This is a genomic window from Nocardioides speluncae (genome assembly GCF_003121585.1).
Classification (GTDB): domain Bacteria; phylum Actinomycetota; class Actinomycetes; order Propionibacteriales; family Nocardioidaceae; genus Nocardioides; species Nocardioides speluncae.
Window position 1 is genome coordinate 110251 of the sequence record NZ_QEOO01000011.1, and the last position, 55323, is coordinate 165573.

Sequence of the window (55323 nt, forward strand, 5' to 3'; positions counted from 1 at the left end):
GACCCTCGGCACCGTCGACGAGAAGCTGGCCAGCGTGGACGGCACCCTCGCCGAGACCAAGGAGGTGCTCGGCGAGGTGAAGGGGCTGCTGACCGAGCTCAGCGAGGAGATCGAGCTGATCAAGCTAGTCCCTGACCTGCAGAAGAAGCTGGACGAGGTGTACGCCGCCGTGACCAAGAAGTGACCGGCGCGGGCTCGGCGGAATCGGCCGGAGTTTTCAGGCACCGCCCACTAGATTGCTTTCCGTGACGTCGATCGGCTCAACCAGCGCGAAGGTCCTCTCGCTGCTGCGTCGCGCGCTGCTCACGATCGTCGGTGTCCAGCTGGTGCTGGCGATCGGGCTGACGCTGGTCGACTCCTACCGCCGGCGCGGCAAGAAGCCCAAGCCGTTCCCTACCACCAAGCCGGCCACCGTCGACGTCGGCGGCGGCTCGATCACGACGTACACCTTCGGCATGGACCTGTACGACGACATGCTGGCCGCCATCGAGGGCGCCAAGAAGCAGGTCCTCTTCGAGACCTACATCTGGAAGGGCGACGAGATCGGCGAGCGATTCAAGGCCGCCCTGATCGCGGCGTCTGAGCGCGGCGTGGACGTCTACTGCATCTACGACGGCTTCGCCAACCTCGTCGTGCCGCCGTCGTTCAAACGGTTCCCGACCGGCCTGAAGGTGCTGCGCTACCCCATCTACAACGCCGGGCTGCGATTCTACGACCTGCGCCGCTACGGCCGCGACCACCGCAAGATCCTGGTCGTCGACGACGAGGTCGGCTTCGTGGGCGGCTACAACATCGGCTCGGCGTACGCGACCGAGTGGCGCGACACCCACGTCCGGATCACCGGGCCCGGTGTCTGGGATCTCAAGCGCGCCTTCGCCGACTTCTGGAACCTGCATCGGCGCAAGCGGTTCCGGACCAGCGAGCGGCCGCTGCTGCTGGAGACCGCGTCCACGTGGGAGCCGCGGATCCGGTTCCACCGCAACGTGCCGCGGCTGTGGATGTTCCCGATCCGGTCGATGTACCTCGAGGCGATCAACCGAGCCACCCAGAACGTCTGGATGACCCACGCCTACTTCATCCCCGACCAGGACTTCGTGGACGCGCTCAAGGAGGCGGCGACGCGCGGCGTCGACGTCCGCCTGCTCGTCCCGCACAAGTCCAACCACATCGTCGCCGACTGGATCTCCCGCGGGTACTTCGCGCAGCTGCTGGACGCGGGTGTGCGGATCTTCCGCTTCAAGGACGCGATGGTGCACGCCAAGACCTCGACCATCGACGGCAGCTGGACCACCGTCGGCACCGCCAACATCGACCGGCTCAGCCTGCAGGGCAACTACGAGATCAATGTGGAGATCATCGATGACCAGCTCGCCGACACCCTGGAGCGGATCTTCCGCACCGACCAGTCCAACTCGATGGAGCTGACCATCGGCGAGTGGGAGGCTCGCGACCTGCACCGCAAGTTCACCGAGGCCATCTTGGCCCCGCTACGGCCGCTGCTCTGATGCCCGGCTCCCACGTGCGCTCCCTCGACGGCAAGAAGGTCTTCGTCACCGGCGCGGCCAGCGGGATCGGCCGGGCCACAGCGCTCGCGGCCGCCCGCCAGCACGCGCACCTGTTCCTGACCGACGTGCAGACCGGCCTGCTCGCCGAGACCGTCGCCGAGATCGAGGCGGCCGGAGGCTCGGTGCCCTTCTCCCGTGCCCTCGACATCACCGACTTCGACGCGGTCCGCGCCCTCGCCGACGAGCTCACCGGTGAGTACGGCGCGATGGACGTGGTCATGAACATCGCCGGCATCTCGGCCTGGGGCAGCGTGCAGACGCTGACCCACCAGCACTGGCGGAGCCTGGTCGAGGTCAACCTGATGGGCCCGATCCACGTGATCGAGACACTGGTTCCGCCGATGATCGAGGCCGGCCGCGGCGGCCACCTGGTCAACGTGTCCTCGGCCGCCGGCATCATCGGGATGCCCTGGCACGCGGCGTACAGCGCCAGCAAGTTCGGGCTGCGCGGGGTCTCCGAGGTACTCCGCTTCGACCTCGCCCCGCACCGGATCGGGGTCAGCCTGGTCTGCCCCGGCGCGGTCGCCACCCCACTGACCGAGACCGTCGAGATCGCGGGCGTCGACAAGACCAGCAAGCGCTTCCGTCGGCTGCAGGCCGGGTTCCGGCGCGGCGCGGTCTCCCCCGAGCACGCCGCCGACGCGATCCTGACCGGGGTACGCCGGAACCGGTACTGGGTCTACACCTCCACCGACATCCGGCTGGTGCACCTGGTGCAGCGCTACCTGCCGCCGGTCTACTGGCTGCTGATGACCGGGTTCAACCGCGGCGCCAACCGCGCCCTCCCGGACGTCGCGGCAGCCGGGCGCCAGGTGAAGCAGTGACCGCGCGGCTCCCGGTAGGCGGTCGCCGCGAGGTCGGGCTGCCGATCTCGCTGTTCGCCCGGATCGCCGGCCGGGTGATGGGCACCAGCCCGCCAGCCGTCTTCCTGACCCTCGGCCACAATCGGCGGCTGTTCTGGGCCTGGCTGCACTTCGCCAGCCGGCTGATGCCGCGGGGCCGGCTGGCCCGCCGGGAGACCGAGCTGGTGATCGTCCGGGGCGCCGTACTGGCGGACTCGGCGTACGAGCTCACCCAGCATCTCCGGCTGGCCCGTCGCTCGGGCGTAACCGCGGCCGAGCTGGCGCAGGTCCAGTCCGAACCGGCCGGACACGCCTGGGGCGCGGAGTGGAGTGAGCGGGACCGGCTGCTGCTCCGGGTCACCGACGAGCTGTACGCCGACCGCGACCTCTCCGACGCCACCTGGGCCGCCCTGCGCGCCGAGTTCGACCCGGCCACAGTGGTCGAGGTGGTGATGCTGGTCGGCCACTACCAGATGCTGGCCACCACGCTGCACGCCCTGCGCGTCCAGCCGGACTCGCCCCGAGGCAGCAAGTCCGGTGGTTGAGCCCTGGGCGGTTTCACTAGGTACCTAGTGAAACTGTCCCACCCCACGCGAAGTTTCCAACGGGCTGGGACAGGTTCACTAGGTACCTAGTGAAACCGCCGCCTAGCGGTTCAGCGGCGGCGGTGCGTTCGCGCCGCCGCGGATCGGGTTGTCGGGCGGGCAGTGGCCGTCGGGGGTCGGCGGCTGGCGGTCGGTACTGGTGCCGGGCCGGACCGGGGTGCCGTACTTGCAGTACTTCTGACCCTGGATCCAGAGGTCGAGGTGCGCCCAGCCGTCCCAGAAGATCCGCGAGAAGCGCTCCACGCCGTACGGGAACGTCTTCAGCAGCTCGCGCAGGTGCGGCTCGCGCTGGTACAGGACGTCGGTCATGTCGACCAGCTGGTCCAGCGTCTTCGGCAGCACCGGCCGTAGGTCGGCCATCAGGATCGCCAGCTGGTCGAAGTCCTTCGGCGCGGTCCTCAGCAGCTCGTCGAAGTCGCCGTCGAACGAGCGGAGCCAGCGTGCCAGCACCGCCGCGCTCCGCGTCAGCTTGGCGAAGTCGAGGCGGTGACCGGCGAGCAGCTGGCCGACCACCTCGCCGTTCTCGAGCAGCGACAGCGTCGCCGGCCAGGAGTCCTCAAGCGACTGCGTCAGCAGGTCGGAGTTCGCCAGCAGCGACTCCAGGTCGCCGTCCGCGTCCCCCACCGCGGCCTCCAGCTCGTCCATGATCACCTGGACCTGCTCCTCGTCGACGCGGTCCAGCAGGCTGTCTACCTCGATCGCGGTCTGCGCCAGCGAGACGGGTACGTCGTCGGCCGAGCCGTTGATCTTGTCGCCATCGGCGAGATACGGACCGTCGGCCGACTCCGGCTGCAGGTCGAGGAACTGCTCGCCCACCGGGGACAGGCTGCGCACCTTCGCAGTGGTGTCCCGCGGCACCTCGACGTCGGCCGACAGCGCGACCGTGACGTCCACTCCCCCGCCCTCAGCGAGGTCCAGCTCGGTCACCTTGCCGACCCGGACGCCGCGGTAGGTGACGATCGAGCCCTTGAACAGCCCGCCGGTGGTCGACAGGTGCACCTGCACCTTGGCCGGGCGACCGGTCAGCGGCACCTCAAGCACCTGGGTCAGCATGTACGTCACGCCGATCAGGAAAGTGATCAGCAGCGCGATCGCACTGAGCAGTGAGCGGTTGATCCCGAACATCGAGGGTCACCGACCCTTCTCGGCGGCAGCGGCCTGCTGCCGGCCCTGCTGGCGGTTCGTCGGCACCAGGTCCCCCAGCACCGGCAGGCCCGGTACCTGCAGGATGCTGAGCAGGTTCCCGACCGCGCGCAGGTTGATGTAGTCGGTCGGCACCGCGTTGTCGACCTGGCCGATGAACCGGTTGGCCAGCCCGAGGTTGCCTTCCAGGCTGCCGTCGATCTCGAACAGCTTGTCCACGAGCGGGCCCACCTGGTCCACGACCTTCACCAGGTCGTTGCGGGTACGGCGGACCACCCGGTCGGTGGAGCGCGCCATGCTGCTGGTGCGCCGCAGCAGCTTCGCCAGCTCGTCGGTGTTGTCGGTCAGCGTCTTGGCCGCGGGCCGGATCTGCCGGAGCGCCTTGTTGATGGTGTTCTTACGCGCGGCCAGGGTCTTGGACACCGACGACAGCGCGGACAGCACCCGGTCGATCTCGCGGGTGCTGGTGAGCGCGTTCTTGAGGAACAGGTCGGTCTGGGTCAGCAGGCCCCTGGTGGCTCCGACCCGGCCCGACAGCGCGGTGTTCAGCTCGTCGACGATCGTCTGCACCTGGCCCAGGCTGCCGCCGTTGATCAGCAGCGACGCCGACGCCAGCGTGTCCTCCACCGTGACCGCGGTCTCCGCATCCGGCGCCTGTACGACGTTGCCGTCGGCGAGCGAGGCCCCGCCCTCGGCCGGGTGCACCTCGACGAACAGCTCGCCGAGCGCGGTGGTGTAGCGGAGCCGGAACAGGCTGCCCTTCGGGATCTTGGTGTCGTCGTCGATCGCCAGGTCGACCCGGGCGGTGTAGTCGTCGGCGCGGATGGCGGTCACCTCGCCGACCTTCACACCACCGATCTTCACCGGTGCGCCGTGGGTGAGGTTGAGCGCGTCGTCGAAGACCGCGGTCACCTTGTAGGCATCCCCAGGTGTGTCGGTCGGGCCGGTGCCCGGCACCTGCACCGAGCAGGCGCTCAGCAGCACCGCCAGGACGGCGGCGAGCAGCGAGCCCAGCCTCAGCCAGCGTGGCGTCATAGCAGCCCTCCGGTCAGCGCATCCAGCAGCGCGGCCAGGTCCGGCGACGTACCGAGCTGGGCACAGATGTCGGGCAGCAGCTCACAGATCGGCTCGGTGATCGGCTGGATCGGTGAGATGTACTGCAAGGGCAGCTTCGAGTTCAGCCGGTTGGTCTCCGGGTTGACGGCGTCGCCGATGTTCTTCACCGTCAGCGGCAGCACCTCGAGGGTCTCCTCCAGGTCGGCCTGGTGGGTGAGCAGCCGATCGGCCAGCCGGCCGACGCCGACGGTGGTGCTGCGAATCTCCTTGCGGTTGTCGCGCACGAACCTCGCGAGCGTGCGGAGCGCCTTCTGCAGCGCCTTCAGGGAGCGGCCGAAGTTCTGGCTCTCGTCGGCGAACAGGTCGGTGGTGTCGGTGATGCTGGTGATGAACTCGTCGACGACCGTCTTGTTGGTGGCCAGCAGCGTGACCAGGGCATCCAGGTCGTCGACGGTGCCGGTGATCTCGCCGCGGTTGTCGGCGAGGCCCTCGGCCGCGATCGTCAGGTTGTCGATGGTGTCGTTGATGTCCGCGCCGCGGCCGCGGAGGTTGGTCGCGCCGGCCTCGAGCAGGCGACGCAGCGTGGCCGCCTCGCCGTCCTCGCCCTTCAGGCCCTTGGTGATGTCGGCCAGCGTCGCCAGCGCCTCGTCGAACTCGACCGGGGCACGGGTCCGGTCCAGCGGGATGGTGGCGCCCGACTTCATCCGCGGGCCCTCGGCGTACACCGGGGTCAGCTCGATGTACCGGTCGGTCGCAACCGAGCGGGCGACCACCACGGCGCCGGCCGAGGCCGGGATGCTGATGTCGCCGTCCACCTTGAGCTCGACCTTGACCACCTCGCCGGCCGGCTCGATCGAGGTGATCTCGCCGACTGGTACACCGAGCACCCCGACGTCGTTGCCGACGAACAGGCCGGCGGAGTCCCGGAACTCCGCGGTGATCTTCGTGTCGCCGCCGCCGAGCGGCGTACACCCGTTGGTGAGCAGCAGGGTCACGCCCAGGACCAGGCCGAGCAGCACCCGCCGGCCGCGCTCCGCACCGGCTGTCGTGGTCGCGTCAGTCGCGTCAGGCGCCGTCATTGACACGCTCCTGTCGTGATGCAGGTGAGGTTGTCCGGGAGCAGGCCGGGCGCGTACAGGCTCGCCCATGGGCCGCTGCCGGTGGAGTTCGCGAAGTAGCGAGCCGCGAGCTTGAACGAGGTGATCGTCTTCTGCAGTGACCTGTCGTGCTTCTTCAGCGTCGTGAGCGTGTTGTCCAGGTCCTTCAGCAGCGGGCCGACGTCGCCCTTGATGTCATCCATCAGCCCGTTGACCTGGGTGCTGAGCAGGTTCAGGTCCTTCAGCAGCGAGCGGATCGTGACCCGCCGGGCGCGGAGGGTGTCGAAGACCAGGTCGGCCTGCTTCATCAGGGTCAGGATGTCGCCGCCGCTGCTGGTCAGCTGCCGGGTGACGGTGCGGGCGGCCCGGAGCAGCTCGCCGAGGTCATCGGAGCGGGTGGCCATCACCTGCGAGAGCTTCTGTACGCCGCTCAGCGCCGGCCCGAGCTCGCCACCGGTCGCCTCGAAGGTGCTGGCGATCTGGGCCAGTGAGCGTTCGATCAGCTTGATGTCGAACTCCTGCACCAGCGGTGTGCCCTCGTCGAGCACCGCCTGCAGGTCGAACGGCACCTTGGTCTGGTCCAGCGGCACGTTGTTGCCGGCCAGCTCGCCGCCGCCGTCCGGGAACACCTGGAGATAGTGGGTGCCCAGCAGGGTCGCGACCTTCACCTCGACCCGGGTTTCCTTGCCGAGCTTGATGTCGTCGTCGACGGTGAAGGTCACCTTCACCTTGCGTCCTTCGAGCTTGATGCCCTTGACCTCGCCGACGCCGACGCCGGCCACCTGCACCTCCTCGCCGGAGCGCAGGCCGGCGACGTGGCGCAGCTCGGCGGTGTAGGTCTTGGCGCCGACCGACAGGAACGACAGGGCGCCGACCACACCGATCAGCATCGCCAGGGCGCCGATGCCGAGCAGCCCGATCCGGTACCGGTCCTTCAGTGAGTACTTCATCGGCACGCCCCCGAGTGAGCCGCGCCCTCGGGACTGAGCCAGATCTCGCCGCCCGCGACGTCGACCCCGAGCTCGCAGACGTAGACGTTCGCGAACCCGCCGTACCCCATCGCCCGGGAGAAGGCCTCCAGCAGCAGGGGCAGCTTGCCGATCATCACGCCGAACTCCTCCTGGCCGCGGGTGAACGTGGAGTTCAACCGGCGCAGGCTCTTGATGTCCTTGGCGATCGGGGTCCGGGTGCGGTCGAGCAGGCCGGCGGTGCTCTCCAGCAGGCCGCCGATGTTGTCGATCGACGACGCGAAGGTCTTGCGCTCCTTGGCGAGCCCGGTCACCAGCTTCTTCAGCTGCACCACCGCGGCGTCGAACTCGCCGGAGTTGGCGTCCAGGTTGCGCAGCACCGGTGTCAGGTTGGTCAGCACCTCGGAGAACACCTCATCCTTCGAGGCGAGGTACGTCGTCGCCCGGGCGGTCTGCCGCAGCAGCGACTCGACCGTGCCCGACTCGCCCTGGAGCACCGCGATCAGGTTCGCTGCGAGCTTGTTGACCTCGGCCGGCTCGATCACGTTGAACAGCGGCTCGAAGCCGTTGAGCAGCGCGGTCAGGTCGAACCCGGCGTCGGTCATCGACGCGGGGATCTCGGTGCCCGGCGTGAGCCGGTTGCCGCGGTCCTTCCCCGCGGTCAGCGCGAGGTACCGCTGCCCGAGGAGGTTCTGGTAGCGCAGCGAGACCTGCGTCTTCTCGTAGACGTGCTGGTCCTCCAGCAGCGTGAAGGTCACCAGTGCCTGGTCGTTGTCGACGACCTCGATCTTCTCGACCCGGCCGACCTTGACCCCGGCGACCCGGACGTCGTCGCCGGACCGCAGCCCGGCGACGGCGGTGAAGCGAGCCGTCCAGGTCCGCTTGTCGCCCGGGACGGTGTTGCTCATCGTGGTCCAGAGCACGCCGAACAGCAGCACCGCGATGGTGGCGAACAGCGTGAACTTGACGAGGGTGGCGCGGAGTCCGGTCATCAGCAATTCCGTCCTCGGTAGCCGCCGTAACTCGGGCAGTCCCCGGCGGTGTACGGGCGCCAGCCGTCCAGCTTGACGTTCACGTCGACCCGTGCGAACGGGCCGTGGGACAGCGCCGCGCCCATCTTCACCGCGAGCACCGAGAAGGAGTTGATGCCGTCGACCAGACCCTGGCGTCCGTCGTAGAAGGTGTCGACCACGACCGCGGTCCGCATCAGCGCTGCGACCAGCCCTTCCTCGGAGGCGGTCAGCGTCTGCTCGGTCTGGCTCAGCGCGTCCTCGCCACCGGTCATCAGTTTCTGGAAGTTCTGCTCCTGCTCGATCAGCGTCGTGGTCACGACCATGGCGTCCTCGGTGGCCCGGAAGAGGTCGGGTGCGTTCTGCTGGAACGACTCCAGGTTGGTGGCCAGCAGCTCGACGTTGCGTCGTACCAGCGGCATGGCGGGGTTGAGCTTGCGGAGATAGGCCTCCAGCCGCTCGATGGTCTGGCCGAGCTTCTCGCCGTTGCCGTCAAGGGCCGCGGAGATCCCGTTCAGCATCCGCGAGATCCGGGCCGGGCCGAGCGAGCCGATGACTCGGTCCAGCCCGTCCAGGACCGTCTGCATCTCCAGCGTCTCCATGCTGGCGTCCTGCGGGATCTCTTGGCCGGCGCGAATGGTGCCGTTGGGCTTGCCGGCCGGGACCAGGTCGACGAACGAGATCCCGAAGACGCTCGCCGGCAGGATCCGGGCCTTCACGTTGCCGGGTACGTCGTCGGCGAAGGCCTCGTCCAGCTTGACCTTCAGGCGTACGCCGCGCGCGGCCGGGTCGCCGTCGGCGGCCTGGAGCGAGGTCACCTCGCCGACGGTGACGCCGTCGTACTTCACGGCGCCGCCCTCGACCAGCGACCCGCCGGCATCGTCGACCAGCACGTCCACGTCGACGGTGTCGACAAGGGCGCCGCGGCCGATCGAGACCAGAATCGCGACGATCACGCCGATCACGGCCAGCGCGATCAGGCCACGCGCGGCGAGGATCTCTTTGGACGTGTCGCGGTGGTCGCGGAAGAGGCTGCTCTTTCCCTTGCTCATCCCGACACCCTGACTCCCGGGTCGTGGCCCCAGAACGCGATGGTGAGCAGCATGTCGACGACCACCACCGCCACGATGCTCGCGCGGATCGCGCGGCCGGTGGCCTCGCCGACACCCTGCGGTCCGCCCGAGGCGTTGTAGCCGTACCAGCAGTGGATGACGGCCACCAGGATCGCGAACACGACCACCTTGATCACCGAGTAGATCAGGTCCTTGCCGGAGATGAACACGGCGAAGTAGTGCTCGTAGGTGCCTGGCGACTGCCCGAACAGAATCGTGACCGCGGCCTGGGACGCGATCCACGAACCGATCAGCCCGATCAGGTAGAGCGGGACGATCGCGAGCATCGCGGCGATCACGCGGGTGGTCACCAGGTAGCGCAGCGGGTGCACGGCCATGACGGCGAGCGCGTCGATCTCCTCATGGAGCCGCATCGATCCCAGCTGGGCGGTGAACCGACAGCCGACCTGCGCGGCCAGCGCCAGCGCCGCCACCAGCGGCGCAATCTCGCGGGTGTTCACGCTCGCGGACACGAATCCCGTCAGCGGAGAAAGGCCGACCAGCTCCAGGCCGGAGAAGCCCTCGATGCCGAGCGACGTACCGGCCGACACGGCCAGCAACGCCATCACGCCGATGGTGCCGCCGCCGACCAGGATCGCTCCCGAGCCGAAGCTGATGTCGGCGAGCTGCCGGAACACCTCGGCCCGGTAGTTGGTCATCGTGTACCGGATCGAGGTCAGGATCTTGACCAGGAAGGTGCCGGCATCGCCCAGCTTCGCCAAGCTGTCGGTCGCGCTGCGGAGCTGGTTGTTCATCGGCCCTCTCCTCACGCGATCTGCTGGGGCACGAGCAGGACATAGGCCTGCGTGAGCCCGACGTTGACGATGGCGAGCAGGATGACGGTGAGCACGACCGCCTCGTTGACGGCGTCGGCCACCCCCTTCGGACCACCCTTGGCGGAGAGTCCCTTATGGGCGGCCACGATGGTGGCGATGAAGCCGAAGATCGCCGCCTTCAGCTCGGCGAGCAGCAGGTCGGACGGCTGGGCGAACGACACGAACGAGCCGATGTAGGTGCCGGAGCTGACGTTGCCGCCGTACACGTTGATCATGAAGCCGGAGCCGATCGCGGTCACCGCGACGACCACGTTGAGCATCAGCGCCACCACGACCGCGGCGAACAACCTCGGCGAGACCAGCCGGTTGATCGGGTTGATGCCCATCACCCGCAGGGCGTCGACCTCTTCCCGGATCTGGCGCGCGCCTAAGTCGGAGGTGATCGCAGAGCCGACCGCTCCGGCGATCATCAGCGAGGTCACCAGTGGCGCACCCTGACGGAGTACGCCGACGCCGTTGACCGCGCCGCTGAACGAGTCGGCGCCGATCTGCTGAGCCACGCCGCCGACCTGCACCGACACGATCACACCGAACGGGATCGCCACCAGGATCGTGGGCAGCAGCGAGACCCGGGTCATGAACCAGGCCTGCAGCAGGAACTCCGACCAGGAGAACCTGCGCGCGATGATGTCGGCAGTACCGGAGCGGACCGCCTCGATCGACATCAGCACCATGTCACCGCTGGTGACGATGCCGTCGTTCATCCGGCCGCGGAGGTCCGAGATGACGGCGCTCATGAGGCACGCTCCCTGACTTGAGCCAGCGGCGGCACCATCACGCCGCTGAAGGCGAGTGCCTTGCTGAGGTCGCCGGCAACGGTGAGCTTGCCACGCAGGGTGCCCTCGACCGGCTGTAGCGCGCCGGTGACCAGACGCAGGAAATCGTGGCCGTCGCAGGTGATCGTGGCGTCGAGCGGACCGTCGTACCGACCCCTGACGACTGTGCAGGCGCCGGCCTCGATGATCGCCGCGAACCGGTCGACCTCGTCGGACGGGCCGGTCAGCCGGAAGCCGACCGCGAGCCGGTCGGCCGGCCCGAGGCTCGGCCGGTAGTAGTCCGGGAGCTGGCGGCAGATCTCGCGGAGCACGACCGGGCGGAAGTCGCCACGCATCAGCCGGCGCAGGTGGGAGGGCTCGGCCTGCCGGAGCGCCTCGGCGACGTCGACCGGGTCGAGCGCGCTGGCGCCGACACCTGGCGCGGCCTCGCCGGGGACCCGGAACACCCGGCCCAGCCCGAGCACGAGCAGCGGGTCGCCGTCGAGCTCGACCTCTCCGCGGAGGTACTCCAGGGCCGCGTTGCGCTGGCCGGCGATCATCCGGATGAAGCAGAGCATGGTGGTGCTGAGGACGACATCGGCACGGTCGGCCGGCTCCGGGTCGCTGACCAGCCGCACCCGGCCGCCACCGAACGCCAGCGCGCGGCGCTCGACCAGGGCACCGTCGTGGCTGAGGTCGAACCGGACCACGCCAACGGCCTCGTCCAAGCGCTCGGGTACGGCGTACTCGTGGAGGCGGCCGAGGATGCCTTCGACCGCGGCGGGCCGCACCTCCGGTCGACCGATGAGCTGGTCGAGCTCGGCGTCGGGGGTCTCGTTCACGGCGATCACGAGGAGCACGGGGTCGACGTCGGCGAAGAACCGCTGGGCCTCGTCGGCGGTCGCCGTACGCAGCGTCTCGTAGAGCGCACTCATCGATCGACCCCTCCCAAGGTCCGGCCTCCTTGGAGGTGTAACGCGGTGTTGCGCTATCGGTTACGTCACAGTTTGGCGCCGGCTGTCCGGGCCGGAAGATGGGTCCGCGGTGACATCCGCGGCCCGCGCCGCGGGCGGCGCAATCCGGACATGCCGACCAGCGCCTGCACCCGGTGCCGATGCGGCCGCCACGGCTCCAGCAGCTCGGCGAGGCCGTCGTCGTCGATCTCCTCGCCGAGCAGCGCCCAGCCGATGTCCTTGGCGATGTGATAGTCGCCGAAGCTCACCGCGTCGGCGTCGCCGTGGGCGCGGAACCGCACCTCGGCGCTGGTCCACTGCCCGACGCCGGTCACGGACCGGAGCCGCCGGTCGGTCTCGTCGTGGTCGAGACTCGTCGTGCGCTCGAGCGACTCGGCCAGCCGGGCGGCGGTCACGATGGTGCGGGAGCGGGCCGGGTCGATGTGCAGCCGCAGCCACTCCCAGGACGGGACCATCCGCAGCTGGTGCGGGGTCGGCTGCACCATGAGCCGGCGCTCGGCGCCCGGGCCGGGTGCGTGCTCGCCGTACTGCCTGACCAGGTTGCGGAAGCCGGCGAACGCCTCCTGCCCGGTCACCTTCTGCTCAATGATCGCGGGCAGCAGCGCCTCCATGACTCGACCGGACCTGCCGAGCCGCCAGTGCGGATGCCGCCGCCACGCCTCCTTGACCACCGGGTGCGTTGGCTCGAAGCCGCTCGGGTCATCCTCGGCACCCAGCAGAGCCGGCAGGCTGTCCAGCACCCAGGCGGCGCCGTCGCCCCAGGCGCGTGCGTGAACCTCGCCGAGGTCGGGCTTGCTGCGGACCACGAGCGTGGCCGCGCCGTCCGGTGTCCGGATTCCCCGCCAGTGCCGGCCGGCGTCGTCGATGCGGTACGTCGGGTCCCCCGGGCCGCGGCGGTGCGTGCTCAGGATCTGGCCGACCGGACACGGCCATTCCGGCCGCCACACCCGCTCGATCGCCGTCACCGCCTCACGGTATCCCGCGACGGCGGCGGATCTCGGCCCGAAGGGCGGTTAGGGCAGTGGCAAGGACAAGGAATGCCGCGACTCCACCGAGGAAGATCAGCCACGAGTTGTCCGTCGGCACCGGCCAGCCGAACATATTCAGTCCGTCGCTCGGCGGATAGGAGTCGTCGCCCTGCGTTGGCCCCAGGATCGCCCACGTGACCAGCGCAGCCGCGAACGCGACCAGGAGGTCCCCCAGGTGAAGGTCAGGCATGTCTCCACCATCGCACCCGGGAGGTCTCTAGGACCGAGAAATGTCGGTCGTCGGCGACACAATGGCGGTGTGCTGCTGGAAGAAGTCGTCTCCGCGTCAGCGACGGTCGCGGCCACCCGGTCCCGCAAGGCCAAGGTGGCCGCCCTCGCCGAGGCGCTGCGCGCCGCCGCGCCGGAGGAGATCGAGACCGTGACCGCCTACCTGTCCGGATCGCTGCGGCAGCGGCGTACCGGCCTCGGCTGGCGTGGGTTGGGTGCGCTCCCTCCCCCGGCCGAGGCGCCGACCCTCACCGTCACTGGTGTCCACGAGGCGTTCGACCGGATCAGCGTGCTGGCCGGCCCCGGTTCGCAGGCGGCCCGCGCGGCCGAGGTGGCGTCGCTCTTCGGCGCGGCCACTGCCGACGAGCAGCGCTGGCTGGGCGGTGTGGTCGCCGGCGGGGTCCGGCAGGGCGCACTTGACGCATTGGTGCAGGAGGCGGTGGCCGAGGCGGCTGGGCTGCCACTCGCGTCGGTACGCCGGGCGGCGATGCTGGCCGGAGCCACCGGTCCCGTCGCGGTCGCGGCGCTGACCCGCGGCGAGGCGGCGCTGGCGGAGTACCAGCTCGAGGTGGGCCGACCGGTGCTGCCGATGCTGGCCTCGTCGGCCGGCAGTGTTGCCGAGGCGATGGCCAAGGCCGGCGGCGGCGAGGTGGCACTCGACTACAAGCTCGACGGGATCCGGCTGCAGGTCCACAAGCAGGGCGACCAGGTCCTGGCGGTGACGCGCAGCCTGGATGACATCACCCACCGGTTGCCCGAGGTGGTCGAGATCGTCCGCGCGCTGCCCGCGGAGAGCCTGGTCCTCGACGGTGAGGCGCTCGCCCTCGACGACGGCGGCCGGCCGCGGCCGTTCCAGGAGACTGCCTCGCGGACGGCGCAGGGCGGCGGCGTCGCGGTCACGCCGTACTTCTTCGACCTGCTGGCCCTCGACGGCGAGGATCTGCTCGACCGGCCGGGACGCGAGCGGATCGCACGCCTGGAGGCACTGGTGCCCGAGCGGCACCGGGTGCCGCGGCTGGTCACCTCCGACGTCACCGAGGCCCAGGCGTTCTACGACGACGCCTGCCGCAACGGTCAGGAGGGCGTGGTGATCAAGAACCTCGATGCGCCGTACGACGCCGGCCGCCGTGGCGCCTCCTGGGTGAAGGTCAAGCCGGTGCACACCGTCGACCTGGTCGTGCTGGCCGTCGAGGAGGGCAGCGGCCGCCGCCGCGGCTGGCTCTCCAACATCTGGCTCGGCGCCCGCGACCCGGAGACCGGCGGCTTCGTGATGCTCGGCAAGACGTTCAAGGGCATGACCGACGAGATGCTCGCCTGGCAGACCAAGCGGTTCACCGAGCTCGAGACCCACCGCGACGGCCATGTCGTCCACGTCCGCCCCGAGCAGGTCGTCGAGATCGCCTACGCCGGCGTCCAGCGCTCCACCCGGTACCCCGGCGGCATCGCGCTGCGCTTCGCCCGCGTCGTGCGCTACCGCGACGACAAGCGCCCGGACGAGGCCGACACGATCGACTCCGTGCAGCCGTACCTACCCGGCGGCTAGCGCGGCAACATCTCGTGCGATCTGGGCGAGTTGTTCGCCGGGCTCCATACCGAGGTCGGCAGTCACTCGCCAGCCGTGGTTAGTCCAGCCAGCGCGGTCATGCCGAAGGGTCACCGTAAGGCGCACGCGACCGTGCTCGTGCCGCGCCTCGAGGCGCAGGTCACCCTCGATTGACTCCCACGACCGCGCGTCCAGCCAGCCGCGCCAGGCGTCGGCCATCCCGCCGAAGAAGTCGGCCAAGTCTTGAAAGCCCGTCGTGTAGTTGTTCACCACGGACCGGGTAGCAGTCACCCCCTCGACCTCAAGCGTTGCCACGAGAACTTCCGGTGCTCCGACTCCTGGCTCGGGCACCAACTGGAGGCACTCGGTCGCATTACCTATTCGCACGGTGGGCATGAACTGCATCTTCGCGAAATCATTCCGCGCTCACGACGCGATTCGGTTTCCTTCGCTTCGTTCCCTGCACGATCACAGCCCTCCACAGGGATCCACCCATGACCGGTCGTAGGTCGGTTCGGCCGTTCGACCGAGCCGCCGTCGGGCAAGGCGTCTTTGTACGGACATACCCGTACGTACAAAGGCGGGTTCGACGCTCGGAGCCTTCCGGGCCGATGCCAACTCTCGGCAGGCCGCCGGCGATTCTGAACGATTCCGTTCCCTGCGCCACTCGTGGTGACCGAAACGTACAGAATCGTGCCGGTTTTGCGGCCAGATGACGGCGGCACGACAGGACCTATGTGACACGGATGATGTAAACGACAGTTGCAGCATCCGTACACTTAGCCGCATGACGGCAGACGCCACGGCCGAGTCCACCACTCCGCGGGACGGACGGCGCAGCGCCGCCGCCGCGCGGCGCCGGATCCGCGAGCGAGAGATCCTCGACGCGACCCGACGCCTCTTCGACGAGCGCGGCGTCCGCGACGCGCAGATCGAGGACATCGCGCGTGCGGTCGGGATCAACCGGGCGATCGTCTATCGCCACTTCAGCGGCAAGGAGGAGCTGTTCGCGCTGGCGGTGGTCGACTACCTCAGCGAGCTCGAGACTCGGCTGCGCGCGGTGGACGCCACCGGCACGGCCAGCGACCGGCTGACCGGCGTCGTGGACGCGTTCATGGACTTCGGGATGGAGTTCCCGGCGTTCGTCGACTGTGTGCAGACGCTGATGCGCCGGCCCGGGCCGGAGCTGCTGGAGGAGATCAGCGAGAGTGCGCTGTTCCGGCTCGGCCGCGGCATGGCCGCCTGCCTGGGCCTGGTGACCGCGGTGATCCAGGACGGCATCGACTCCGGTGAGTTCGAGCCCGGCAATGCCGACGTCCGAGCCAACATCCTCTACGCCAGCGGCCTCGGTGCGCTTCAGCTCGCCCGGATCGGCATGGTCGTCAAGGAGGCCGCGCCCGGCGTACCCACGATCATCCCGCTGTCGGTCGACGAGGTCCGGCAGTACGCCGTCGCGTCAGCCCTCGCGCTCGCCAGAAGCTAGGTTGCCTGCCACCCGCCGGTGCGCCTCCCAGATCTCCTCCGGCAGGTCGTCGAACTGACCGAGATGCTGCTCCCGGAAGCCCATCTCCTGACGCCAGCGCTCGGTGTCGATGGTCAGGATCCGGTCCAGGTCGGCCAGCGCCTGCTCGCCCAGCCCGTCGAGGTTGAGCTCCTCCCTTGCCGGGATGACACCCACCGCGGTCTCGACGCCCTGCACCTCGCCGTTCTTCAGCTGCATCAGCCACAGCAGCGGACGCAGGTTCTCGCGGTAGCCGGGCCACAGGAAGTGGCCGTCGCCGCCGTCCCGCTGGAACCAGTTCACGTGGGCGAAGATCGGCTTCTCGGTCGCCGCGCCGATCACCTTCAGCCAGTGTGCGGCGTAGTCCGCCTCGGGGTAGGACATGAACGGCCGCATCGACATCGGGTCGTAGCGCAGCACGCCCTCGAGCCCGTCGGCGGCCGCGGTGGCCTCGGCGCCGAGGGTGAGCCCGTCGTACACGCCCTCGGCGATGTCGGTGATCGCACGGATCAGCGGCTCGCGGTCACGGGTACGGCCGCCGAAGATGATGCCGTCGATGGGTACGCCGACCGGGTCCTCGAAGTCGCTCGCGACGTTCGGCACGTTGGCGAGCGTGGTGGTGAACCGGCTGTTCGGATGCGCCCACGGCTCACCGGCCTGCTCGGCCGACCGGTCCGCGATCGGTTCGCCCTTCCAGTCCAGCCAGCCTTCGACATCGGCCGGCGGCTCGGGCGTGCGGCCCTCCCACCAGACCTCGCGGGTCTTCTCGTTGTAGGCGACGTTGGTGAAGATTGCTCCGGCGCCCGGCACGATCGAGTCGATTGCGGTCGGGTTGGTCTTCTCGTTGGTGTCCTTGGCGACACCGAAGACGCCGTTCTCCGGGTTCATGCCGTAGAGCCGGCCGTCGTCACCGACCCACAGCCACGCGATGTCGTCGCCGTAGAACTCGACGTAGTAGCGCTCGCCCAGGGCGTCGGGGGCCAGGGTCATCGCCAGGTTGGTCTTACCGGAGGCCGACGGGAAGCCGCCGCAGATGTGGTACTTCCTGCCGGTCTCCCTGTCCACGATCCCGAGCAGCATGAACTGCTCGACCAGGAAGCCGTTCTTCCAGCCGTCGTACGAGCCCTGCCGTAGGCCGTGGGCGATCTTGCCGAGCAGCGCATTGCCGCCGTACGACGACCCGAAGTGCAGGATGGTCCGCTCGTCGGCCACGGTCACGAAGTAGCGCGCGTCGTCCGGCGTGCCCTGACCGAGGTTCTCCAGGTCACCGGTCACGTGCACCGCGCGCACGAAGGAGTCGCCCAGGTCGTTGACGAACTCGACGCCGGTGCGCGCCATCCGGTTCATCTGGAGTACGACGTTGCGGTTGTCGGTGAGCTCGACCCCCGCGGCGTACCGCTCCAGCGGCGAGCCCTTAGGCGCCATCAGGTACGGAATGACGTACATCGTCTTGCCGGCCGAGGCGCCGCGCATCAGGCCCTCGAGCTTCGGCTTCATCTCCGCGGCCGGGCACCAGTTGTTGTAGACGCCCTGGTCGCTCTCACTGCTGGTGGCGACGATGGTCCGCTCCTCGGAGCGGGCGGTGTCCTTGTGGTAGCTGCGGGAGTAGTAGAGGCCGTCGCCGGCAGGCAGCAGCTCACCGGCCTCGAGCGACTCCTCGATCAGGCGCGCGTCGTCAGCCGCCCCGACCACCTCGACCCGGGCTGCGCCCGTGATGCCCGCCCAGTGTCGGACGTAGTCCCGCACATGGGTGTTGGTGAGTCCGGCTTCGTCCAGTACCGCGTCTACGTCGCTCATCCGAATCGTCCTCTCGCTTCCGCCGAGGCCGGCGCCAGTTGATCGTGTGTACCCACGAAACTGACGCCGACTCGTCGTCGGGTCAACCCGGGTCCGGAGTTAGGGACGTTCGATGATCGCGGTGACGCCCTGGCCGCCCGCCGCGCACACGGAGATGACCGCCCGGCCCTTGCCGTTCTCGGCGAGCAGCTTGGCGGTGTTGGCCAGGATCCGGGCGCCGGTCGCGGCGAACGGGTGGCCGGCCGCGAGCGAGGAGCCCTTGACGTTGAGCTTGGCCCGGTCGATGGAGCCGAGCGGGGCGTCCAGGCCGAGCCGCTCCTTGCAGAAGATCGGGTCCTCCCACGCCTTGAGCGTGGACAGCACCTGGGAGGCGAACGCCTCATGGATCTCGTAGAAGTCGAAGTCCTGCAGCTGGGCGTCGTTGCGCTGCAGCATCCGGGCCATGGCATACGCCGGCGCCATCAGCAGGCCCTCCCCCCCGTGCACGAAGTCGACCGCGGCGGTCTCGTAGTCGGAGATGTAGGCCAGCACCGGCAGGCCCTTCTCCTTCGCCCACTCCTCCGACGCGAGCAGCACCGTCGAGGCGCCATCGGTCAGCGGGGTCGAGTTGGCGGCCGTCATCGTCGCGGCCTCGCCCTTGCCGAACACCGGCTTGAGCTTCGCGAGCTTCTCCAGCGAGGAGTCGGCGCGCAGGTTCTGGTCGCGGTCGATGCCACGGAACGGCGAGATCAGATCGTCCTGCCAGCCGGCGTCGTACGACGCGGCGAGGTTCTGGTGGGAGGCGACGGCCAGCTCGTCCTGCGCCTCGCGGGTGATCTGCCACTCCAGGGTCGTCAGCGCCTGGTGCTCACCCATGGACAGGCCGGTGCGCGGCTCGCCGTTCTGCGGGATCGCCAGCGAGATGTCGCCGGGCCGGATCTTGGCCAGCGCGGCGAGACGGCCCTTGGTGTCGCGCGCGGAGTTGACCGCGATCAGCTTCTTGCGCAGCTTGTCGCCGACCGCCAGTGGCGCGTCCGACGTGGTGTCGGCGCCGCCGGCGATGCCGACCTCGATCTGGCCGAGGGCGATCTTGTTGGCGACCTGGATCGCGGCCTGCAGGCCGGTGCCGCACGCCTGCTGGATGTCGGTGGCCGGGGTCTCGGGCGACAGCTTCGAGCCGAGGACGACCTCGCGGGCGAGGTTGAAGTCGCGCGAGTGCTTGAGTACGGCGCCGGCGACGAACTCGCCGAGCCGCTCACCCTCGAGCCCGTAGCGGGCGACCAGGCCGTCGAGCGCGGCGGTCAGCATCTCCTGGTTGGAGGCGGTCGAGTAGACGGTGTTCGAGCGCGCGAACGGGATCCGGTTACCACCGATGATCGCCACGCGACGGGTCTTGGCCTGCATCTGCGAACTCCTGTTGCCTGTCTGGTGCTGCTGTCTGGTTTAGTCGGTTCTGTGCTGTTCAACGTCTCGGTGTGCCCATCCTTGCGCTTCGGAGGCGCCCGGGGAACGCTGTGAGTGCCAGATCACGAAATGTGGACTCAGAGTTACACATCTAGTTACATACTCGCGCAGGCACTCTCCGTCTGTGCAACCAGGGTTTATCGATCCGGAGGAAGTCACCAGCAATGAGCGACCGTTACCAGGGCTTCGTGCAGTCACCGCTCGGAAAGCTGTTCGTCAAGAACCTCGGCCTGCCGAACCCGGTCGAGCTCGACCGCTGGACCGAGGGCGCGCCCCTTGTCACCGGCACCGTGCTCGTCGGCGGTGCCGGCCGGCTCGCCGACCGGCTGCCGGTCGTGCTGAAGGACCTCGGCATCGAGACCGCGGCCGCCGCGACAGAGGGCGCCCGGTTCAAGGGTCTGGTCTTCGACGCCACCGGGATCACCTCCACCGACCAGCTGATCCAGCTGCAGGAGTTCTTCACGCCGGTGATGCGCAGCCTCGAATCCTGCTCCCGGATTGTGGTTCTCGGTACGACGCCGACCGCGGCCGCCTCCGCCGAGGAGCGCGTCGCCCAGCGCGCGCTCGAGGGCTTCACACGCTCGCTCGGCAAGGAGATCGGGCGCGGCGGCACCAGTCAGCTCGTCTACGTCACCCCCGGCGCCGACGACGCGCTCGCTTCGACCCTCGCGTTCTTCCTGTCGCCGAAGTCGGCGTACGTCTCCGGCCAGGTGGTCCGGATCGGCGCGGTCGGCGGCAAGAAGGCCGGCGAGGTGGCCGACTGGGACAAGCCGCTGACCGGCAAGATCGCGCTGGTCACCGGCGCCAGCCGTGGCATCGGCGAGCAGATCGCGCGGGTGCTGCACCGTGACGGCGCCACGGTCGTCGGTGTCGACGTACCGCAGGCCGCGAGCGAGCTGCAGTCGGTGATGAAGGAGCTGGACGGCGACTACCTGACCCTCGACATCACCGCCAAGGACGCCCCGCAGCGGATCGCCCACGAGCTCAAGACGCGGCACGGCGGCGTCGACATCGTGGTCCACAACGCCGGCATCACCCGCGACAAGAAGCTCGCGAACATGGCCGAGGACCGCTGGGCATCCGTGATCGCGGTCAACCTGACCGCGCCGGAGCGGATCACCCGCGAGCTGCTCGACCAGAAGGTGATCAACGACAACGGCCGGATCATCGGTGTCGCCTCGATCGCGGGCATCGCCGGCAACGTCGGCCAGACCAACTACGCCGCCTCAAAGGCGGGCGTCATCGGCCTGGTCGACTCGCTCGCCGGCGAGCTGAAGAAGGGCGTGACGATCAACGCTGTCGCGCCCGGCTTCATCGAGACCAAGATGACCGCCGCCGTCCCGTTCGCGACTCGCGAGGTGGGACGCCGCCTCAACTCGATGTCGCAGGGTGGACTGCCGGTCGACGTCGCCGAGACCATCGCCTGGTTCGCCAGCCCGGCCTCGACCGCCGTCAACGGCAACGTTGTCCGGGTCTGCGGCCAGATGATGCTGGGCGCCTGACGTGGAGGCTGCGATGGAGCCGAAGACTCTCGACGGCGGCGCCGGCGTCGGCACCCTGCTGAAGGCCGCGCTGCCGGCACTGCCCGGCGTGGGCCGGCTGCCCGGCGTACGCAAGAACCCGAAGGAGGACCCGAGAAAGCTGTCGTACCGGCGCGAGGTCGCCGTCGACCGGGGCCATGTCGAGAAGTACGCCGCGGTGTGCGGCTTCCCGGTCAAGGACAACGTGCCGCTCCCCTACCCGCACATGCTGGCGTTCCCGCTGCACATGGCGATCATGACCGACCCGGGCTTCCCGTTCCCGGCCATCGGGACCGTGCACCTGGAGAACTCGATCACCGGACTCCGGCCGATCGGCGTCGACGAGACGCTGACCGTCACCACCCGGGTCGCGAACCCGCGCAAGCACGCCAAGGGCCCCACCCTCGACTTCGTGACCGAGGTGGTCTCCGGCGACGAGCCGGTGTGGCGGAGCACCTCGACCTACCTCCGCCTCGGCAAGGGCTCGGCCGACGCCGGCAGCGGTACGGCGTTCCAGGACGTGCCGCCGAGCGGCACGGTGTGGAAGCTGCCCGGCGACCTCGGACGTCGGTACGCCGCGGTGTCCGGCGACTACAACCCGATCCACCTCTACCCGCTGACCGCAAAGGCTCTCGGCTTCAAGCGGCAGATCGCGCACGGCATGTGGACCAAGGCGCGCTGCATCGCGCAGCTGGAGAACCGGCTGCCCGACGCGGTGACCGTCGAGGTCGCGTTCAAGAAGCCGGTGTTCCTGCCGAGCACGGTGGCGTTCGGGTCGCGGCCGGCCGGCGAGGGCTTCGAGTTCTCGCTGACCAGCCCGAAGTCCGGCGCCCCCCACCTCCTCGGCCGCACCCTCAAGCCCTAGCAAACGGATAGTCCAGAACGTTCGGCATCATCTGGTGGCCAAAAGTGATGTCAAACGTTCTGGACTATCGCGGATTCGCGCTACTTGCGGTGGCGGATGAGGCCCTCCTGGGCGACGGTGGCGACGAGGGTGCCGTCCTGGGTGAACACCCGGGCCAGCGCCAGGCCGCGGCCGCCGCCGGCGGACGGTGAGGTCTGGTCGTAGAGCCACCACTCGTCGGCACGGAACGGCCGGTGGAACCAGATTGTGTGGTCCAGCGACGCCGCCTGGATCTCCGGGCTGGACAGGTTCACGCCGTGCGGGGTGAGCGTCGAGCCGAGCAGGGTCATGTCGCTGGCGTAGGTGAACGCCGCCTGCTGTAGCAGCGGGTCGTCGCCGAGGGCACCGGCCACCCGGATCCAGAGCCGCGACTGCGCGACCCGGCCCGGGTCGGGCTCCAGGCCGCGGTGGGTGTTGCCGACGTAGCGGACGTCGAGCGCTGCCCACTCCCGCTCCCAGGTGCCGTCCGGATCGGAGTCGCGGGCTCGGAACAGCTTCGCTAGGTCCAGCCCCTCCTCGGGCGCGATCACCTCGGGCATCTCGTCCTGGTGCTCGTAGCCCTCCTCGGCGCGCTGGAGGTTCACGGTCATCGCGTAGATCGGCCGGCCGTGCTGGCGGGCGAGCACCCGGCGGGTGGCGAAGGAGCGGCCGTCGCGTACCGACTCCACGTCGTACACGATCGGTACGGCGGTGTCACCGGGCAGCAGGAAGTAGGAGTGCAGCGAGTGCACGGCGTAGCCGGGGTCGGCAGTGCGCTGGCCGGCGATCAGAGCCTGCGCCGCGACCTGGCCGCCGAACACCCGCTGCAGCGAGGTGTCGGGCTGACGGCCGCGGAACAGGTTGACGTCGATGGTCTCGAGATCGAGAAGCTCGACCAGCTCTTCGGCTGACGCGGGCATGGGTGCCTCTTTCGGTGAAACGCGCCTGACAACGCGTGGAAGGAACTACTGCGGCTGCGGGGGGTTGTCCGGGCCGTCGAGCCCGGCCAGGAACCGCTCGAACTGCGCGCCGATCTCCTCGCCGGTGGGCAGCGGCTGGTCCTCGGCGAGCAGGTTTGAGCCCGCCTCCTCGGCGCGGTGGAACGCGTCGTACTGCCGCTCCAGGCCCTCGACGACGGTGCGCACCTCGTCGTTGTCGGCGAGGTAACGAGCCACCTCGGCCTCGGTCTCCTCGGCCGCGGTCCGCAGGGAGCCCAGGTCGAACATCAGCGCCGTGGCCCGCTCGAGCTCCTCCAGCAGGGCGACGGCGGCACGCGGGTACTCCATCTGCGCGAGGTAGTGCGGGATGTGGGCGACGAAGCCCATCGCGTCGTGCTGCCACTGGCCGAGCCGCAGCTCGAGCAGCGACTGGGCGCTCGACGGCACCCGGAGCTCGCCCTGGAACCGCCGATCGGGACGGACCACTAGGCCCGGGTTGTTGGCGTGCGGGGTGACCGAGATCGGCCGGGTGTGGGGCACGCCCATCGGCACCGAGCCGAGCGAGACCACGCGGGTGACCTCGAACCTCTCGACGACGGTGCGGACCGCGCGCGCGAACGCCTCCCAGTAGGTGTCCGGCTCGGGACCACGCAGCAGCAGGTACGGCGTGCCCGCGCTGTCGTGCTGGAGCCGGACCACTAGGCTGGGCGCGTCGTACTGCTCGTAGTGGTCACGCACGAAGCTCAGCGGTGGCCGGCGGGCGCGGTAGTCGTAGAACGCGTCGACCTCGAAGGTAGCGACGACCGGACCGGTGTCGATACCGAGCAGGTGCTCCGCCGCAGTCTGGGCGGCGTTGCCGGCGTCGAGGAACCCGTCGAGCACGACCACCAGCACCGGCGACTCGAGGTCATCCAGACCCGGGTCGTCGACGATGTGGACGAAGTTGGACGGCTGAACCACCAAGACACCTCACTGTCGGTTGCGCTCCCTCCACGATAGGGGCCCCCGGTCAACACCTTCCGCACCGCACCGCATTCCGGAGCGAAGCAACTTCCGGCGCGGTAACTGCGTCACACTGATGTCGGGTCACGAGGGCCCGGCGCTCGAATCGAAACGAACGTTGGAGACACCGTGTTCAAGCCACTCGCCGCCGTCATAGTCGCGGCCATCACCGCACTCACGCTGGGCGTCACCCTCGCGCCCGCGCAAGCATCTGCACCGGCGTCTGCATCGGCCCCCGCACAGGCCTCCGCACAGGCGTCCGCGTCTGCCGGCATCAAGAGGGCCCAGAAGCGGCTCAACACGCTGCGCTGCAGCGCCGGGCCAGTGGACGGCAGCTTCGGCACCTGGACCAAGTCGGCCGTCATCCGGTTCCAGTCCCGGCATGGGTTCGCCCAGAACGGCCGGCTCGACCGGGTCACCGTCAACCGCCTGTACTCAACGAAGGCCCGTCGCTGCAACGTGCGTCCGGTGCCGTCCGGCACCGGGACCGGCCGCCGGATCGTGCTCGCCCGTAAGCAGAACTGGCTCTGGCTGGTCCGCGCGGACGGCACCGTCGCGGCCCAGGGTGGCGTGGTCGACAACCCGAACATGCCGCCGGGCACCTACCGCACCGGCTCCTACTGCGGCCGCGCCGCTCGGATCAAGCTGAACCGCGACAACTCCAAGACGCTCTGGCTCGACAACTTCGTCCGCTGGGCGCCGTGCGGCTTCGGCTTCCACGGGATCCCGCGCTACATCTCGAACGGCGCGCCAATCCACGCCGACTACATCCTCGGCACCAACCTCAATGAGTCGCACGGCTGCGTCCGGATGAGCAAGGCGCTGTCGCAGCGGGTCTGGGACTTCACCGAGAGGGCCACCAAGGTCGTGCTGAAGGGCTGACCCAACGGCACACGGCAGGCGAACCAACAGGGGTACCCGTCCGATTCGGACGGGTACCCCTGTTGCGTGCGATGTCTCGGCTTCCTCGCAATGGTGCCGAGGCCGCTCAGATCTGCTTGGTGAGCGGCTCCCCGGGCCTCTGGTCGCCGTGCGCGCCTAGCCGGCTGTTGCGATGGCTGTAGACGAAGTAGACAACGAAGCCGAGCGCCATCCACACCCCGAACCGGACCCAGGTCTCGCCGACCAGGTTCAGCATCAAGTAGAGGCACAGCAGCACCGACAGCGTGGCCACGACAGGCGCCAGTGGAGTCCGGAACGCGCGCGGCAGGTCCGGCCGGGTACGCCGCAGCACCACCACGCCGATGCTGACGAGGATGAACGCGAAAAGCGTGCCGATGCTGACCAGGTCGCCGAGCGTCTCGAAGCTCACGAAGCCGGCCATCACCGCGACCACGACACCGGTGATCATCGTGATCCGGTACGGCGTACCGAACTCCGGGTGCACCTTCGCCAGACTGATCGGCAGCAGCCCGTCGCGCGCCATCGCGAACGCGACCCGGGTCTGGCCGAGCATCAGGATCAGGACGACGACCGTGAGCCCGATGCAGGCGCCGGTCGCGATCAGGTCGCCCATCCAGCTCACGCCGGCCGCGTCGAACGCGGTGGCGAGCGGGGCGGCGTCCTCGGGATCGATGTCGGTGTAGCTCTGCATGCCGGTGATCACCAGGCTGACCGCGACGTACAGCCCGGTCACGATCGCGAGCGAGCCGAGGACGCCGATCGGTACGTCGCGCTGCGGGTTCCTGGTCTCCTCCGCGGTGGTCGCGACGACGTCGAAGCCGATGAACGCGAAGAAGACGACAGCGGCGCCGGCCACGACCCCGGCCACGCCGAACACCGCCGGCTCCAGGCCGAACAGCGAGGTGATCAACGGCAGCTTCAGGAATGAGCCGTCGGCGTCGCCGGTCGGCTGGGACTCGGGGATGAACGGCGTGTAGTTGCTGGACTTGATGTGCGCGATGCCGAAGATGATCACCGCCGCGATCACCGCCAGCTTGATCGCCACGACGACCTGGTTGATCCGGCTGGACAGCTTGATCCCGCGGATCAGCACGAACGTGACCAGCAGCGCGATCAGCACCGCGGGCAGGTTCAACAGGCCGTCCTCGGCCGACGCGAGCGAGGTCGGGATCTCCAGGAACGTCCCGTCGAGCAGATTCTGCAGATAGCCCGAGAAGCCGACCGAGAGCGCGGCCGCACCGACGGTGAACTCCAGCGCCAGGTCCCAGCCGATGATCCAGGCGATCAGCTCGCCGAAGGTGGCGTAGCTGAAGGTATAAGCACTGCCGGCGACCGGCACCGTCGACGCGAACTCGGCGTAGCAGAGCGCGGCCAGCGCGCAGGCGACACCGGCGATCACGAAGGACAGGGCGATGGCGGGGCCGGAGTTGGTCGCGGCGACCCGGCCGGTGTAGACGAAAATGCCGGCGCCGATGATCACGCCGACGCCGAAGACCACCAGGTCGAGGGCGCCGAGGTTCTTCTTCAGGCGATGCTCGGGCTCATCTGTCTCGGCGATCGACTGCTCGACCGACTTGGTACGGAAGAGATCCATACCGCCTCACCGTAGTGGCCGAACCGGCCTGTCGGACAGCCGGTCAGGAGGGACTATTTGGTGCGAGCTCGGTTCGTCCATCGGTGAGGGCGGTGATGTCCTCCACGATCTCCAGCGCGATCGCCTGCGGGGTCAGCCCGATCCGCTCCAGGATGGCCGCCCGCTTCGCGTGGTCGAGGAACTCCTGCGGGATGCCGTGCAGCCGGAACGGAGTGTGCACGCCGGCGTCGTTCAGCGTCTGCAGGAGTACGGCGCCACAGCCGCCGACCTTGCCGTTGTCCTCGATGCTGACCACCAGCCGGTGCTCGCGCGCCAGGTCGATGATCGCCGGGTCGACCGGCTTGACCCACCGCGGGTCGACGACGGTGACGCCGATGCCCTGCGCAACCAGCCGCTCGGCCACCTCGACTCCGACCGCACCCATCGAGCCGACCGCGACGATCAGCACGTCCTTGGTGCCGTTGCGGACCAGCACGTCCGCGCCGCCCGCCTTGCCGACCGCCTCGATGTCGGCCGGCGGCGGGCCCTTCGGGAAGCGCACCACGGTCGGTGCGTCGTCGACCTGCACCGCCTCGCCGAGCAGCTCACGCAGCCGGGCACCGTCGCGCGGGGCCGCCAGCCGGAGGCCCGGCACCACCTGCAGGATCGACATGTCCCACATGCCGTTGTGGCTGGCGCCGTCGTCGCCGGTCACGCCGGAGCGGTCGAGCACGAACGTCACTCCGCACTTGTGCAGGGCGACGTCCATCAGCACCTGGTCGAACGCACGGTTCAGGAACGTCGCATAGATCGCGACCACCGGGTGCAGCCCGCCGAGCGCCAGCCCCGCGGCCGACGTAGCGGCGTGCTGCTCGGCGATGCCGACGTCGAAGGTGCGGTCGGGGAACTTCGCGGCGAAGTGGTGCAGCCCGACCGGGTGCATCATTGCCGCGGTAATCGCCACGACGTCCTTGCGGCGGTCGCCGATCCGCACGATCTCGTCGGCGAACACGTCGGTCCAGATCTGGCCCTTGGGCTTCTCCTCGCCGGTCTCGACGTCGAACGCGCCAGGCGAGTGGAACTGGTCGGCCTCGTGCTGCTCGGCGTGCTCGTAGCCGAAGCCCTTGCGGGTGATCGCGTGCACGATCACCGGACCTCCGAACCGCTTGGCCTGGGTGAGGGCGTGCTCCATCGCCTCGCGGTCGTGACCGTCGACCGGCCCGACGTACTTCAGGCCGAGGTCCTCGAAGAGTCCCTGCGGCGCGAGCGCGTCCTTGAGCCCCTTCTTGACCGCGTGCAGGGCGTCGTACGCCGTGTTGCCGACCGCCGGGACCGCGGTCAGCCGCCGCTTCACCAGGTCGAGCACCTGCTCGTAGCGCGGGTTGGTGCGCAGGCTGGACAGCGCCTCGGCGAGACCGCCGATGGTCGGGGTGTACGAGCGGCCGTTGTCGTTGACCACGATCACCAGCCGGCTCTTCTTGGCGATCGCGATGTTGTTGAGCGCCTCCCAGGCCATGCCGCCGGTGAGCGCGCCGTCGCCGATCACGGCCACGACGTGGCGGTCCTCGCCGCGGATCGCGTAGGCCTTCGCGAGCCCGTCGGCGTAGCAGAGCGCGGTGGAGGCGTGCGAGTTCTCCACGATGTCGTGGTCGGACTCGGACTGGCTCGGGTAGCCGCTGACCCCACCCTCCTGGCGCAGCGTGCCGAAGCTCTCGTGGCGGCCCGTCAGCAGCTTGTGGACGTAGGCCTGGTGTCCGGTGTCGAACACGACACGGTCGGTCGGCGAGTCGAAGACCCGGTGGATGGCCAGGGTCAGCTCGACCACGCCGAGGTTGGGGCCGAGGTGGCCGCCGGTGCGTGAGCAGGTCCGGACCAGGGTGTCGCGAACCTCCGCCGCGAGGTCATCCAGCTGGGTCCCGCTGAGGTCGCGCAGGTCACGCGGGGTCGTGATCGACTCCAGGTAGCCCATGTCGGCCGATCCTCCGGTCTGTCGGTGGCAGGTCGTCCGAGTCTAACGGGCTCTTGAACGCGTTCAGAGGTCGACTACGGCAACTGCCGGCTCGTGCAGGCTGCCGAACCAGACCCGGCCGTCGTGCTCACGGACGCCGGTGGCCATGTGATAGTCCGAGGTCTCGACGTCGACGTCGTGGACCAGCGCACCGGTGTCGTCGAACGCCTGGGCGCGGACCGTGCGCTTGGGCTTGGGCTGCGCCCGCTCGGGGATCCGGGTGACCTGGCGCCGTACCCACATCGGCGCCTGCTGCAGCCGCTCCACCACCGCGTCGGTCGGTGAGGCGATCGTCACCCAGATCAGACCGTCGCTGCCGCGCGCGATGTTGTCCGGGTAGCCCGGCAGGTCGGTAGCCAGGAAGTCGCGCTGCCCGGCCTTCGCGCCGGTCAGCCAGAGCCGGGCCACGGTCCGGGCGCCGGTCTCGGCAACCGCGACGTACGACTCGCCCCGCGCCAGCGCCACCCCGTTCGCGAACGCCAGCCGCTCCAGCTTCACCTCGACCCGGCCGTCGGGCCGCATCACCAGCAACCGCCCGGTGCGGGTGTTCTGGACGAAGTCGTCCTTCCACTTCTCGATGCTGAAGTGCTTGGAGGAGTCGGAGAACCACACGTCGCCGCTCGTGGCGATCGCGGCGTTGTTGCAGAACATCATCTTGACGCCGTTGACCCGGTCGGTGAGCTGCTCGACGCCGCCTGAGTCCGGGTCGACCCGGAGTACGCCGCGGTGCGCGTCGCAGACCAGCAGCCGCCCGTCGGGGTCCACCTCGATGCCGAGCGGCCGGCCTCCGGTGTGCGCGACCCGGTCGACCCGGGCCCCGTCGTGGGACAGCCGGTAGATGCTGCCGTCCTCGGTGCCGGTGAAGACCGCACCCTCGTGCTTGCCGCCGAGGCCGACGACCACGTCCTCGGCGCCCATCGCCGGCATCTGGTGAACCTTGAAGGTCATGAGCTGGCTCCTGTCAGCCGTCGATAGGTGTCCGAGGCGAGGAAGGCGGACGTGAAGTGGGCCGCTGCCGCGGCCCGGTCGAGCGTCGGGACCACCTCCGGGGCCACGAACACGATCTGCCTGCCTTCGCCGAGGACGATGTCGTCGTCGGTGGCTACGATGGCGCCGACGAAGATCTGGTAGCTGACCGGCTCCGCGTCGTCGTAGTCGCGGCGCTGCTCCGCGGCCCACAGCGTCAGCTCGGCCGTCCGGAGCCCGGTCTCCTCGAGCAGCTCGCGGTGCACGGCCTGCTCGAACTCCTCACCGGACTCGACATGCCCACCCGGAAGGCCCCACTGGTTGGCGGCCCGCGGGGCATGCGCGTCGCGCTCCTGGAGCAGCAGCCAGCCCCGGCTGTCGACCAGGATCGCCGCCGCGACCCGCTCCGCGATCATGCGCCGGCTCCGCTCAGCCGCCGGTACATCGATGAGTCGAGGTAGTCGATCAGCACCGCCCGTGCGGCCGCGGTCAGGCTGAGACTCGACACGGTCGCTGGCTCGACGAACACGATCTGCCGCCCCTCCCCGACCACGATGTCGGCGTCGTCGAGTGAGGTGGCTGCCGTCCAGACCTGGACCTGGTCGTCGCTCCGGGTCTCGACGTGGTGGACCGTGAACTCGCCGTACAGCTCAAGCCCGCCGTCGAGGTGGACGCCGGTCTCCTCCGCGAGCTCGCGGTAGGCGGCCGCCTCGTCGGCCTCGCCCGGCTCCACCGAGCCGCCGACGAAGCCCCAGCGCTCCGGGTCGATCAGCGGGTGCTCGTCCCGCTCCTGGAGCAGCACTCGCCCCTTGGGGTCGACCAGGATCACGCTCGCGAACCGACGCACGACGGAGACGTTACCGGCGCGCGCTGGGCCTGGCTCTACAGTCTCGCGACGAATCGGCGGCCGCGGAGAGCCTCCTCGACCAGGCCGACCGCGCGGCGTACGCCGAGGAGCCGGGCCTGCTCGACGTGCCAGGTCTGGATCGCGGCCTCGATCGTGTCCAGGTCGGCGAGGTCACGGAACTCCACCCTCGCCTCGCTCAGGCCGCGCCGGCAGGCCGCCTGACTCGCCTCGACGTGGTGCAGCGCGAAGCGCACGAGCAGGAGTGGGTGCCGGCGCAGCGTGAGGTAGCCGCGGTAGTCGGGCGGGCTGATGTCGAGCAGCCAGTTGACCGCGCTCCGCTCCCAGCCCGGCGCACCTGGCTCACGAACCTGCGACGGCCAGCCCGGTGGGGCGACGTAGGTGGGCATGCTCCCACCATAGCCGATTCTCGAACATATGTTCGCTTAGCTCGCCTCGGACTCCGCATAGCGGTTCAAGGCAGTGGTCCACATCCGGGAGACGACCCAGCCCATCGGGCGGAGGTGGAGCACGAAGAGCAGCGGCTTCTGTGCGGCGCGCGCACCGGCGTTACCCCACTCCACCCGCAGCCGGGCGCCTCCGTCGCGTCCCGGCTCGATCCGAACCACGCCGTCGCCAGTGCCTCCGTAGCTGCTCTCCTCGACCGTCCAGCGGATCACGGCGGGGTCGGACCAGTCGTAGCGGGCGACCACCCAGAACGGCGATCCAGGACTCGCTTCCTTCGCCAGCGCCCAGGTGTCCCCCTGACCGCGCACCTCGTACCGCTTCGGGTCGAGCGTGCGGCTCCAGGTCTGCAGCCGGCGGTCGCTGAAGTCCGTCATCGCCCGCAGTACCTGCTCGGGCGAAGCCGTCGTCTCGACGGTGAACCGCACTCCGCCATTGGAGCATCCGCCGCTCGCCGCTGTCAGGAATTCGAGCCAGCCCCTTGAATTCAAGTTCACTTTAACTTGCAGGCTGGTGGTGACACCTCGACGCACGTCAACACCAAGGAGACCAACATGCCTGTCGCAGTCATCACCGGAGCCTCGCAGGGACTCGGCCTCGAGCTCGCCCGGGCCCTCGCCCGCGGCGGCTGGCAGGTGGTCGGCGACGCCCGCGACGCCCAGGCACTCGCCGCCGCCTTCGCCGACCTCCCCGGCAACCACTCCCCCGTCCCGGGCGACGTGACCGACCCGGAGCACCGGACCCAGCTCGCCGCCGCGGCCGCCGCCCTCGGCGGGGCGAACCTGCTGGTCAACAACGCCAGCACCCTCGGCGCCAGCCCGCTGCCGGCGTTCGCCGACCTGGACCCCGCGACGTACCTCCGCATCCTCGACACCAACGTGGTCGCCCCGCTCGCGCTGGTCCGCGAGCTGCTCCCCCAGCTCCGCGCGAACCACGGGACGGTGCTGGACCTCTCCTCGGACGCGGCCGTCGAGCCGTACGAGACGTGGGGCGGCTACGGCTCGTCGAAGGCGGCACTCGACCACGCCAGCAGGATCCTGGCCGCCGAGGAGCCGCTGCTCAACGTGTACGCCGTCGACCCCGGCGACATGCGCACCGCGATGCACCAGGACGCCTTCCCGGGCGAGGACATCTCCGACCGGCCCGAGCCGTGGGCGGCGGTGCCGTCGATCCTGCGGGTGCTGAGCAGCGGACTGCCGTCCGGCCGCTACCGCGCGGCCGAGGTCGGCGCCTCGCCGGCGGAGGTGCCCGCGTGAGCACCGAGCTGGCCGTCCGCTTCGACGTACCCGACGCCAACGAGGCGACCGTCCCGCCCGAGGCCCGTGGGCTGACCCGGGACGGCGTCAGGCTGGCGGTGGCGAGCCGGTCCGGAGTGGTGCACGCCCGGGCCCGCGACCTCGCCGACTTCCTCCGGCCGGGCGACCTCCTGGTCGTCAACACCAGCGCCACCCTGCCGGCTGCTGTCGACATCGAGCGGCACGGCTGCCCCACCACGCTGCATTTCTCCACCGAGCTCGACGACGGCTCTTGGGTGGTGGAGGTACGGCTGCCCGACCGCGCCGGGCCGGCACTGCCGACGGCCGGGGAAGTGCTCCGCCTGCCCGGCGGAGTCCGGCTCCGGGTCATCGCGCCGCACCCGGCCAGACAGACCCGGTTGTGGCGGGCTGTGCCGCTGCCGGCGGTCTCCGCGGTCGACTACCTGGATCAGCACGGGCACCCGATCCGCTACTCCTACCTCGACGGCGAGTGGCCGCTCGACACGCTGCAGAACGTGTACGCCGACCGCCGGCACCCCGACGGGCTCGGCAGCGCGGAGATGCCGTCCGCCGGCCGGCCGCTCACCGCCGAGCTGCTGGTCAGGCTGATGGCGCGCGACGTGACGATCGCGCCGATCGTGCTACACACCGGCGTCTCCAGCCAGGAGTCGCACGAGCCGCCGCAGCCCGAGCGCTACCTGGTGCCGGCCACGACCGCACGGCTGGTGAACTCGGCGCGACAGGCGGGCCGCCGGGTCGTCGCGGTCGGCACCACCGTCGCGCGGGCGCTGGAGTCGGCGGCCGCGGGCGACCGGGTTGTGCCGTCGGCAGGCTGGACCTCGCTCGTGCTCGGTCCGGAGCGGCCGGCACGGGTGGTCACCGGGCTGCTTACCGGTCTCCACGAGCCCGAGGCCAGCCACCTGCACCTGCTGGAGGCGGTCGCCGGCCGCGACCTGGTGGCGTCCGCCTATCGGGAGATCACCCGGCCCGACGGGCCGTCCTACCTGTGGCACGAGTTCGGCGACACCATGCTGCTGCTGCCCTGACGACCGGCGTAGAAAACCACCTGCGTCTGCCCGGGCACGTCGATAGCGTCGCAGTCATGAACATGTTCGTGATGGTGCGTCGTGTCCGGGCAGCCGTCCCGGAGGGCGTGGGGCTGGCATCCGCTTCGTGACCACTGGGCGCGACGCGTGGTCGACGCCTCCCCTGTCGCTCCGGGCGACCTCGTGCTCGACCTCGGCGCCGGCACCGGCGCCCTGACCGAGCCACTCCTCGACGCCGGTGCCCGGGTGATCGCCGTCGAGCTGCACCCGCGGCGGGCCGCGCAGCTCCGGGAGCGGTACGCCGACCGGCCGGTCACCGTGGTCCGCACCGACCTGGCCGGGCTGCGGCTACCGCGCCGGCCGTTCCGGGTGGTCGCGAGCCCGCCGTATCAGCTGTCGACCTCGGTCCTCCGGCTGCTGCTCGGCACCGACCGGCTGCTGTCGGCCGACCTGGTCCTGCAGCGGACCGCGGCCCGGCGGCTGGCCGGCTCGCCGCCGCGCGCCCGGCATGCGCGCCGGTACCAGCTCGAGGTCGGGATGCCGGTGCCTCGGTCCGCGTTCGCGCCGCCGCCCCAGGTCGACTCGGCGGTGCTGCGGGTCCGGGCGACACGACCCTAGCCGGCCAGGAAGCTGAACCGGACCTCGCGCTCGGCGTTGTCGATGTTCAGGTCGACCAGGCAGATGCTCTGCCAGGTGCCGAGCGCGAGCCGGCCGCCGAGGACCGGAACGGTGGCGTACGGCGGGATCAGCGCCGGCATCACGTGCGATCGGCCGTGGCCAGGTGAGCCGTGCCGGTGCCGCCAGCGGTCGTCGGCCGGCAGCAGCTCGCGCAGTGCCATCAGCAGGTCCAGGTCGCTGCCGGCGCCGGTCTCGAGGATCGCCAGCCCGGCGGTCGCGTGCGGCACGAACACCTGGAGCAGGCCGACGCCGCGCCCGGCGACGAAGTCCGCCGCATCGGCCGTCAGGTCGAGGACGGTCTCTTCGTCGCCGGTCCGGTAGCTCTTGGTCTCGGAGTCCACGCCGACCAGACTGTCACGCTGCCCGGCCGGTCAGGCCGGCACCGTCGGCTCGTTGTCTCCGCTCACGCCGCCCTCGCACGAAGCCCTCGCCTCGGGCGAGGAGTGGCCGTCGCCGTACTCGTCCAGGAAGAGCGCGAGCCGCGGGTCGTCGGCGCCCTCGAGCTGCAGCTGGCGGTCCCACACCGTCACCACGACCGGAACCGGCAGGTCGGGGTACGGCGAGATGATGCCCTCGTCGGGCAGCACCTCGGCCAGCGCGGCGACGCCGTCGCCGTCGACCGCGTCCGCGTCGTAGGTGATCCAGATCGTGCCGTGCTCCAGCGAGTGCACCGCGTTCTCGTCGCGCACCGGCTTGTCGTACACCCCGCACTGCAGCCACTCGTCGGCGTGCGGCCCGCCGACCGGAGGGGTCTGCGGGTAGTCCACGTCGTCGTCGGTGTGATCCCGCCGCGACTGGTACTCCTCCACCTCGTCGAGCGTCGCCGCCTGCTCGCCGCTGCCCGCCGCCGGCCCGAGCGCCGCGGTCCGCTCCTCGCGCTGGACCGCGATCACGACCGGAACGGTGATGGCGACCAGCAGCACCAGCACCGCGGAGAGTACGGCGAGCACCACGCCCGCGACCGGACGTCGCTGGCGCTGCGGGAGGGGCTGCGGATAGGGCGGCGGCAGCTGGGCGTCGTACACGGTCCGGCATGCTGCCATACCGTCACGACGGCACCGGCAGCCAGTCGCCCTCGAGGTCGGGCAGGTGCTGACGCAGCCTGGTCAGCGCGTCCCGGGTCTGCGACTTGACCGTCCCCACCGAGACGCCGAGCAGCCGAGCGGTCTCGGCCTCGGTCTGGTCGTCGAAGTAGCGCAGCACGATCACCGCTCGCTGCCGGGGCGCCAGCTTGGCCAGGGCCTGCTGCAGGGCGAGCCGCTCGTCGGTCGGCTCGCTCGGCGCCCGCGGCTCCGGCGCCCGCTCACTGCTCACCTCGCGCCACCGGCGGCGCCGCCAGCGGGAGACGTTCTCGTGGACCAGGATCCGGCGCACGTACGCCTCCGGGTTGCCGTTGATCCGCCTCCAGTGCGGCACCACCTTGACCAGCGCGGTCTGAACCAGATCCTCGGCATCGTGATGGTTGCCTGTCAGCAGGTACGCCGTCCGCAGCAGCGCCGCCGTCCGCGCCGCCACGAACTCCTCGAACTCCTCAGGCCCGGCCACGACGCCTCCACCGGAGCAGGGTCACGAGTCCCCAGATGCCCGCGGCGACCGCGCCCACTGACAGCCCGAGCTTCACCCGCGGATCCCACGGCGCCGGAGGCGCCTTCGCCTCCGCAATCGGCGCTGTCAGCATGTCGCTGGCGATCTGAGTGCCGGTTCCCCAGTTGACGTCGGGCAGTCGAGTCACGCGTTCGGCGGCGCCAGTTTGTACGTCGACGCTCATCAGCCACGGCGAGTCACCGTTGTGGGCGAGCACGTGATTCACGTCGCGCCAGCCAACGAGCCGATAGGTCCGGAACCGAGGAACGCGGTTCATCGCGACGGTCGTGGTGGTCTTCTTCCCCAGCGGTACGGTGCCGACCAGGATCGGTTGCGGCTTGCCGTCCGACATCGTCTCGTCCGCGCCACCCCCAACGGTCGCGATCCTCTTCTTGGTCGGGTCGGCGAAGAAGCCGCCCAGGGTCGTTCGTTTGATGGTGAACGGCGGGTGGCTCAGGTCCTCTCGGTCGCCGAGGATCCGGAGCCGCGACGAACCGTCCGACATGGTCCCGATCTGGTCGCGCCCAACCACGTCGAGCTCAAGGTCGAGGTTGTCGGCGGCGGCGAGTCGCGCAACATCGTCCGCGACCGGATCCCAGCTCCAAACCCTGATCGGACCGCCGCTGGCACCATCAGCTCCGCCGTGCTTCCAGTGGGACAGGTTGAACCATAGGTGGCCGTCGATCCAGGCCATCTGGATGTCCGCCAGTCCGTGTGCGGACTCGACCGAGTGGCGCACAGTCTCACCGGTGATCGCGTCGTAGATGGCGAGCCCGGTGACCGGCTTATCCCGCACGGTGTTTGGTTCGCCCGACGTGTCGCCGACGATCGGGTAGGCGACATACCTCCCATCGGGCGACAGGAGTGGCGACTCGTCGAACGAGTCACAAGCACAGCCGGGAACATCGAGGAACCGATAGTCGCCTGTCGTTGCGGAGACGCCGACAAGGCCGCTGTGCGAGGAGATCCAACTTCGCCGCTCGGCGTCAATGATCGCGACCAGCAGTCCGAGTGGCCCTTCGTCGTCCGTACCCGGCAACCACGGGCTCGGGTTGTAGAGGCGATCGGGTAGGTACACGGGTTCGTCGCCGCGCGCTGGAGGGAACTCGGGCTCACGCAGCTGGGCCCACGCCGTGCCCACGCCGACGGCGAGCAGCAGGCAGCACGACGCGACCGCGACCTGGGTCAGGGTGCGACGGCGCCCGTAGCGGCGGCCCTGTTCCCAGAGGTTGGGCATCGGCGCGGTGGCCGGCGCCTGGTCAGCCAGGTCGCCGAGGCGCTCGCGCAGCTCTCCGGACACGGTTTCCTCCTCGTGCGTTACATCGTCACAGGTACATACGTCCGCCGAGCCCGCGTTGGAGGGGCGGGTGGCTCAGAAATTCTGACGCCACCCGTCCGGAGGCATGCCTATGGTTGCTCGCATGACGAGCGCCTTCGGCTTCACGCCTGGCCAGCCGCCGGAGTGGGACATCGAGCGTTTTATGCGCGGCGACGAGGTCGACACGGCTGTGATCACCCTGGAACGCAACAGGCGCACGTTCGCGTGGAAGTGCGCCGGGGTGAGCGCCGAGGGGCTGCGTCTGCGGCTCGGCGCGTCGTCGGTCACGCTGGGAGGCCTGCTCAAACACCTGGCGTGGGTCGAGGAGCTCTACTTCCAGCACAGGCTCGCCGGTCGTCAGTTCAGGGCGCCGTTTGACCAACTGGACGTCGAGAGTGACTGGGACGACTGGGCCTGGAGTACGGCGGCCGATGACACCCCCGATGCGCTGCGTGCGCTCTGGGTCGACACTGTGCACCGCTCCCGCGACGCGCTGGCAGAGGCGCTGTCCCGCGGTGGGCTGGATCAGACGACCCCAAACGGGATGAGCCTGCGCCGGTTGCTGGCGGACATGATCGAGGAGTACGCCCGCCACACCGGGCACGCCGACCTGCTCCGTGAGCAAGTCGACGGGTCTACCGGAGAAGGCCCTCCTCAAGACTTCCCGGTGCCCTGACCACGGCGGACGTCACTTTTCTAGCGCCGCTTCTATCCGTTCGACCTTGGCGGTGAGCTGGCCGGTGTGGCCGGGCCGGATGTCGGCCTTCAGCACCAGCCCGACGCGCGGCGAGACCTCGGCGACGACGTCGACGGCCCGCTTGACCACGGCCATCACCTCGTCCCACTCCCCCTCGATGTTGGTGAACATCGCGTTGGTCTCGTTGGGCAGGCCGGACTCGCGAACGACGCGGACCGCCGCCGCGACCGCCTCGGTCACCGACCCGGTCTCGTCGCCGGCCATGGGGCTGATGCTGAATGCCACGATCATGCGGACCCCTGGGCAGCCGCGGTCCGGGTCCGCAGGCCGATGATCACGCCGCTCGGGTCGGCGAACTCGGCCCACCAGCCCATCTCCGGGTTGATCGGCGTCCGCTCGACCAGCACCTTGCCGCCGGCGGAGGCGACCTTCGCGATCGTGCCCTCGAGGTCGTCGGTGTCGAAGTACATCCGGATCCCGCGGCCCGCGGCCGGCTCGGTGCGCAGGTAGAGCTGGCCGACCGGCTCGGTGCCGTCGAAGACCACGACGAAGTCCGGTCCGGCCATCGGGAAGGTCCAGTCGAACGCCGCCCCGTAGAACTGCTGGGCCACCTCCAGGTCATCCACTTGAATGTCCCACCAGGTCGGCTTGCCACGCATCCGTTGAGTCTCCTGTCGCTTGTCGCCGCGCGATCGCGCGGCTGCGCCCAGGCTAGCGTTCGACCCATGGACCTCGAGGACGTCGGTGCCTTCGCCGCCACCCTGCCGGGCTGCAAGAAGAAGGGCACCGCCGGCCGACCGGCGTGGTACGTCGACGACCGGCTGGTGGTGCGCGCCGAGGACCCGACGACGCTGGTGATCCGGACCGATATCTCGGTGCGCGAGCGGTTGGTGCACGACCACCCCGACACGTTCGGCGTGCCGCCGCGCATGGAACGTCACCGCAAGGTGCAGGCGGTGCTCGACCACGGCAACGACGACGCCATCCGTGACGCCATCCGCGCGGCCTGGGAGATGCAGCGACGTTAGGCGAGCGACTTCGCCAGCAGCACCAGCGCCGACAGCGCGCAGACCACGAGTACGGCGTACCGGAACCTCTCGCGCGAGACTCGCTCGCGCACCCGCGCCCCGGCGTACAGCCCCGCGAAGACGAACGGCGTCAGCAGGATGCCGATGCCGAAAGCGGCCGGAGGCGCCGCGCCGGTCGCCGCCAGGCCGACGAGGCTGACGGCCGCACCGACGGTGAAGAACACCGCCAGCGTCGGCCGTACCTCGCTCGGCTTGCGGTGCTGGAGCAGCAGCGCGATCGGTGGCCCGGCTATCGAGGTCGCGGTGCCGGCCACTCCCCCGGCCAGGCCGGCTCCGACCAGCGTGCCGCGGTTGACCGGGACCGTCACACTGCGCACGGACAGCGCGACCGCCAGCAGCACCATCACCGCCACCGCGATCCCGATCTGCGACGGAGTGAACTGCAGGACCAGCCAGATGCCGCCCGCGGTGCCGGCGACCCGCGCCGGCATCGCCCAGCGGATCACGTGCCAGTCGATGCCGTGACGCTCGGTCAGCAGCGAGCTGCTCGCGGTGGCCAGGCCGAGCCAGAGAGGCAGCACCGGCATCAGCTCCGGCACCAGCGTGGCCGCGATCGGCGCGAACACCAGCCCCACGCCCAGCCCGACCACGCCCTGCACCAGCGCGCCGACGAACACCGCGGCGGCGAGTACGACGATCAGCAACAGGGACGCCACGGTCACGTCCAGTGTGCGGGGCGATCGAGATCCACGGGCAGCGTGGTCCGGTCGTCCCCGCCGACGGCGTTGACCTGGAACTGGCTGAGGAACAGCGCACCAGCGAGCGCCGTACCCCGGACGTCGGCGCCGCGCAGGTCTGCGCCGAGGAGATCGGCACGGTCGAGGTCGGCGTCGCGCAGGTCCGCCCCGATCAGCTGGGATCCACGAAACGACGCGCCGCGGAGGTCCGACCCGACGAATGAGCGACCGGCCAGGTCGGCGCCCGCGTGGTCCGCGCGGCCCGGACCACGCACCAGCGAGCTGACCTCGTCCAGCAGCCGGCCAACCTGCTGCCGGTACCAGTCGGTGTCGGTCGCGAGCAGCGCTCCCGCCTCCGAGTCCGCCTCGGTCTCCAGCTCCTGACGGACGGCGACGACCTGATCCCGAAGCTGGCCAGGCTCGACGAGGGTCTCGGCCCGCCACAGATACCAGCGCATCTCGTGCAGGTCGCGCATCACCAGGAAGGCGTCCAGCATCTCCGGTACGTCGCGCCAGTGGGCTCCGCCGTACGTCACCTGCGTGACCTGCTGGCCGGCGCCGAAGCAGTCGAAGACCGTGCACCCACGGAAGCCCTGGTCGCGCAGGGAAGTGTGGATCGAACAGCGGAAGTCCGCCTCGAGGTTCAGACAGGCCACGCCCGCCGGCTTGTCGATCGCGAACTCCGAGCCCTTGCTGAAGGCCGGTGCGACACAGCACAGGCCGACGCACCGCGAGCAGTCCGCGCGCAGCTCGGCGACGACCTCGCTCACGGGTTCACGCGAGCGCCTGGCGAACCAGCTCCGCGCGGGCGGCGAACTCGTCCTCGGCGATCGGCGGCAGCATGTCTGCCCAGATCGGCAGGTTAGAGCCACGCAGCTGGAGTACGCCGAGGGGCCGTGCGTAGAGGTTGAACGCCAGGTGACCGGCGCCGTTCTCCCATTTGTTGAGGTGCACGTTCCCGACCTCCGGCAGCGCTTTGACGGCGGCGTACGACGCCCCCAGCGCTCGACCGAGATCGGCATGGTCCTCCGGCGGCAGTTCGTCGAGGCCGACATGCTCGCTGGTCGCCACGGTCGCGTTGAAGGCGAGGCTGGTGCGCGCGGCGCGCACCAGCACGAACCTGCCCCACGTCCCTAGTACCTGCTCGTTGACGGCTCGGCAGACCTTGCACTCCTCCGGAGGGCGGCGTCGGTCCGGCTCGGGTACGGCGTACTCGGTCAGCGGCCGCGTTCGCAGCGACTCGGCCTCGAACGGGAAGACCTCCCAGTCGGCCATCGCGCCCAGCGGCAGCCGACCGTCGGGGTCGGCTGCCGCTCGGGCATGCTCCAGGAAGTCCTGGGACATCAGCCGTTTCGCAGGTTGCGGAGCACGTACTGCATGATCCCGCCGTTGCGGTAGTAGTTGGCCTCACCCGGGGTGTCGATCCGGACGACGGCGTCGAACTCCACGCTCTGCCCATCAGCCTTGGCCGCCTTGACCTTGACGGTCTTCGGCGTGGTGCCGTCGTTGAGCGCGGTGATGCCGGTGATCGAGAACGTCTCCTCGCCGGTGATCCCCAGCGACTCCGCGGTCTGGCCGGCCGGGAACTGCAGCGGGATCACGCCCATGCCGATCAGGTTGGAGCGGTGGATCCGCTCGTAGGACTCGGCGATCACGGCCTTCACGCCGAGCAGCGAGGTGCCCTTGGCCGCCCAGTCGCGCGACGAGCCGGAGCCGTACTCCTTGCCGGCGAGTACGACGAGCGGCGTGCCTGCGGCGAGGTACTTCTCCGACGCCTCGAACACGGTGGTGACGTCGCCCGACCCGGTGAAGTCCCGGGTGAAGCCGCCCTCGGTGCCGGGTGCGAGCTGGTTGCGCAGCCGGATGTTCGCGAACGTCCCGCGGATCATCACCTCGTGGTTGCCGCGGCGCGAGCCGTAGGAGTTGAAGTCGCGCTGCTCGACCCCGTGCTCGGCGAGGTACTTGCCCGCGGGCGAGTCCTTCTTGATCGCGCCGGCCGGGCTGATGTGGTCGGTGGTGACCGAGTCGCCGAGCTTGAGCAGCACCCGCGCGCCCTCGATGTCGGTGACCGGGGTCGGCTCGTCCGGCATGCCGTCGAAGTACGGCGCCCGCCGTACGTAGGTCGAGGCCTCGTCCCAGGCGAAGGTGTTGCCCTCGGGGGTCGGCAGCGACCGCCAGCGGTCGTCGCCCGCGAAGACGTCCTGGTACGACGACCCGAACATCTCGCTGTTGACGGCAGCCGCGATGGTCTCCTCGACCTCGGCCGGCGACGGCCAGATGTCCTTGAGGAACACGTCGTTGCCTCCCGCGTCCTGGCCGAGCGGGTCAGAGAACAAGTCGACGTCCATGGAGCCGGCCAGCGCGTAGGCGACCACCAGCGGCGGCGACGCGAGGTAGTTCATCTTCACGTCGGGGTTGATCCGGCCCTCGAAGTTCCGGTTGCCGGACAGCACCGAGGTCACCGACAGGTCCTTCTCCTGGACCGCGGCCGACACCTCGGGGATCAGCGGGCCGGAGTTGCCGATGCAGGTGGTGCAGCCGTAGCCCACGAGGTTGAAGCCGAGCTTGTCGAGGTACGGCGTGAGGCCGGCCTTCTCGTAGTAGTCCGAGACCACCTTCGAGCCGGGCGCCAGCGTGGTCTTCACCCACGGCTTGCGCTGCAGGCCCTTCTCGACCGCGTTCTTCGCCAGCAGCGCCGCACCGATCATCACCGACGGGTTCGAGGTGTTGGTGCACGAGGTGATCGCCGCGATCGTGACCGCGCCGTGGTCGAGGGTGAACTTGGTGCCGTCGGCGAGGGTGACGTCGACCGGGTCGCTGGGCCGGCCGCCGTCGGTGGGCGCTGCGGAGAGGTGGTCGGTGGGTGCCGCGGCGCCGTTCGTGCCGTGGTACGCCGGGGAGTCGGACGCCGGGAACGACTCGGCCGCGGCCTCGTCGTACCCCTTCTCGTCCTCATCGACATAGTCGGCCAGCGCGCCGCGGAATGCCTGCTTGGCGTCTGTCACCTGGATCCGGTCCTGCGGCCGCTTCGGCCCGGCGATCGAGGGCACGACGGTCGCGAGGTCGAGCTCGAGCTTCTCGGAGTACCGCGGCTCGGCGGACGGGTCGTGCCAGAGGCCCTGCTCCTTGGCATAGGACTCGACCAGCGCGAGCTGCTCCTCGGAGCGGCCGGTGAGGCGCAGGTACTTGACGGTCTCCTCGTCGATCGGGAAGACCGCGATCGTCGACCCGAACTCGGGCGACATGTTGCCGATGGTCGCGCGGTTGGCCAGTGGCAGCGCGGAGACGCCCGGTCCGTAGAACTCAACGAACTTCCCGACCACGCCGTGCTTACGCAGCATCTCGGTGATCGTCAGCACCAGGTCGGTGGCCGTCGAGCCCTCGGGCAGGTCGCCATTCAGCTTGAAGCCGACCACGCGCGGGATCAGCATCGACACCGGCTGGCCCAGCATGGCCGCCTCGGCCTCGATGCCACCGACGCCCCAGCCGACCACGCCGATGCCGTTGACCATCGTGGTGTGGGAGTCGGTGCCGACGCAGGTGTCCGGGTAGGCCTGCAGCTCGCCGTCGACGTCGCGGGTGAAGATCGTGCGGGCGAGGTGCTCGATGTTCACCTGGTGCACGATGCCGGTGCCGGGCGGGACCACCTTGAAGTCATCGAAGGCGCCCTGGCCCCAGCGCAGGAACTGGTAGCGCTCGCGGTTGCGCTCGTACTCGATCTCGACATTGCGCTCGAACGCCTCCGGCGTCCCGAAGACGTCGGCGATCACGGAGTGGTCGATGACCATCTCGGCGGGCGCGAGCGGGTTGATCTTCGACGGGTCGCCGCCGAGCTCGGCCATCGCCTCGCGCATCGTGGCCAGGTCGACCACGCACGGCACGCCGGTGAAGTCCTGCATGATCACCCGCGCCGGGGTGAACTGGATCTCCTTGTCGGGCTCGGCGGTCTCGTCCCAGCCGGCGAGCGCCTTGATGTCGTCGGCAGTGATGTTGGCGCCGTCCTCGGTACGCAGCAGATTCTCCAGGAGCACCTTCAGGGAGAACGGCAACGAGTCGACTGCGTTGTCGGGCAACCCCTCGCCGGTCACGGCACTCAGCCGGAAGATCTCGTACGACGCGCCGTCGACGTCGAGTGCGCCCTTGGCGCCGAAGCTGTCCTGACTGGCCATCAGCCATCTCCTCATGGGTCTGTTGGATACCTGCACATCTTGCCGAGGAGCGACGCGGCAAGGGTAGTAAGGCAGACCTAACCTGCGCGCTCCCGAAGTCTCTCGATATCAAGATACACGATGTCGAAGCAGTCTCGGGACCGGGCATCGAGGATTGGGCCCGCAACAGGGCCCTCGGGCCCTGCCCGGCGCAGCGCCTCGGCGGGACGCTATGGACCATGAGACGCCGCGGCGACCAGCGAGGACAGAGCACCGGCGAGTACGTCGGCATCGCCGCCTTCGTCGCGCTCCTGGTCGTGGCCGCGATCGCCTTCGTCCGGCCCTCCGCGGCCGAGCCCGCCCGCGACGTCGCCGGCACGGCGTTCTGCAAGATCGGCTCGCTCGTCGGTGGCGGCGGCTGCGACTCGAACGGCTCCGAGACCGGCCGTCCCGGCGGCCCGGGCACCACCGACCGGGACGGCGACGGCCAGCCCGACCCGGCCACCCCGCGCGACCGGGCCGAGGCCGGCGACTACGTCGCGCTCGGCGACTCCTACTCCTCCGGCGAGGGCGCCGACGACTACCTGGAGGGCACCGACCAGGACGGCAACCGCTGTCACCGCAGCCAGAACGCCTACTCCCAGGTCGTCTACAACGGCGGAAACTTCGGCGGCAACATGGTGTTCGGCGCCTGCAGCGGCGCGGTGGTCGAGAACTACTTCGGCAACAACCCTGGGAACAACGAGGGTCCGCAGCGGGACCGGATCACCGAGAACACCTCGCTGGTCACCATCTCCATGGGCGGCAACGACTTCGGCTTCGCCGACGTACTCACTGAGTGCGTGACGGGCGGCTGCGCGAACGCCGAGTACGAGCGCCAGGTCAGAGAGCGGATGGACCGCGAGGCCCAGCAGCTGGTGCAGATGTACCTCGACATGCGCGAGCGAGCGCCGAACGCACGCCTGCTGATCGTCGGCTACCCGCAGCTCTTCCCCGACGACGGTGGCCACGGGATCAGCTGGAGCTCCAGCATCACGGCCGCCGAGCGCCGCTGGCTGAACGGCATGGGCGACTACGCCAACCAGGCGATCCAGAACGCGATCGCCGCGGCCAACGCCCAGGGCGCCGACGTCGAGTACGTCGACGTCAGCAACGCGCTGGACGGCCACGAGATCGGCACCGACGAGCCGTGGATGAACGACCTCGACCTCGATACGCAGTGGGGATGGCCGCCGGTGACGGTCAACCCCGCGAGCTTCCACCCCAACGCCCAAGGCCAGCAGGCGATCGCCGACGCCGTGAACGCCGCGATCAATCGGGGCCGGTGAGGGCAAGATGGGCTCTGTGAAGATGGTTCTTGTGATCGCCCTGGCAGCGCTCCTCCTGCCGCTCGCCGCCTGCGGCAGCGAGTCCACACCCGAGCGCTCCGGCCAGGAGCCCGACGACCGGCAGACCGCGAAGTCCGGAGGCGAGGCGGCCTCCTGGATCCTCGGCAAGGACGAGCTGCCAGAGGGCTGGCGGTACGCCACCGGCCAGCAGCACCTCGGCATCCCCGAGCTGTGCGACGTCGTCCTCGAGCCACCGCACCTGTCCAGCGCCGAGACCCAGCGGTTCACCCAGGACGCGGCGGGGCCGTTCGTGATCCAGTACTCCTTCGTCTCCTCCGACGAGGCGGCCACCGCGAAGCGGATGGCCGAGTGGGTCGAGGCGGTCAGCACCTGCACGACCTGGCAGGCCGACGGCGCTGACATCGAGGTCACCCCGATCACCGACATCGACGCGGTCGGCGAGGACTTCGCGGCCGCCCGTGGCGCCGCCGCCGCACCCGCGGGCAGCGGCAAGCCGCCGATGGAGCGCGAGTACGTCGCGTTCCGCAACGGCAGCCAGGTCACCGTGCTGCTGGCCTACGGCCTCGGCTCCCTGCCCGCGCGGACCGACGTGAACGCGATGGCCCAGGCCATCGCCGCACGCGCCTGACCCGACCAGCAAGGCCCCAGTTTGGGCCCGGGCTAGGGCCTGGGGGCTCTGTGACACCCGGTCCCGGCACCCCACCCTGGAGCCCATGAGCCGTCGTCGACTCGCCCTCGACCAGCGTGGACAGGGCACCGCTGAGTACGTCGGCATCGTCGCGTTCGTCGCGCTGCTCGTGGTGGCGCTGCTGGCGGTCACGGTCCAGCTGAGCGGCGAGGCCAAGGACGTCGCCAGCACGGCGTACTGCAAGATCTCTTCGACCGTCGGCGGCGGCGGATCCTGCGGCGGCGACTCCGGCGAGCCCGGCGACGACGGCAAGCCGGACGACCCGGACGACCCCACCGACGAGCCGAGCCCGGAGCCCGAGCAGCCGGACTTGCCCGAGGGCCTGGACCCCGACAACGAGGTCACCCAGGCACTGCTGTCCACCCCGGACGGCCGGGCGCTGCTCCAGTGGCTGCACGACAACGACATCGAGGTCGTGCTCGACCCGGACGAGACGGCGTACTGGTACTCCGACGGCACCCTGACCATCGGCATGGACGACGGCAACGGTGGCCAGCGCACGCCCGGCGAGGGCGCGGTCCGGATCTTCCACGAGGCCAACCACGCCCAGTACGACGTCGAGGACCGCAACGCCGACGTCGACGAGCTCGACCGGGAGACCTTCATCCGCGAGTCGGTCTACGAGGACGCGGTCGCCACCGCCGAGCAGATCCGGGCCGCGCGCCAGCTGCGGGATGCCGGCTACGAGGTGCCCCGCCAGCCGGGCGAGGGCGCCTACGAGGACGCGTACGACGACGCGATCGCCGCCGGCAAGAGCGAGGCCGAGGCGTTCCAGGCCGCGACGGACGCGGTCAACGAGGAGTACTACAACGGCGGCATCGTCCAGTCGACCGACGGCCAGAGCTACCCCGACAAGTGGGGCGAGGTCTGGGACGACGCGCACTGAGCAGAACCGTGCCCGGAATCTTGGGCCCAGCGGTAGGCCCGTGGGCTCTGCTCGACCCGTCCGCGACCCACCATCGTTGCTCCATGCGCTGCGTCGCCACCACCACCCGACGCCGGAATCAGGCCGGCCAGTCCACCGCCGAGTACGTCGGCATCGTGGCCTTCGTCGCCCTGCTCGCGGTCGCCGTACTCTCCTTCGTCGGCGTCATCGCCCCACAGGCAGGCGACACCGTCAAGGGGGCGCTCTGCAAGATCGGCGAGACCGTGGGCGCCGGCGGCGACTGCGGCGGCAGCGATGGGAGCGACCGGCCCGGAGGACCCGACCAGACCGACCCTGAGGATGTCGACATCCCGGACGGCCTGGACCCCGACTCCGACCTGGTCGAGGTGCTGCTGTCCACCCAGCGCGGACGCGACGCGCTGCAGTGGCTGGCCGACAACGACATCGAGGTCGTCGTCGACCCGAGCCAGACCGGTGCCTACTGGAACGGCTCGGAGATCGTCCTCGGCGGCGGCCAGGACAACGCGGCGGTCTTCATCCACGAGACGAACCACGCCCGCTACACCGTCGACGGCCGCAGTGCCGAGGCGACCGAGCTCAGCCGCGAGGACTACGTCCGGGACGCGATCCTCGAGGAGACCGACGGCGTGGTCCAGCAGATCATCGCTGCCCGCGAGTTCCGCGACGCCGGGCACACCGTGCCCCAGCAGCCGGGCGAGGCGGCGTACACCCAGGCCTATGACGCCGCCATCGCCAACGGCTCGACGCCGGCGGAGGCCGAGCAGGCCGGGTTCAACGCGGTGAACCAGGAGTTCTACAACGGCGGTTTCGTCACTTCGACCAACGGGCAGTCGTACCCCGACTACTACGGTGCCTACTGGGACTCGGTTAACTAGGTAGGGACATGAGAATCCGACGCACGCTCATCGCCATCGCCCTGGCCGCGGCCGTCTCGGCCGGCGCGGCCGCCTGCGGCGGCGCCTCCGACTCGGACGACTCCGGGGGCGGTTCGGGGAACAACTCGGAGGGCAGCGGTACGCCGCAGGAGGACGACATGCGCAGCCGACTGGCCGCCGGCCTCGAGGCCACCAGCCCCGCCAACGCGAAGCTGGTCAGCAAGGAGACCACCAAGCTGACCCCGGTCAACGCGACCTGGCTCGCCGGCTGGCAGATCATCGACGTCGAGTCGACCGGCACCCCGCACTCCCAGCGCTTCTACGCCGGGCTGGCCGAGGACGGCACGGTCCACCTGCTGTCGGGCAAGCCGGACGGCTTCAACCAGATGCTCGCCGCCGCCGGTGCGACGGCGGACTCCGGTGAGGTGGCCACCGCGATCGCGCAGACCTACCTGGACAGCACCCGCGACTTCGCGGTGTGGAGCTACCGGATCGAGAGCCTCGGCGAGGTCCAGTGGCGGCCCACCATGACCGCCGAGCAGACCCAGGCCAAGCAGGACGTCGAGACCGCCTGGTCGTCGAAGGTGACCGCGCCGGCCGCGATCGCCGCCGGTGACGGCTGGCAGCTCACGCTGTGGGAGGTCAAGGGCCAGGACCTGGTCCGGCACGACCTGGTGATCGGTGCCGACGGGCAGGTCCAGGACTCCGCCCTCGCCGTCGCCCAGCAGCTCCCGGTCCCGGCCTCGCTGTAGCACCCGCCGGGTGGTCGAGCAGCGAGCGCTAGCGAGCGTCGTCGAGACCACGCGGATCGAGACCACGCGGATGTGGTCTCGACGACGGTTGCTGCGCAACCTGCTCGACCACCCGGGCGACCTGGGCAAACTAGCAGCTGACCTGGGGATCATCGGCCGAGGCGATTCGGGCTCTGGCGGTCACAACCGAAAACGGGAAACACCCTGCAGTGCTAGTAGCGATCAGTGAGCGCTTGAGCAAGCTCCTCCGCAGAGGAAACGAACTCCGTCATCGGCCATCCCGGCTGCTCAGGCTTGCCGCTCCACGTCAGATGAACGACGGCGACGTCGTTCGCCGCGTGGACGATGACGTCGTCTTGCGGGAGCGCACGAGCAACCACACGCCACCTCCGGCCAGCGAGCGGATGCCCGTCGGAGATCTCCATGTTCAGTTCGCGTTCGAGTCGAACAGCCTCCTCATAGTCCGAGCGAACGTCGACGAAGTCCTCACCGAACTCGACTTCATCGATCCAGAGGCACGGCGGCAGTTCGTCCAGCGTGAGGAGCAGCTCAGCGGCCCTCGACGCTCCCGGGTCGCCTTCTGGTACCTCACGCAAGAGCGGCGCCAGGGTGTGCACGAGCGGCAACCATGGCGTCAGGTCGTGCACTGCACCGGCGGCGGTCCGATAATCCGTGACGCCATGCGCGAACATGTAACACTGGGTGAGCGTGCTGATGACGGCAGCGCGTGGCCATCCGTCCGTGAGTCGGACGAGGCGCACCAGGAACCGTCCGCCAGTAACGATCGCCTCATTCGGAGTGCCGCTGTGGTTGTGCGCAAGGGCATGAAGGAGCGCATCTTCGGCGCGGAGGGCACTCTCACTATCGTTCGCTTGGACCACGGCTTCGAATGCCGGGATGACTCGATCCGGGTCGTAGTCCCACAGGTAGTTGACAGCCGGCGAACTGAACCGCGACCAGTCGGTGGCGCGAACCGCCGCTAGGACCTCGACCTCTGACGTCACACGACGATCATCCCGTACACATCACTCACGCCACTCGATTCGTCGCGCCGTCGCTGAGGCTCGCGACAAGCAGCCGCTACGTTCCGGTCAGCGGCCAGGCCAAGCAGGACGTCGAGACCGCCTGGTCGTCGAAGGTGACCGCGCCGGCCGCGATCGCCGCCGGTGACGGCTGGCAGCTCACGCTGTGGGAGGTCAAGGGCCAGGACCTGGTCCGGCACGACCTGGTGATCGGTGCCGACGGGCAGGTCCAGGACTCCGCCCTCGCCGTCGCCCAGCAGCTCCCGGTCCCGGCCTCGCTGTAGCACCCGCCGGGTGGTCGAGCAGCGAGCGCTAGCGAGCGTCGTCGAGACCACGCGGATCGAGACCACGCGGATGTGGTCTCGACGACGGTTGCTGCGCAACCTGCTCGACCACCGGTGTGACTACTGCTCCAGCAGCGCGACGCACTCCACGTGGTGCGTCATCGGGAACAGGTCGAAGGCGCGCAGCCGCTCCAGCCGGTAGCCGTGCTCGGCGAAGATCGCTATGTCGCGGGCCAGTGCCGACGGGTCGCAGGCGACGTAGGCGACCGCGCGTGGAGCGGACGAGACGACCTGCTCGACGACCTTCCGCTTCGCGCCCTCCCGTGGCGGGTCGAGTACGACGAGGTCCGCCGGCGGGCTGTCGAGACGCTCCAGCACCTTGGCGACCGGCCCCGCCTCGACCCGCGCCTTCGGCAGGCCGGCGAGGTTGCCGACCGCGTGCTCACAGGCGACCCGGTCACCCTCGACCGCAAGCACCTCGCCGCCCGCACCAACGGCCTCGCCGAGGAAGCGTGCGAACAGCCCGACGCCGGCGTACAGGTCCATCACCGACTCCCCCGGCCGGGGCTGCAGGAAGTCGAGTACGGTCTCGACGAGCACCGTGGGCGCTCCGGGGTGGACCTGCCAGAATCCGTCAGCTGCGCGGCTGAACTCGTGTGAGCCGACGACCTCGATGGACGTGCCTTGGTTTCGAGACGGTCGCTGCGCGACCTCCTCAACCGGCGGAACGGCGGCGATCAGGCAGTCGTCGATCGGGACCACGTCGCGGGAGCGGTGCTTGCGCATGCCGCGGCGGCCGTCGCGGGTTTCGGCGTACTCGACGCGGGTCCGCCAGCGCAGGCCGTCCTGGTCGCCGGGGACCGCCTCGACCACGACCGGCAGGTCCAGACCGGCCAGCCGCCGCAGCTGCTCGCGGACCACCGTCGCCTTGAGCTCACGCTGGGCGGGCATTGCGACGTGCTGGAAGTCGCAGCCGCCACAGGCTCCGGGACCGGAGAACAGGCACGGCGCGGTGACCCGATCCGGAGAAGCCGTGGTGACCTCGACCGCGTCGCCGCGCCAGAACCGGTCGCCCTCGGTGCCCTCGGTGATCTCCAGGACGACGGTCTCACCGGGCAGTGCGTGCCGGACGAAGACCACCCGCGCCTCCGGTTCGGGCAGCCGGACCACGCAGTGGCCGCCGTGCGCGATCGGACCGACCTCGGCGGTGAACCGCTCCCCCACCCGGGACCGCCCACGCGCCTGCCGAGGCCGGGGGTTGCGGGTCACTTGGGAACCCGCCGGCCCTTGTCGGAGACGTCGCTGCGGATCTGCCCGCGACGTACGTCCCCGGCGCGCAGCCGGGTCCGGTCCCACTCCGCCCGCTCGCGGGCCACCTGCGAGGAGCGCAGCTGGTAGGGCACCGAGGTGACCATCACGCCCGGCGTGAACAGCAGCCGGCCCTTGAGCCGCAGCGCGGTCTGGTTGTGCAGCAGCTGCTCCCACCAGCGGCCGACGACGTACTCCGGGATGTAGACGGCGACCACGCCGCGCGGGTTCGCCTTCCGGATCTCCGCGGTGTAGTCGACGATCGGCTTGATCAGCTCGCGGTACGGCGAGTGCAGGACCTTGAGCGGCACGTCGAAGTTCCGCTCCTCCCACTCCTCCAGCAGCCGGTCGGTCGACGCGGGATCGGTGCCGACGTACACCGCCTCAAGCACATTGGGCCGGCTCGCCTTGGCGTAGGCGAGGGCGCGCAGCGTGGGCTTGTGCAGCTTGGAGACCAGGACGATCGCATGCACCCGGGTGGGCAGCGCCTTGTCGCCCTCGTCGGCGGCGAGCTCGAGCTCGACGTGTGCGTAGTGGCGGCTGATGCCCTTCATCAGCAGGAAGAAGGCACCCATGGCCAGGATCGCGATCCAGGCCCCGGCGAGGAACTTGGTGATCAGCACGATCACCAGCACTACCGCGGTCATGCCGAGCCCGAAGGTGTTGATCGCTCGCGACCGCATCATCCGGCGCCGCTCCGCCGGGTCCGTCTCGGTCTTGAGGTGGCGGGTCCAGTGCCGGATCATGCCGAGCTGGCTGAGGTTGAACGAGACGAAGACGCCGACGATGTAGAGCTGGATCAGCTTGGTCACCTCGGCGTCGAAGGCCAGGATCAGCGCGATCGCCATCACCGCCAGGAAGATGATGCCGTTGCTGTACGCCAGCCGGTCGCCACGCTGGGCGAGTGCCCGCGGGGCGAGGCCGTCCTGGGCGAGGATCGAGCCCAGCACCGGGAAGCCGTTGAAGGCCGTGTTGGCCGCCAGCACCAGGATCACCCCGGTCACCGTGATCACGAAGTAGAACCCCGGCGAGAAGTGGTCGAACACGCCCGCGGCAATCTGCGAGATCACCGGGTGCTGCTCGTAGCCCGCATCGGCCCCACTCAGCCGTTCGAGTTCGTGCGGATCGACGTACCGGATGCTCATCTGCTTGGCCAGCACGATCACGCTCATCATCATCGAGATCGCGATCAGCCCAAGTAGGAGAAGCGTGGTCGCCGCGTTCGCGCTCTTCGGCTTCCGGAACGCCGGCACGCCGTTGGAGATCGCCTCGATACCGGTGAGCGCCGCACAGCCGGAGGAGAACGCGCGGGCCAGCAGGAACACCAGCGCCACCTGGGTCAGCGGTCCCTCCCAGCCCGGTGCCGGTTCGATCTCCAGGTGGGCGCTCTCGGCGTCGGGCAGGTCGCCGACCAGCAGCCGGATCAGGCCGTAGCCGCACATGCCGAGGATCGCCAGCATGAACAGGTAGGTGGGTACGGCGAAGACCGTGCCGGACTCGCGGACGCCGCGCAGGTTCATCGCGGTCAGCAGGACGACCGCGACGCTCGCCACCAGCGGCTCGTGGCCGATCAGCACCGGGATCGCGCCGGCGGCGTACTGCGCTGCCGACGAGATCGAGACCGCGACCGTCAGCACGTAGTCCACCAGTAGCGCGCTCGCGACCGTGACGCCCGCGTTGCGCCCGAGGTTGACCGTCGCGACCTCGTAGTCGCCGCCGCCGGACGGGTAGGCGTGCACGTTCTGGCGGTACGACGCGACCACGGTCAGCATCACGACACCGACCGCGATACCGATCGGCCAGGACCAGACGTAGGCCGACGCGCCGGCGATGGCCAGCATGATGAAGATCTCGTCCGGCGCGTAGGCGACAGACGACAGCGCGTCGCTCGCAAAGACCGGGAGCGCGATCCGCTTGGGAAGCAGCGTCTCGCCCAGCTGCGAGCTCCGGAGCTTGCGGCCGAGCAGGATCCGCTTCGATACGTCTCCGAGTCCCACGACGGGAAAGGCTAGACCACGGTGACCAGTGCCAGGGCATCCGCTGGGATAGCGTGAGCCCGTGCACGTCGTGATCATGGGCTGTGGCCGGGTCGGCTCGACCCTCGCCCGCAGCCTCGAGGACCGCAACCACACCGTCTCTGTGATCGACAGCAACCCCGACGCCTTCCGGCGACTCGGGCCGTCGTTCAACGGCGAGAAGGTCACCGGCTACGGCTTCGACCACGCCGTACTCACCAAGGCCGGAGTGGAGCGTGCCGATGCGTTCGCAGCCGTGTCCAGCGGTGACAACTCCAACATCATCGCCGCGCGTGTCGCGCGGGAGACGTTCGGCATCCAGCAGGTCGTGGCCCGGATCTACGACCCCGGCCGGGCCGAGGTCTACCAGCGGCTCGGCATCACCACCGTCGCCACCGTCAAGTGGACCGCCGACCAGGTGTTGCGACGGCTGCTGCCGGCAGGTGCCGAGCCGGACTTCCGGGACCCGTCCGGCACGATCCGGCTCGACCAGACCCCGGTCACCGAGCGCTGGATCGGGCAGCGCGCCAGCACCCTCGAGCGGCAGACGCACAGCCGGATCGCCTGGATCGACCGGCTCGGCGAGGGGATGCTGCCGACCGAGGAGACCGTGATCCAGGAGGGCGACCTGCTCCACCTCGTGATGCGCGAGGAGAGCGCCGCGGGCGCCTACACCGCCCTCGACAACGGACCCGAGGAGGACTGATGCGAGTCGCCATCGCCGGCGCCGGCGCCGTCGGTCGCTCGATCGCCGCCGAGCTCATCGACAACGGTCACGAGGTGCTGCTGATCGACAAGGACCCGGGCGCGATCAAGCCGGAGCGGGTGCCGAACGTCGAGTGGCTGCTCGCCGACTCCTGCGAGATGTCCTCGCTGGAGGAGGCGCAGCTGGAGAACTGCGACGTGGTCATCGCCGCCACCGGCGACGACAAGGTCAACCTGGTCACCTCACTGCTGGCCAAGACCGAGTTCGGCGTACCGCGCACTGTCGCCCGGGTGAACCACCCCAACAACGAATGGCTGTTCACCGAGGCCTGGGGCGTGGACGTCAACGTGTCCACGCCGCGGATCATGTCCGCGCTGGTCGAGGAGGCGGTCAGCGTCGGTGACCTGGTGCGGCTGTTCACCTTCCGCAAGGGCAACGCCAACCTCACCGAGATGACGCTCCCCGACGACTCGCCGTACGTCGGAAAGCCGGTCGGCCTGATCCCGTTCCCGGACAACAGCGCCCTGGTCACGATCCTGCGCGACGGTCAGGTCTACACGCCGGACCCCCAGCAGCCCGTCGAGGCCGGCGACGAGCTCCTCTTCGTCGTCTCCGCCGATGTCGAGGACCAGCTAGAGGACCTCCTCGCCCCGCGACCCCCCAAGCCCTGACCCGGCCCGTCTTCACACGCCAGGACGTCGCCAGCGGAGCTCCGAGTCGAGGCCCGTCTTCACACGAGGCGTGTCAACACGGGCCGGGTCAGCGCTCAGGCTCGTCAACACCGGCCGGGTCGGCGTTTTGTTCTTCGATCGGGGTGTGGTTGCGGGCCAGCAGCCAGACCATCAGGGCGATGGCGGCGAGCTGGAGGGGCCAGCCCATGATGATCTTCGCGACGCCGAGGATGGCGACGGCGGTGTCGGCGTCGAGGGAGTCGGCCTTGGCGGCCAGCCAGATCGGGGCCTGGACGGCGACCCGGATGACGCACGGCGCGACCAGCACCCAGGTGAGCAGGGTGCAGAGCTTCACGACCTGCCGGTCCTTGTGCCAGGCGGTGGGGTCGCCGGTGACACTGCCGACCATAAAGCCCATCAGCGGCCAGCCGATCAGGCAGGTGAAGGCCAGCACGACCGAGTAGCCGGTGTTGTAGAGGATCCCGGGCAGGAAGTAAGCCAGCGCCTGGTCGTCGGCGTCGCCGCCGGAGCGCGCAGACATGGTCACGAAGAACCAGCCGATGCCGATCCCGAACAGCGCGTTCAGCACGAACTGCGGCGTCGACCGCTGGACCACTCGCACCACCAGGAGCAGCACCGCGGCGGCCACACTGACGCTCAGGGCGAGCCGCATCTCCTTGGTGCTGAGCCAGATCACCGTGAACAGGATCGTCGGTACGGCGGCCTCGACCATGCCGCGCCGGCCACCGAGCGCGGTGGAGAGCTGACGGCGTACCACCGCCTCGACGGAGTCGACGGATGCCTTGGGGGCGGTCACGGTGTCTGTGCCATCGGGGCTGCCGGGGCCGTCGGGTTCAGGACCTGAGCTCATAGCGAGGGTTGTACATCACGCGGGTGCCATCGTGCACACCGATCCGCCCCTCGGCCTCCAGCGAGCGTCCGGCAGCGATGCCGGTGATCCGGCGCCGCCCGAGCCAGACCAGCGTGATCACACCGGATCCGTCGGACAGCTCGGCCTCCAGCGCTGGTACGCCGCCGCGCGGGCGCAGCGTGACCGTGCGCAGGGTGCCGCTCAGCCGCACCCGCTGCCGGTCAGGCGCATCACCGATCGCCGTGGTGCCGGCGCCGGAGTGCGCCTTGCGCAGGTCGCGGTCGTGCTGGTCGGAGGTGCTCGCCCAGCTGCTCAGCGCCCTGCGCAGTCGACCCCTCGCCTCGGCCATCGGATCAGGGGACGCGATGGGCGCCGTCGGGCAGGTGCAGGGGTAGCTCCGCACCCACCGGCATCGCCTCGGTGCCGCGGCGGACCACGACCTGGGCGAGGGCGTCCTCCCACTCCGGTACGGCGTCCGGCTCGACCGCCGGCCGACCCAGGAAGGTGGCCCGGAGCAGCCAGCGCGGGCCGTTGACGCCGACCACGCGGGACGGCTGGGTGGCGGCCTGGCCGTCGGGGGTCTGGACCGGCATCACGCACATGATCTCGGTGCCGAAGCGACCCTCGCGCTCGGTGGCGGTGCCACCGCGCTGAGCCATGTCGGCTGCGATCTGCGGCCGCACCTCGCCCCAGAGGTCGCCGTTGCGGGGTGCCGCGAACGCCTTCACCTCGACCGCGCCGTCCTGGCCCGCGATCAGCACCGACTGCACCTGCTGGG

The 55323-nt window shown here is 69.9% G+C and carries 61 protein-coding genes (2 of these 61 cut by a window edge); 22 read left to right on the plus strand and 39 right to left on the minus strand.

The annotated features are described in order from the left end of the window. The 4 genes from DDV73_RS05395 to DDV73_RS05410 all read left to right on the plus strand — a co-directional run. Window positions 1-184 carry the 3' portion of a hypothetical protein gene (locus tag DDV73_RS05395; RefSeq protein ID WP_109506207.1) on the plus strand. It extends 86 nt beyond the left edge of the window, so 184 of the gene's 270 nt are visible here — the last part of the coding sequence; the start codon falls outside the window, past its left edge; it ends in the stop codon at window positions 182-184. Between the two features lie 61 nt (window positions 185-245). Next, window positions 246-1505, plus strand: coding sequence for a phospholipase D-like domain-containing protein (locus DDV73_RS05400; protein ID WP_240617134.1), 1260 nt, complete (start codon window positions 246-248; stop codon window positions 1503-1505). Further along, window positions 1505-2389 carry an SDR family oxidoreductase gene (locus tag DDV73_RS05405; protein ID WP_109506208.1) on the plus strand — a complete coding sequence of 295 codons (885 nt, stop codon included), beginning with the start codon at window positions 1505-1507 and terminating at the stop codon, window positions 2387-2389. Before DDV73_RS05400 ends, DDV73_RS05405 begins: the two co-directional genes overlap by 1 nt. Further along, entirely contained in the window at window positions 2386-2952 is a 567-nt protein-coding gene (locus DDV73_RS05410) for a carboxymuconolactone decarboxylase family protein (protein ID WP_240617135.1), read from the plus strand. The genes DDV73_RS05405 and DDV73_RS05410 overlap by 4 nt, the downstream gene beginning before the upstream one ends. A 102-nt stretch (window positions 2953-3054) precedes the next feature. Here the strand turns inward: DDV73_RS05410 and DDV73_RS05415 are convergent, their stop codons facing one another. From DDV73_RS05415 to DDV73_RS05465, 11 genes are all read right to left on the minus strand, one after another. After that, window positions 3055-4137, minus strand: a complete 1083-nt coding sequence (locus DDV73_RS05415; protein WP_109506209.1) for an MCE family protein — start codon at window positions 4135-4137, stop codon at window positions 3055-3057. A 6-nt stretch (window positions 4138-4143) separates the two neighbouring features. Continuing rightward, window positions 4144-5190, minus strand: a complete 1047-nt coding sequence (locus DDV73_RS05420; RefSeq protein WP_109506210.1) for an MCE family protein — start codon at window positions 5188-5190, stop codon at window positions 4144-4146. Beyond that, window positions 5187-6290 carry an MCE family protein gene (locus DDV73_RS05425; protein ID WP_161962290.1) on the minus strand — a complete coding sequence of 368 codons (1104 nt, stop codon included), beginning with the start codon at window positions 6288-6290 and terminating at the stop codon, window positions 5187-5189. The genes DDV73_RS05420 and DDV73_RS05425 overlap by 4 nt, the downstream gene beginning before the upstream one ends. Continuing rightward, the gene (locus DDV73_RS05430; RefSeq protein WP_154402617.1) at window positions 6287-7258 is read right to left on the minus strand and encodes an MCE family protein; all 972 of its coding nucleotides are present in this window, start codon (window positions 7256-7258) and stop codon (window positions 6287-6289) included. Before DDV73_RS05430 ends, DDV73_RS05425 begins: the two co-directional genes overlap by 4 nt. Then, window positions 7255-8268 carry an MCE family protein gene (locus DDV73_RS05435; RefSeq protein WP_109506213.1) on the minus strand — a complete coding sequence of 338 codons (1014 nt, stop codon included), beginning with the start codon at window positions 8266-8268 and terminating at the stop codon, window positions 7255-7257. The genes DDV73_RS05430 and DDV73_RS05435 overlap by 4 nt, the downstream gene beginning before the upstream one ends. Next, window positions 8268-9338 carry an MCE family protein gene (locus DDV73_RS05440; protein WP_109506214.1) on the minus strand — a complete coding sequence of 357 codons (1071 nt, stop codon included), beginning with the start codon at window positions 9336-9338 and terminating at the stop codon, window positions 8268-8270. Before DDV73_RS05440 ends, DDV73_RS05435 begins: the two co-directional genes overlap by 1 nt. Further along, a complete protein-coding gene (locus DDV73_RS05445) occupies window positions 9335-10153 on the minus strand; it encodes an MlaE family ABC transporter permease (RefSeq protein WP_109506215.1) in 819 nt (272 codons plus the stop codon). The genes DDV73_RS05440 and DDV73_RS05445 overlap by 4 nt, the downstream gene beginning before the upstream one ends. An 11-nt stretch (window positions 10154-10164) precedes the next feature. Next, window positions 10165-10971 carry an MlaE family ABC transporter permease gene (locus DDV73_RS05450; RefSeq protein WP_109506216.1) on the minus strand — a complete coding sequence of 269 codons (807 nt, stop codon included), beginning with the start codon at window positions 10969-10971 and terminating at the stop codon, window positions 10165-10167. After that, window positions 10968-11924: an SCP2 sterol-binding domain-containing protein gene (locus DDV73_RS05455; protein WP_109506217.1), complete on the minus strand. Its 957-nt coding sequence runs from the start codon at window positions 11922-11924 to the stop codon at window positions 10968-10970. The genes DDV73_RS05450 and DDV73_RS05455 overlap by 4 nt, the downstream gene beginning before the upstream one ends. Window positions 11925-11989: 65 nt before the next feature. Further along, window positions 11990-12928 (minus strand): DNA-3-methyladenine glycosylase family protein, encoded by a 939-nt coding sequence (locus DDV73_RS05460; RefSeq protein WP_109506218.1) that lies wholly within the window; start codon window positions 12926-12928, stop codon window positions 11990-11992. 4 nt (window positions 12929-12932) lie between these two features. Further along, a complete protein-coding gene (locus tag DDV73_RS05465) occupies window positions 12933-13181 on the minus strand; it encodes a hypothetical protein (protein WP_109506219.1) in 249 nt (82 codons plus the stop codon). 69 nt (window positions 13182-13250) lie between these two features. Here DDV73_RS05465 and DDV73_RS05470 point away from each other — a divergent pair, with 69 nt between their 5' ends. Continuing rightward, a complete protein-coding gene (locus tag DDV73_RS05470) occupies window positions 13251-14762 on the plus strand; it encodes an ATP-dependent DNA ligase (protein WP_109506220.1) in 1512 nt (503 codons plus the stop codon). Here the strand turns inward: DDV73_RS05470 and DDV73_RS05475 are convergent. Continuing rightward, on the minus strand, window positions 14748-15167 hold the full coding sequence (locus tag DDV73_RS05475; RefSeq protein WP_338066381.1) for a DUF6228 family protein: 420 nt from the start codon (window positions 15165-15167) through the stop codon (window positions 14748-14750). The genes DDV73_RS05470 and DDV73_RS05475 overlap by 15 nt on opposite strands. A gap of 382 nt (window positions 15168-15549) precedes the next feature. Between DDV73_RS05475 and DDV73_RS05480 the strand changes: the two genes are divergently transcribed. Next, a complete protein-coding gene (locus DDV73_RS05480; RefSeq protein ID WP_109506221.1) occupies window positions 15550-16245 on the plus strand; it encodes a TetR/AcrR family transcriptional regulator in 696 nt (231 codons plus the stop codon). Here DDV73_RS05480 and DDV73_RS05485 read toward each other — a convergent pair. Then, a complete protein-coding gene (locus DDV73_RS05485; RefSeq protein ID WP_109506222.1) occupies window positions 16219-18060 on the minus strand; it encodes a phosphoenolpyruvate carboxykinase (GTP) in 1842 nt (613 codons plus the stop codon). The two genes, DDV73_RS05480 and DDV73_RS05485, sit on opposite strands and share 27 nt — an antisense overlap. Window positions 18061-18159: 99 nt before the next feature. Next, on the minus strand, window positions 18160-19443 hold the full coding sequence (locus DDV73_RS05490) for an acetyl-CoA C-acetyltransferase (RefSeq protein WP_109506223.1): 1284 nt from the start codon (window positions 19441-19443) through the stop codon (window positions 18160-18162). 224 nt (window positions 19444-19667) lie between these two features. Between DDV73_RS05490 and DDV73_RS05495 the strand changes: the two genes are divergently transcribed. Then, window positions 19668-21005, plus strand: coding sequence for a 3-oxoacyl-ACP reductase (locus DDV73_RS05495; RefSeq protein WP_109506224.1), 1338 nt, complete (start codon window positions 19668-19670; stop codon window positions 21003-21005). Between the two features lie 13 nt (window positions 21006-21018). Further along, on the plus strand, window positions 21019-21888 hold the full coding sequence (locus DDV73_RS05500; RefSeq protein WP_109506401.1) for a MaoC family dehydratase: 870 nt from the start codon (window positions 21019-21021) through the stop codon (window positions 21886-21888). 80 nt (window positions 21889-21968) lie between these two features. Here DDV73_RS05500 and DDV73_RS05505 read toward each other — a convergent pair whose 3' ends face one another. After that, window positions 21969-22826 (minus strand): acyl-CoA thioesterase, encoded by an 858-nt coding sequence (locus tag DDV73_RS05505; RefSeq protein ID WP_109506225.1) that lies wholly within the window; start codon window positions 22824-22826, stop codon window positions 21969-21971. 45 nt (window positions 22827-22871) lie between these two features. Further along, window positions 22872-23804, minus strand: a complete 933-nt coding sequence (locus DDV73_RS05510) for a proteasome assembly chaperone family protein (RefSeq protein ID WP_109506226.1) — start codon at window positions 23802-23804, stop codon at window positions 22872-22874. Between the two features lie 171 nt (window positions 23805-23975). Here DDV73_RS05510 and DDV73_RS05515 point away from each other — a divergent pair, with 171 nt between their 5' ends. Continuing rightward, window positions 23976-24728 carry a L,D-transpeptidase family protein gene (locus DDV73_RS05515; RefSeq protein WP_240617136.1) on the plus strand — a complete coding sequence of 251 codons (753 nt, stop codon included), beginning with the start codon at window positions 23976-23978 and terminating at the stop codon, window positions 24726-24728. Window positions 24729-24834: 106 nt separating this feature from the next. Here DDV73_RS05515 and DDV73_RS05520 read toward each other — a convergent pair whose 3' ends face one another. From DDV73_RS05520 to DDV73_RS05550, 7 genes are all read right to left on the minus strand, one after another. Beyond that, window positions 24835-26343: an amino acid permease gene (locus DDV73_RS05520; protein WP_109506227.1), complete on the minus strand. Its 1509-nt coding sequence runs from the start codon at window positions 26341-26343 to the stop codon at window positions 24835-24837. Window positions 26344-26386: 43 nt separating this feature from the next. Continuing rightward, a complete protein-coding gene (dxs, locus tag DDV73_RS05525; protein ID WP_109506228.1) occupies window positions 26387-28291 on the minus strand; it encodes a 1-deoxy-D-xylulose-5-phosphate synthase in 1905 nt (634 codons plus the stop codon). 63 nt (window positions 28292-28354) lie between these two features. Then, window positions 28355-29278: an SMP-30/gluconolactonase/LRE family protein gene (locus tag DDV73_RS05530; RefSeq protein ID WP_109506229.1), complete on the minus strand. Its 924-nt coding sequence runs from the start codon at window positions 29276-29278 to the stop codon at window positions 28355-28357. Next, complete coding sequence (locus tag DDV73_RS05535; RefSeq protein ID WP_109506230.1) at window positions 29275-29712, minus strand: NUDIX domain-containing protein; 438 nt, start codon at window positions 29710-29712, stop codon at window positions 29275-29277. Before DDV73_RS05535 ends, DDV73_RS05530 begins: the two co-directional genes overlap by 4 nt. Next, complete coding sequence (locus tag DDV73_RS05540) at window positions 29709-30143, minus strand: NUDIX domain-containing protein (protein ID WP_109506231.1); 435 nt, start codon at window positions 30141-30143, stop codon at window positions 29709-29711. The genes DDV73_RS05535 and DDV73_RS05540 overlap by 4 nt, the downstream gene beginning before the upstream one ends. Window positions 30144-30178: 35 nt before the next feature. After that, window positions 30179-30550 (minus strand): hypothetical protein, encoded by a 372-nt coding sequence (locus DDV73_RS05545; protein WP_109506232.1) that lies wholly within the window; start codon window positions 30548-30550, stop codon window positions 30179-30181. 36 nt (window positions 30551-30586) lie between these two features. Further along, window positions 30587-31033, minus strand: a complete 447-nt coding sequence (locus DDV73_RS05550) for an SRPBCC family protein (protein WP_109506233.1) — start codon at window positions 31031-31033, stop codon at window positions 30587-30589. Between the two features lie 126 nt (window positions 31034-31159). On the opposite strand from DDV73_RS05550, the gene DDV73_RS05555 reads away from it, so the two are divergent. The 3 genes from DDV73_RS05555 to DDV73_RS05565 all read left to right on the plus strand — a co-directional run bounded on the left by DDV73_RS05555 (window position 31160) and on the right by DDV73_RS05565 (window position 33525). Further along, complete coding sequence (locus DDV73_RS05555) at window positions 31160-31861, plus strand: SDR family NAD(P)-dependent oxidoreductase (RefSeq protein WP_109506403.1); 702 nt, start codon at window positions 31160-31162, stop codon at window positions 31859-31861. Continuing rightward, window positions 31858-32907 carry an S-adenosylmethionine:tRNA ribosyltransferase-isomerase gene (locus DDV73_RS05560; RefSeq protein ID WP_206050724.1) on the plus strand — a complete coding sequence of 350 codons (1050 nt, stop codon included), beginning with the start codon at window positions 31858-31860 and terminating at the stop codon, window positions 32905-32907. The genes DDV73_RS05555 and DDV73_RS05560 overlap by 4 nt, the downstream gene beginning before the upstream one ends. Window positions 32908-32988: 81 nt before the next feature. After that, window positions 32989-33525, plus strand: a complete 537-nt coding sequence (locus tag DDV73_RS05565) for a 23S rRNA (adenine(2058)-N(6))-methyltransferase Erm(C) (protein WP_109506234.1) — start codon at window positions 32989-32991, stop codon at window positions 33523-33525. Here DDV73_RS05565 and DDV73_RS05570 read toward each other — a convergent pair. The 4 genes from DDV73_RS05570 to DDV73_RS05585 are packed head-to-tail and all read right to left on the minus strand — an operon-like array spanning window position 33522 to window position 36469. Further along, window positions 33522-33926: a YjbQ family protein gene (locus DDV73_RS05570; protein WP_206050725.1), complete on the minus strand. Its 405-nt coding sequence runs from the start codon at window positions 33924-33926 to the stop codon at window positions 33522-33524. The genes DDV73_RS05565 and DDV73_RS05570 overlap by 4 nt on opposite strands. 30 nt (window positions 33927-33956) lie before the next feature. Then, complete coding sequence (locus tag DDV73_RS05575) at window positions 33957-34610, minus strand: DUF3105 domain-containing protein (protein WP_154402618.1); 654 nt, start codon at window positions 34608-34610, stop codon at window positions 33957-33959. 22 nt (window positions 34611-34632) lie between these two features. Further along, complete coding sequence (locus tag DDV73_RS05580) at window positions 34633-35130, minus strand: SigE family RNA polymerase sigma factor (protein ID WP_109506237.1); 498 nt, start codon at window positions 35128-35130, stop codon at window positions 34633-34635. Continuing rightward, window positions 35117-36469 (minus strand): hypothetical protein, encoded by a 1353-nt coding sequence (locus tag DDV73_RS05585; RefSeq protein ID WP_109506238.1) that lies wholly within the window; start codon window positions 36467-36469, stop codon window positions 35117-35119. The genes DDV73_RS05580 and DDV73_RS05585 overlap by 14 nt, the downstream gene beginning before the upstream one ends. Window positions 36470-36590: 121 nt before the next feature. Between DDV73_RS05585 and DDV73_RS05590 the strand changes: the two genes are divergently transcribed. After that, window positions 36591-37163, plus strand: coding sequence for a DinB family protein (locus tag DDV73_RS05590; protein WP_109506239.1), 573 nt, complete (start codon window positions 36591-36593; stop codon window positions 37161-37163). A gap of 12 nt (window positions 37164-37175) precedes the next feature. On the opposite strand, the gene DDV73_RS05595 is transcribed toward DDV73_RS05590, so the two are convergent. After that, entirely contained in the window at window positions 37176-37475 is a 300-nt protein-coding gene (locus DDV73_RS05595; protein WP_109506240.1) for an MTH1187 family thiamine-binding protein, read from the minus strand. Continuing rightward, window positions 37472-37843, minus strand: coding sequence for a VOC family protein (locus tag DDV73_RS27735; RefSeq protein ID WP_154402619.1), 372 nt, complete (start codon window positions 37841-37843; stop codon window positions 37472-37474). The genes DDV73_RS05595 and DDV73_RS27735 overlap by 4 nt, the downstream gene beginning before the upstream one ends. Before the next feature lie 66 nt (window positions 37844-37909). Here DDV73_RS27735 and DDV73_RS05605 point away from each other — a divergent pair, with 66 nt between their 5' ends. Beyond that, on the plus strand, window positions 37910-38212 hold the full coding sequence (locus DDV73_RS05605; RefSeq protein WP_109506241.1) for a hypothetical protein: 303 nt from the start codon (window positions 37910-37912) through the stop codon (window positions 38210-38212). Here DDV73_RS05605 and DDV73_RS28180 read toward each other — a convergent pair. From DDV73_RS28180 to DDV73_RS05620, 4 genes are read right to left on the minus strand one after another with little or no spacing between them, the layout of a single operon-like run. After that, window positions 38209-38934 (minus strand): TSUP family transporter, encoded by a 726-nt coding sequence (locus DDV73_RS28180; protein ID WP_161962291.1) that lies wholly within the window; start codon window positions 38932-38934, stop codon window positions 38209-38211. The genes DDV73_RS05605 and DDV73_RS28180 overlap by 4 nt on opposite strands. Continuing rightward, on the minus strand, window positions 38931-39719 hold the full coding sequence (locus DDV73_RS05615) for a pentapeptide repeat-containing protein (protein ID WP_240617138.1): 789 nt from the start codon (window positions 39717-39719) through the stop codon (window positions 38931-38933). The genes DDV73_RS28180 and DDV73_RS05615 overlap by 4 nt, the downstream gene beginning before the upstream one ends. A gap of 4 nt (window positions 39720-39723) precedes the next feature. Further along, window positions 39724-40293 carry a hypothetical protein gene (locus tag DDV73_RS29050; protein WP_240617139.1) on the minus strand — a complete coding sequence of 190 codons (570 nt, stop codon included), beginning with the start codon at window positions 40291-40293 and terminating at the stop codon, window positions 39724-39726. Next, entirely contained in the window at window positions 40293-43118 is a 2826-nt protein-coding gene (locus tag DDV73_RS05620) for an aconitate hydratase (protein WP_109506243.1), read from the minus strand. The genes DDV73_RS29050 and DDV73_RS05620 overlap by 1 nt, the downstream gene beginning before the upstream one ends. Window positions 43119-43336: 218 nt before the next feature. On the opposite strand from DDV73_RS05620, the gene DDV73_RS05625 reads away from it, so the two are divergent. From DDV73_RS05625 to DDV73_RS05645, 5 genes are all read left to right on the plus strand, one after another. Then, complete coding sequence (locus DDV73_RS05625; RefSeq protein WP_109506244.1) at window positions 43337-44425, plus strand: SGNH/GDSL hydrolase family protein; 1089 nt, start codon at window positions 43337-43339, stop codon at window positions 44423-44425. A 16-nt stretch (window positions 44426-44441) separates the two neighbouring features. Then, entirely contained in the window at window positions 44442-45074 is a 633-nt protein-coding gene (locus DDV73_RS05630) for a hypothetical protein (RefSeq protein ID WP_109506245.1), read from the plus strand. 85 nt (window positions 45075-45159) lie between these two features. Next, the gene (locus DDV73_RS05635) at window positions 45160-46020 is read left to right on the plus strand and encodes a hypothetical protein (protein ID WP_109506246.1); all 861 of its coding nucleotides are present in this window, start codon (window positions 45160-45162) and stop codon (window positions 46018-46020) included. 83 nt (window positions 46021-46103) lie between these two features. After that, the gene (locus DDV73_RS05640) at window positions 46104-46916 is read left to right on the plus strand and encodes a DUF4244 domain-containing protein (RefSeq protein WP_109506247.1); all 813 of its coding nucleotides are present in this window, start codon (window positions 46104-46106) and stop codon (window positions 46914-46916) included. 8 nt (window positions 46917-46924) lie between these two features. Further along, a complete protein-coding gene (locus tag DDV73_RS05645) occupies window positions 46925-47668 on the plus strand; it encodes a hypothetical protein (protein WP_109506248.1) in 744 nt (247 codons plus the stop codon). A gap of 212 nt (window positions 47669-47880) precedes the next feature. On the opposite strand, the gene DDV73_RS28625 is transcribed toward DDV73_RS05645, so the two are convergent. Beyond that, a complete protein-coding gene (locus DDV73_RS28625) occupies window positions 47881-48672 on the minus strand; it encodes a hypothetical protein (protein WP_206050726.1) in 792 nt (263 codons plus the stop codon). Window positions 48673-48806: 134 nt separating this feature from the next. Between DDV73_RS28625 and DDV73_RS27740 the strand changes: the two genes are divergently transcribed. Further along, complete coding sequence (locus DDV73_RS27740; RefSeq protein ID WP_154402620.1) at window positions 48807-48974, plus strand: hypothetical protein; 168 nt, start codon at window positions 48807-48809, stop codon at window positions 48972-48974. A 120-nt stretch (window positions 48975-49094) separates the two neighbouring features. On the opposite strand, the gene DDV73_RS05655 is transcribed toward DDV73_RS27740, so the two are convergent. Both DDV73_RS05655 and DDV73_RS05660 read right to left on the minus strand, forming a co-directional pair. Further along, a complete protein-coding gene (locus DDV73_RS05655) occupies window positions 49095-50243 on the minus strand; it encodes a class I SAM-dependent RNA methyltransferase (protein WP_109506249.1) in 1149 nt (382 codons plus the stop codon). After that, complete coding sequence (locus DDV73_RS05660) at window positions 50240-52279, minus strand: APC family permease (RefSeq protein ID WP_240617140.1); 2040 nt, start codon at window positions 52277-52279, stop codon at window positions 50240-50242. The genes DDV73_RS05655 and DDV73_RS05660 overlap by 4 nt, the downstream gene beginning before the upstream one ends. A 61-nt stretch (window positions 52280-52340) precedes the next feature. Here DDV73_RS05660 and DDV73_RS05665 point away from each other — a divergent pair, with 61 nt between their 5' ends. Beyond that, window positions 52341-53003: a potassium channel family protein gene (locus DDV73_RS05665; RefSeq protein WP_109506251.1), complete on the plus strand. Its 663-nt coding sequence runs from the start codon at window positions 52341-52343 to the stop codon at window positions 53001-53003. Continuing rightward, the gene (locus DDV73_RS05670; RefSeq protein ID WP_109506252.1) at window positions 53003-53674 is read left to right on the plus strand and encodes a potassium channel family protein; all 672 of its coding nucleotides are present in this window, start codon (window positions 53003-53005) and stop codon (window positions 53672-53674) included. Before DDV73_RS05665 ends, DDV73_RS05670 begins: the two co-directional genes overlap by 1 nt. Window positions 53675-53762: 88 nt before the next feature. Here the strand turns inward: DDV73_RS05670 and DDV73_RS05675 are convergent, their stop codons facing one another. The 3 genes in view from DDV73_RS05675 to DDV73_RS05685 are tightly spaced (at most 4 nt apart) and all read right to left on the minus strand, a layout consistent with a single transcriptional unit that may run on beyond the window. Beyond that, a complete protein-coding gene (locus DDV73_RS05675; RefSeq protein WP_109506253.1) occupies window positions 53763-54545 on the minus strand; it encodes a DUF3159 domain-containing protein in 783 nt (260 codons plus the stop codon). Next, window positions 54529-54894, minus strand: coding sequence for an OB-fold nucleic acid binding domain-containing protein (locus DDV73_RS05680; protein ID WP_109506254.1), 366 nt, complete (start codon window positions 54892-54894; stop codon window positions 54529-54531). Before DDV73_RS05680 ends, DDV73_RS05675 begins: the two co-directional genes overlap by 17 nt. 4 nt (window positions 54895-54898) lie before the next feature. Further along, window positions 54899-55323, minus strand: the 3' portion of a protein-coding gene (locus DDV73_RS05685; protein WP_109506255.1) for a DUF3710 domain-containing protein. Its footprint extends 250 nt past the window's final position; 425 of the gene's 675 nt are visible here — the last part of the coding sequence; the start codon falls outside the window, past its right edge — the gene reads right to left on this strand; it ends in the stop codon at window positions 54899-54901.

Coding starts and splice junctions, on each gene's coding strand:
- DDV73_RS05405 (WP_109506208.1), top strand. CDS start 1,505: ATGCCCGGCTCCCACGTGCGCTCCCTCGACGGCAAGAAGGTCTTCGTC.
- DDV73_RS05415 (WP_109506209.1), bottom strand. CDS start 4,137: ATGTTCGGGATCAACCGCTCACTGCTCAGTGCGATCGCGCTGCTGATC.
- DDV73_RS05420 (WP_109506210.1), bottom strand. CDS start 5,190: ATGACGCCACGCTGGCTGAGGCTGGGCTCGCTGCTCGCCGCCGTCCTG.
- DDV73_RS05425 (WP_161962290.1), bottom strand. CDS start 6,290: ATGACGGCGCCTGACGCGACTGACGCGACCACGACAGCCGGTGCGGAG.
- DDV73_RS05430 (WP_154402617.1), bottom strand. CDS start 7,258: ATGAAGTACTCACTGAAGGACCGGTACCGGATCGGGCTGCTCGGCATC.
- DDV73_RS05435 (WP_109506213.1), bottom strand. CDS start 8,268: ATGACCGGACTCCGCGCCACCCTCGTCAAGTTCACGCTGTTCGCCACC.
- DDV73_RS05440 (WP_109506214.1), bottom strand. CDS start 9,338: ATGAGCAAGGGAAAGAGCAGCCTCTTCCGCGACCACCGCGACACGTCC.
- DDV73_RS05445 (WP_109506215.1), bottom strand. CDS start 10,153: ATGAACAACCAGCTCCGCAGCGCGACCGACAGCTTGGCGAAGCTGGGC.
- DDV73_RS05450 (WP_109506216.1), bottom strand. CDS start 10,971: ATGAGCGCCGTCATCTCGGACCTCCGCGGCCGGATGAACGACGGCATC.
- DDV73_RS05455 (WP_109506217.1), bottom strand. CDS start 11,924: ATGAGTGCGCTCTACGAGACGCTGCGTACGGCGACCGCCGACGAGGCC.
- DDV73_RS05465 (WP_109506219.1), bottom strand. CDS start 13,181: ATGCCTGACCTTCACCTGGGGGACCTCCTGGTCGCGTTCGCGGCTGCG.
- DDV73_RS05475 (WP_338066381.1), bottom strand. CDS start 15,167: ATGCAGTTCATGCCCACCGTGCGAATAGGTAATGCGACCGAGTGCCTC.
- DDV73_RS05480 (WP_109506221.1), top strand. CDS start 15,550: ATGACGGCAGACGCCACGGCCGAGTCCACCACTCCGCGGGACGGACGG.
- DDV73_RS05485 (WP_109506222.1), bottom strand. CDS start 18,060: ATGAGCGACGTAGACGCGGTACTGGACGAAGCCGGACTCACCAACACC.
- DDV73_RS05490 (WP_109506223.1), bottom strand. CDS start 19,443: ATGCAGGCCAAGACCCGTCGCGTGGCGATCATCGGTGGTAACCGGATC.
- DDV73_RS05495 (WP_109506224.1), top strand. CDS start 19,668: ATGAGCGACCGTTACCAGGGCTTCGTGCAGTCACCGCTCGGAAAGCTG.
- DDV73_RS05500 (WP_109506401.1), top strand. CDS start 21,019: ATGGAGCCGAAGACTCTCGACGGCGGCGCCGGCGTCGGCACCCTGCTG.
- DDV73_RS05505 (WP_109506225.1), bottom strand. CDS start 22,826: ATGCCCGCGTCAGCCGAAGAGCTGGTCGAGCTTCTCGATCTCGAGACC.
- DDV73_RS05520 (WP_109506227.1), bottom strand. CDS start 26,343: ATGGATCTCTTCCGTACCAAGTCGGTCGAGCAGTCGATCGCCGAGACA.
- dxs (WP_109506228.1), bottom strand. CDS start 28,291: ATGGGCTACCTGGAGTCGATCACGACCCCGCGTGACCTGCGCGACCTC.
- DDV73_RS05530 (WP_109506229.1), bottom strand. CDS start 29,278: ATGACCTTCAAGGTTCACCAGATGCCGGCGATGGGCGCCGAGGACGTG.
- DDV73_RS05535 (WP_109506230.1), bottom strand. CDS start 29,712: ATGATCGCGGAGCGGGTCGCGGCGGCGATCCTGGTCGACAGCCGGGGC.
- DDV73_RS05545 (WP_109506232.1), bottom strand. CDS start 30,550: ATGCCCACCTACGTCGCCCCACCGGGCTGGCCGTCGCAGGTTCGTGAG.
- DDV73_RS05555 (WP_109506403.1), top strand. CDS start 31,160: ATGCCTGTCGCAGTCATCACCGGAGCCTCGCAGGGACTCGGCCTCGAG.
- DDV73_RS05590 (WP_109506239.1), top strand. CDS start 36,591: ATGACGAGCGCCTTCGGCTTCACGCCTGGCCAGCCGCCGGAGTGGGAC.
- DDV73_RS05595 (WP_109506240.1), bottom strand. CDS start 37,475: ATGATCGTGGCATTCAGCATCAGCCCCATGGCCGGCGACGAGACCGGG.
- DDV73_RS27735 (WP_154402619.1), bottom strand. CDS start 37,843: ATGCGTGGCAAGCCGACCTGGTGGGACATTCAAGTGGATGACCTGGAG.
- DDV73_RS05605 (WP_109506241.1), top strand. CDS start 37,910: ATGGACCTCGAGGACGTCGGTGCCTTCGCCGCCACCCTGCCGGGCTGC.
- DDV73_RS29050 (WP_240617139.1), bottom strand. CDS start 40,293: ATGTCCCAGGACTTCCTGGAGCATGCCCGAGCGGCAGCCGACCCCGAC.
- DDV73_RS05620 (WP_109506243.1), bottom strand. CDS start 43,118: ATGGCCAGTCAGGACAGCTTCGGCGCCAAGGGCGCACTCGACGTCGAC.
- DDV73_RS05625 (WP_109506244.1), top strand. CDS start 43,337: ATGAGACGCCGCGGCGACCAGCGAGGACAGAGCACCGGCGAGTACGTC.
- DDV73_RS05635 (WP_109506246.1), top strand. CDS start 45,160: ATGAGCCGTCGTCGACTCGCCCTCGACCAGCGTGGACAGGGCACCGCT.
- DDV73_RS05640 (WP_109506247.1), top strand. CDS start 46,104: ATGCGCTGCGTCGCCACCACCACCCGACGCCGGAATCAGGCCGGCCAG.
- DDV73_RS05645 (WP_109506248.1), top strand. CDS start 46,925: ATGAGAATCCGACGCACGCTCATCGCCATCGCCCTGGCCGCGGCCGTC.
- DDV73_RS05670 (WP_109506252.1), top strand. CDS start 53,003: ATGCGAGTCGCCATCGCCGGCGCCGGCGCCGTCGGTCGCTCGATCGCC.
- DDV73_RS05675 (WP_109506253.1), bottom strand. CDS start 54,545: ATGAGCTCAGGTCCTGAACCCGACGGCCCCGGCAGCCCCGATGGCACA.
- DDV73_RS05680 (WP_109506254.1), bottom strand. CDS start 54,894: ATGGCCGAGGCGAGGGGTCGACTGCGCAGGGCGCTGAGCAGCTGGGCG.